This window comes from Enterobacter sp. ECC-175 (genome assembly GCF_043968675.1).
Classification (GTDB): domain Bacteria; phylum Pseudomonadota; class Gammaproteobacteria; order Enterobacterales; family Enterobacteriaceae; genus Enterobacter.
Genome location: NZ_CP143776.1, coordinates 799,032 through 856,702 on the forward strand (window position 1 = coordinate 799,032; position 57,671 = coordinate 856,702).

The following is a 57,671-nucleotide window of genomic DNA, read 5'->3' on the forward strand; positions in this document are numbered from 1 at the left end:
CGGGTGGTCGTCGGCATAACCCCCCGGCTGCGTTTTGGAGAATGCGCTGACGTTGTTGATCGCAAGCGGAATGACCCGATCGCGAAAAGCAGGGGATTCGCGGGTTGAAAGGGACAATTCCACCTCGGGTGCCAATAGCCGAAACGCGCAGATGGTTTGCACCAGCTGGCGTTCATCCATCAGCGAGGCCGGTTCTATTCCCCCCGCGCAGGGCCGCAGGCGGGGAAACGAGACGGAGTAGCGGCTTTGCCAGTAGTGCTGCTGCAGCCACAGCAGATGCTCCGCCACCATATAGCAATCTACCCTCCAGCTATCGGAGAGGCCAATCAGCGCGCCCAGGCCGATTTTGTCGATCCCCGCGCGTCCGAGCCTGTCCGGCGTTTCAAGCCGAAAGAAGAAGTCCTGCTTTTTGCCTTTAAGATGGTGCCGGGCATACATCGCCTCGTGGTAGGTTTCCTGGTAAACCATTACGCCGTCCAGGCCCAGGCTTTTCAGCTCCGCATATTCGTCCTGGGACAGGGGCTGCACTTCCATCTGCAGCGAGGAAAACGCGCGACGAAGGGCGGGCAGGTGCTGACGGAAATAATCCATTCCGACTTTCCCCTGATGCTCGCCGGTAACCAGCAGAAGATGCTCAAACCCCATCTCCCTGATGGCCTCGCACTCGCGCGCGATTTCGTTTTCGTCGAGCGTTTTGCGCTTGATGCGATTGCTCATCGAAAAGCCGCAGTAGGTGCAATCGTTGGCGCACAGGTTCGAGAGATAGAGCGGCACGTAAAAGCTTACCGTATTGCCGAAGCGCTGTCGGGTAAGCCGCTGCGCGCGCCGCGCCATCGGTTCCAGATATGCGCTGGCCGCCGGAGAAAGCAGGGCCATCATGTGATCCCGCGTTAGCTGGCGGGCTTCCAGCGCGCGCTCAACGTCTGCCTGCGTTTTACCGTTGATGCGCAGGCGAATATCTTCCCAGTCGAGCTGGCGCCAGCGCTCGGTGAAGGTCTTCATGAGAGCGCCTCCAGAAAGCCGGTCAGCGGGCTGGTGGCCTGCGCCTGAAAGCTGCGCGCGCCGGGGCCAGACTGTTTTGCCAGCAGGCCAGCCTCTACCGCGAGGCGGAATGCGCGCGCCATGGTCACCGGATCGTCCGCGACGGCTATCGCCGTATTCACCAGCACCGCGTCGGCCCCCATTTCCAGCGCCTGTGCGGCATGACTTGGTACGCCGATACCCGCATCAACGACAACGGGAACGGTAGCCTGAGCAATGATAATGTCCAGCATCGCGCGGGTTTCCAGCCCCTGGTTAGAGCCTATCGGTGCGCCCAGCGGCATCACCGCCGCGCAGCCGACCTCCTCAAGCCGCTTGCACAGAACGGGGTCAGCGCCGCAGTAGGGCAGAACGATAAACCCTTGCTGCACCAGCTTTTCCGCTGCCTTCAGGGTTTCAATCGGGTCGGGCAACAGCCAGCGGGCATCCGGGTGGATCTCCAGCTTTAGCCAGCGCGTGCCGAGCGCCTCGCGCGCCAGCTGAGCGGCAAAAATGGCCTCCTCGGCGGTTTTCGCACCGGACGTGTTCGGCAGCAGCGTGACGCCTGCCTCCAGCAGCGGTGCCAGAATGGCATCGCTTTGATTGCGCAGGTCCACGCGCTTGAGCGCCAGCGTCACCAGCTGGCTGCCGCTTTCGCGAATGGCATCGACCATCAGCTGCGAGGAGGCGAACTTTCCGGTCCCGGTGAACAGATGTGAATCAAAGACTTTATCGGCAATACGTAGCATCTCAGCCCCCTGCGATAACCTGAAACAGCAGGATGTTATCGCCTTCGCTCACCTGCTGATGTTCCCACCGCTCGCGCGGCAGGATCTGTTGATTGAGCGCCAGCGCCGTGCCCGGCTTGTGCTGGCGCAGTGCGTCAAGCAGCGCGGCGACGGTGAGGTTGTCGTCGCACTGCATCGGCTCATCGTTAAAGAGAATGCGCATTATGGCCTCCGCAAACCGGACAGCGGCTGGCGCGGTGCAGCGCCAGGTGCCGCCAGCCGCCGGCGCGCGCGTCGAACAGCCGCAGCGTATTGCGCTCCGTCTCCATGCCGCTCAGCAGCTTGATGGCTTCCAGCGCCTGCAGCGTGCCCATCACGCCGACCACCGGACCGAGAATGCCCGCCGTGCGGCAGTTGCGCGCCGGCTCGGCGTCGTCCGGCCACAGGCAGCGGTAGCAGCCCTGCGTCCACGGCGGCGTGAGAACCATCATCTGGCCGCCAAAGCCCACGGCGCTGGCGGTGATAAGCGGAGTATCGTTCGCCACGCAGGCGGCATTGATTGCCTGACGCGTTGCCATATTGTCGGAACAGTCGAGCACGACGTCAGCCAGAGCAACTTCGCGTTCGAGATCGTCACCAGCGAGGCGAGCCTGAAGCGCGATGAGTTCAATACCCGGATTGAGCTTAAGCAGCCGCTGGCGGGCAATGTCCGCCTTAGGCTGGCCAACATCCTCCGTGTTAAACAGGATCTGCCGCTGGAGATTGCTGATGTGAATATCATCGTCATCCGCCAGCACCAGCGTGCCTACGCCAGCCCCCGCCAGATAGAGCGCGGCGGGCGCGCCCAACCCGCCGAGACCGACGATCAATACCCGGCTTTTGAGCAGCGTTTCCTGGCCGTCGGTAGCGATATCCTCCAGCAGGATCTGGCGGCTGTAGCGCATAAAGTCGCGGTCATTCATCGCCTGCTCCTGCGAGTGCCAGAAGCTTCGCCGTGGCGGCCTGCCAGTCCGCCGCCTGGGTGATCGCGCTGACGACGGCAATGCTGCCCACGCCGGTATCCAGCACGCCCGGGGCGCGCTGAAGGCTAATACCGCCGATGGCGACGGTGGGGTAGTCCGCGAGGCGTTTGACGTGTTCCTCCAGCTGCGCCAGCCCCTGCGGCGCGGACGGCATTTGCTTGGTTTGGGTCGGGAAGACGTGGCCAAGCGCGATGTAGGAGGGGCGAGCCGCCAGCGCGACGTCAATTTCCATGTCGTCGTGCGTTGAAACGCCGAGCCGCAAGCCGGCCGCGCGGATGGCGTTCAGATCCGTGGTTTCAAGATCTTCCTGGCCGAGATGCACGCCGTACGCCTGGTGCTTTATCGCCAGCCGCCAGTAGTCGTTGATAAACAGGCGGGCATTATATCGACGCCCCAGCACAATGGCGGCGAGCACGTCGGCCTCCACCTCTTCGTCGCGCTTATCCTTGATGCGCAGCTGGAGGGTGCGAACGCCCGCGTCGAGAAGGCGTTCAATCCATTCCACGCTGTCCACTACCGGATAAAGCCCCAGGCGGAAGGGGACGGGGGGAAAATCGGGCTGGTACATTACGCCTCCTCTTTTTTGAGGTAAATTTCGCCGCCTTTGGCGCGGAAATTCTCCGACATGTCCGCCATCCCCACTTCAATCGCCTGGGCGGCAGCGTAGTCGCGCACCTCCTGGCTGATCTTCATCGAGCAGAATTTTGGCCCGCACATAGAGCAGAAATGCGCGACTTTGCCGGACTCCTGCGGCAGCGTTTCGTCGTGGTAGGCGCGGGCGGTGAAAGGGTCGAGCGCCAGGTTGAACTGGTCTTCCCATCGGAACTCGAATCGCGCTTTCGACATGGCGTTATCGCGAATTTGCGCCCCCGGGTGGCCTTTTGCCAGGTCCGCCGCGTGGGCGGCAATTTTGTAGGTAATCAGCCCCTGCTTGACGTCCTCTTTGTTCGGCAGGCCGAGGTGCTCCTTCGGCGTCACGTAGCACAGCATCGCGCAGCCAAACCAGCCGATCATCGCCGCGCCAATGCCGGAGGTGAAGTGGTCATAGCCCGGCGCGATATCGGTGGTTAGCGGGCCTAACGTGTAAAACGGCGCTTCGTGACAGTGCTCCAGCTCCTCGGTCATGTTGCGGCGGATCATCTGCATCGGCACGTGTCCCGGGCCTTCAATCATCACCTGCACGTCGTACTCCCAGGCGATTTTGGTCAGCTCGCCCAGCGTGTGCAGTTCGGCAAACTGCGCTTCGTCGTTAGCGTCGCGAATGGAGCCCGGACGCAGGCCGTCGCCGAGCGAGAGGGAAACGTCATAGGCGGCGCAGATTTCGCAGATCTCGCGGAAGTGCTCGTAGAGGAAGTTTTCCCGGTGATGGGAGAGGCACCACTTCGCCATGATCGAGCCACCGCGCGAGACAATTCCGGTCAGGCGCCTGGCGGTCATCGGCACGTAGCGCAGCAGCACGCCCGCGTGAATGGTGAAGTAGTCCACGCCCTGTTCCGCTTGCTCCAGCAGCGTATCGCGGAACGCTTCCCAGGTGAGGTTTTCGGCAATGCCATTCACTTTTTCCAGCGCCTGGTAAATCGGGACGGTGCCAATCGGTACCGGGCTATTGCGCAGGATCCACTCGCGGGTTTCGTGAATATAGCGTCCGGTGGAGAGGTCCATCACCGTGTCCGCGCCCCAGCGCGTTGACCAGACCAGTTTTTCCACCTCTTCTTCAATGGAGGACGTGACCGCCGAGTTACCGATGTTGGCATTGACCTTCACCAGGAAGTTACGGCCGATGATCATCGGTTCGGATTCCGGATGGTTGATGTTGGCAGGGATAATGGCGCGTCCGGCGGCCACCTCGTCACGCACAAACTCCGGCGTGATGTTCTCCGGCAGGCGCGCGCCAAAGCTTTCGCCAGGATGCTGGTGGCGCAATATTTCGCTGCGGATGCGCTCGCGGCCCATGTTTTCACGGATGGCGATAAATTCCATTTCAGGGGTGACGATGCCCCGACGCGCGTAGTGAAGCTGGGTGACGCATTTGCCCGCCTTAGCGCGTTTTGGCGGCAGCAGGCCGGTGAAGCGCAGTTCGTCCAGGCCGTCGTCGGCCTGGCGCTCTTTTGCGTAAGCCGAGCTTTGCTCATTAAGCGCTTCGCTATCCTGGCGGGCTTCGATCCACGGCTGGCGCAGCTTCGCCAGGCCCTGCTGAACGTTGATAGTAATATCGGGGTCGCCGTAGGGACCGGAGGTGTCATAGACCGGAACGGCCTCGTTTTCCTCGAACTGCGGGTGCTCTTTGCTGCCGCCGATAAGCGTGGGGCTGAGCTGGATCTCGCGCATCGGGACGCGGATATCGGGCTGCGAGCCGGAAATATAGATACGTCTCGAGTTCGGGAAAGCGGTACCTTCCAGAGTGTCGATGAAGCGTTGGGCCTGTGCGCGCTGTTCGCGGCGGGTCAGTTTTGTTGTAGACATAGCGCATTCCAAAAGTGAAGGACATGGCTTGTCAGACGACGGATGAAGCAAGAGAGGATCGCCCGCAGGCGATGCAACAGCAGTTTGACTCTTGTTCCCTTCGCAGGTATTAGCCTGATCAGGTTCCGCGGATCCCGAATTAACGGTCTCAGCCCGTGCTTTCACACTGGGCACTCCGACAAGAAAAATCCCCCTCGTAAGAGGGGCGAATGGTTGTAAATTACTCGTTAACGATTAAGAACTCAAGCAGGCCGCGCAACGTTATCTTCGTTGCTGGCTTTCAAATCGTTGTCCAGCACCAGAGCGATCAGCTTGTCTTCCAGCGTGAATCGCTCCTCCATGGCCTCGCCCAGGTCGGACAGCGCCTGCTGAAACTCAAGATAGTTATCGTGATCGATAGCGTTCTCAAGCGTGGAGTCATAATAATCCATCATCCGCTGGGTGTTGGCTTCCAGCAGAGGATAGAGTTTGCTTGCCGCAATATATGGGCTGGTGCCTTCCATTTCGCGGATAATGCGTTCATAAATATTGAAATGGCCATCTGAAAGGTAGTCGACCAGGCTCTGACAAAAATCATCCAGCGCTTTTTCATTCAGCCGCATGTAAGATTCTTTGCCAGGCTTAATCCCGACCAGATTGTAGTAAGCCACGAGCAGATGCTTGCGGTCGTGTAGCCAGCGATCCACCAGTTTGTTACTTCCACCAACGCGCTCAGTCAGGCTTTCTAGCTGGTTTAACATATTCGACTCCGCAAGGTTAAGATGAAAAGCTGCCCATCCAAAATGTAATAATAATGTTACCAACATGCCTGTGAAGCGAAGGTAGTGCAATAGATATGGATCGTATAATTGAAAAATTAGATCGCGGCTGGTGGATCGTCAGCCATGAACAAAAGTTATGGCTGCCGCGCGGCGAACTCCCTTACGGCAACGCGGAGGATTTCGATCTTGCAGGCCAGCCCGCGCGCAGGATCGGGGAATGGCAGGGCGATCCCGTGTGGTTGATCCAGCAGGTGCGTCGTCAGGATATGGGATCTGTCCGTCAGGTGCTGGATCTGGACGCGGGGCTGTTTCAGCTGGCGGGCCGCGGCGTGCAGCTCGCGGAGTTTTACCGCTCGCATAAATACTGCGGCTACTGCGGCCATGCTATGCACCCAAGCAAGACCGAATGGGCAATGCTTTGCGGCCACTGCCGGGAGCGCTATTACCCGCAGATTGCGCCGTGCATCATCGTGGCGATCCGCCGCGAGGATTCCATCCTGCTGGCGCAGCATACCCGCCACCGCAACGGCATTCACACGGTTCTCGCCGGGTTTGTTGAGGTGGGCGAAACCCTGGAGCAAGCCGTCGCGCGCGAGGTGATGGAAGAGAGCGGTATCAAGGTCAAAAACCTGCGTTACGTAACGTCGCAGCCGTGGCCGTTCCCGATGTCGCTGATGACGGCGTTTATGGCCGAATACGACAGCGGTGACATTGTTATCGACCAGAAAGAGCTGCTGGAGGCGAGCTGGTATCGCTATGATGATTTACCGCTGCTGCCGCCTCCGGGAACGGTGGCACGTCGGCTGATAGAAGATACGGTGGCAATGTGTCGGGCCGAGTTTGAATGACATGTTACACTGTGGCCATGACGCTTAAGGAACTGCAAAAATGACCGAACTGAAGAACGATCGTTATCTGCGTGCGCTGCTGCGCCAGCCAGTTGATGTCACCCCGGTGTGGATGATGCGCCAGGCGGGACGTTATCTCCCGGAGTACAAAGCCACGCGCGCCCAGGCGGGCGATTTTATGTCGCTGTGCAAAAATGCCGAGCTGGCCTGCGAAGTGACGCTCCAGCCGCTGCGCCGCTTCCCGCTGGATGCCGCCATTCTCTTTTCAGACATTCTCACCATTCCGGATGCGATGGGCCTTGGGCTCTACTTTGAAACCGGAGAAGGCCCGCGTTTTACCTCGCCAATTAAAAGCAAAGCGGACGTCGATAAACTGCCCATTCCCGATCCCGAAGATGAGCTGGGCTACGTGATGAACGCGGTGCGCACCATCCGCCGCGAGCTGAAGGGCGAGGTGCCGCTGATTGGCTTCTCCGGCAGCCCGTGGACGCTGGCGACCTACATGGTTGAGGGCGGCAGCAGCAAAGCCTTCACGGTGATTAAAAAGATGATGTACGCCGAGCCGCTGGCCCTGCACGCGCTGCTCGACAAGCTGGCGAAAAGCGTCACCCTGTACCTTAACGCCCAGATCAAAGCCGGCGCGCAGTCGGTGATGATTTTCGACACCTGGGGGGGCGTGCTGACCGGGCGCGATTATCAACAGTTCTCGCTCTACTACATGCACAAAATCGTCGACGGCCTGCTGCGTGAAAATGAAGGCCGCCGCGTGCCGGTGACGCTATTCACCAAGGGCGGCGGCCAGTGGCTGGAAGCCTTAGCCGCCACCGGCTGCGATGCGCTGGGCCTGGACTGGACAACGGATATTGCCGATGCGCGCCGTCGCGTAGGTGATAAAGTCGCGCTGCAGGGCAACATGGACCCGTCCATGCTTTACGCGCAGCCAGCCCGTATTGAAGAAGAGGTGGCATCTATTCTGGCAGGCTTCGGCAAGGGGGAAGGACACGTATTCAACCTCGGCCACGGCATTCATCAGGATGTTCCGCCAGAGCACGCTGGCGCGTTTGTGGAGGCGGTTCACCGGCTTTCTGCCCAATATCATTAGTAAGGAGTGGTTATGGATCTCGCGTCGTTACGCGCTCAACAGATAGAACTGGCCTCATCGGTGATCCGCGAGGATCGTCTGGATACGGATCCCCCGCAGTACATCGGCGGGGCGGACGTCGGATTCGAGCAGGGCGGGGACGTGACGCGAGCGGCAATGGTGGTGCTGAAGTATCCTTCGCTTGAGCTGGTCGAGTACAAGGTGGCGCGCATCGCGACCACCATGCCGTATATCCCCGGCTTTCTCTCCTTCCGCGAGTATCCCGCGCTGCTTGCCGCGTGGGAGCAGCTTTCGCAAAAGCCGGACCTGCTGTTTGTGGACGGGCACGGCATTTCCCATCCGCGTCGTTTGGGCGTTGCCAGCCACTTTGGTTTGCTGGTGGACGTGCCGACCATCGGCGTCGCCAAAAAACGCCTGTGCGGCAAGTTTGAGCCGCTCTCCGCCGAGCCGGGTGCAATCGCCCCACTTATCGACAAAGGCGAACAGTTGGCCTGGGTCTGGCGCAGCAAGGCGCGCTGTAACCCGCTGTTTATCGCCACCGGGCATCGGTTAAGCATGGATAGCGCGCTGGCATGGGTGCAGCGGTGCATGAAAGGCTACCGCCTGCCGGAGCCGACGCGCTGGGCTGATGCGGTTGCATCTTCGCGTCCGGCTTTTGTTCGTTGGCAGGAAATCCAGCGCTGATTCAGGTAAACTGCGGCTAATTTTCGATTCGAGACATCATCATGCTACAAAACCCGATTCACCTGCGCCTTGAGAAGCTGGAAAGCTGGCAGCACGTCACGTTTATGGCCTGCCTGTGCGAGCGCATGTATCCCAACTATGCCGCATTCTGCAAGCAAACGGCGTTTGGCGAAGGCCAGATTTATCGCCGCATTCTGGATTTAGTCTGGGAGACGCTGACGGTAAAAGACGCAAAGGTGAACTTTGACTCTCAGCTTGAAAAGCTGGAAGAGGCGATTCCGGCAGCGGATGACTTTGACCTGTACGGTGTCTACCCGGCCATTGATGCCTGCGTAGCGTTGAGCGAGTTAATTCACTCCCGTCTGAGCGGTGAGACGCTGGAGCACGCTATCGAAGTCAGTAAGGCTTCCATTACTACCGTGGCGATGCTGGAAATGACTCAGGAAGGTCGCGAAATGACCGACGAAGAGCTGCGCGCTAACCCGGCGGTTGAGCAGGAATGGGATATCCAGTGGGAGATTTTCCGCCTGCTGGCAGAGTGCGAAGAACGCGATATTGAACTGATAAAAGGGCTGCGCGCGGACTTACGTGAGGCTGGCGAGAGCAATATTGGTATAATTTTTAACCAATGAGACAACAAAACGTGATTTAACGCCTGTTTTGTCGCACCTCGACTCTTCCCTTCTGCCCCCCGTCTGGTCTACATTTGGGGGGCGAAAAAAAGTGGCTATCGGTGCGTGTATGCAGGAGAGTGCTTTTTTGGCATTTTCGTCGCACTCGATGCTTAGCAAGCGATAAACACATTGAAAGGATAACTTATGAACAAGACTCAACTGATTGATGTAATTGCGGACAAGGCTGATCTGTCTAAAGTGCAGGCTAAAGCTGCTCTGGAATCTACCCTGGCTGCTATTACTGAGTCTCTGAAAGAAGGCGATGCTGTACAACTGGTTGGTTTCGGTACCTTCAAAGTGAACCACCGCGCTGAGCGTACTGGCCGCAACCCGCAGACCGGTAAAGAAATCAAAATCGCCGCAGCTAACGTACCGGCATTTGTTTCTGGTAAAGCACTGAAAGACGCTGTTAAGTAAGACGCGTGGCAGTGAACAGTTTTAACGAAGGGGCGGTAACGCCCCTTTTGTCTATCTGGCGTGGTACGCTCGCGCTGGCAGGCGTGCTGTTACTGTCTGCCTGTAGCCATGATGATTCCCTTCCTCCGTTTACCGCCAGCGGTTACGCGGATAATCAGGGAGCGGTCAGGATCTGGCGTAAAGATTCCAGCGATGACGTTCATCTGCTTTCCGCCTTTAGCCCGTGGCATAACGGCAATACCTCCACGGCGGAGTATCGCTGGCAGGGCGACGCGCTGTCGCTTATCGAGCTGAATATCTACAGCAAGACCCCCGAACACGTAAAGGTGCGTTTCGACGATCGCGGCGAGCTGAGCTTTATGCAGCGTGAAGTGAGCGGTCATAAACAGCAGCTTTCCAGCGATCAGATCGCGCTTTATCGATACCGTGCCGAGCAAATCCGTCAGACCAGCGATGCGCTGCGTCAGGGGCGCGTGGTGCTGCGACAGGGCCGCTGGCACGCAGATGGTACGGTAACCACCTGCGAAGGACAGACCGTGAAGCCGGATCTCGAATCCTGGGCCACTGCGCATATCGAGCGCCGTCAGCGTCATTCATCGGTTGAGGTGAGCGTGGCGTGGCTTGAAGCGCCGGAAGGTTCTCAGCTGCTGCTGGTGGCGAACGAAGATTTCTGCACCTGGCAGCCGACAGAGAAGAGTTTCTGACGTAAATCCCCTCTCCCTTTGGGCTGAGGGATCCCCAGTAATATGGTCATACCTCCATGACCATATTACTGTACTCTTTTCCGAGATTTTTCAGCTCGTTACCCATATTGAGCCGCCGCACTTTCCGGGGAGCATGCCTGATCACTTCCTCTGCCAGCCTCAGGTAAGACAGAACCCGCCTGCACCGGATGCTGCTTGCCTGATAGTGCCAGTGCAGCCGCTGCTTTTCCGCCCTGTAGCCCGCCAGCCACATCACCAGGCTCGCCATCGCCGCGACCATATTCAGTACTTCCAGCCGTCCTTTCCCCTGACTCCGGCTTAGCCTCAGGCCGAACCCGAACCGGGGGCTTTTGTCGTCCCGGAAGTTTTGCTCTATCTGCATTCTGCGGCTGTACAGCTCCATTATCTGGCAGGGCTCCAGTTCCTGCGCATTACTGAACAGCAGCCACGGCTCCTGCGCGCTGCTGCGGTGTTCCCGCTGTGTTTTCGGCATCCCTCCCTTACCATGACGTCCCGCTCCGGGACGTTTATGCAGATAAAACCTTCCGTAACAGGGCGTGCGCGGTTTACGGGACAGAACGCCGTAACCTACATATTTCGGCGTCTGACTGGCCTGCAGCTCGCTGATTTTCATCCATTTTCTCTCGCCCTCCAGCCGGAAGCTGATGCAGCCCCTGACCCGGCCAGTGAAGGTCCAGCCCAGGTGAGCGACATGACGGAACCAGTCCGTCCTGAAGCCCGCGTCGGTAATGACGGTGACGGATTTATCTTTCGGGATGGCATCATGGAGACGCTCGAGGAAGCGGCACTGGACGTCGCTGTTCTGAGCCCGCTCCGCGGGAACGAGCTCGCTCATAAGCGGAAGTGAGCGCCCGTTACAGACCAGACTGGCCCGCAGAAGATGCCAGTTCCTGTCATGCCAGCCGGTCCAGTCGACGGCGATAACACAAAAGGGCATCAGGGACGTGATGGCATGGGTGAGCATATGCTGGATACGGGGAATATCGCGATGAAGGGCAGAATTGCCCAGGGCGCGATCGACACGTTTAATTTTGTTTTTGACATGCGCCCTGCCGGGAAGGTTACGGCCAAGGCTGGTCAGGGTCAGACTGGCACCGTGTGTAAGGGCGACAGCAATGGAAACAAGGACATTAATCCGGAAGGAATGAATACCGGATAAAGACGAGGAGAAAAATCTCTGGCAGACTGTATGTAAAGGCACGATGAGGTCTCTTCTGTTTTGTTGGCGCAATCAGTAGATCACACTTCATCGTGCTTTTCATTTTTCTGGGGATTTCTCAGCCCTTTGGGAGAGGGTGAGGGTGTGAAATTATTCGCCTTGCTCACGCGCAATCGCGCGATAACCGATATCCTGGCGGCTGAAGCTGCCGTTCCAGTGAATATCCGCCATCAGCGCATAGGCACGCTTCTGCGCTTCAGCAACGGTATTGCCCAGCGCGGTCGCGCACAGCACGCGGCCACCGTTGGTGAGTACACGATCGTCATCAGCCAGCTTCGTACCCGCATGGAAGACTTTCGCGCCTTCGACAGATTCGAGCGGCAGACCGTGGATTTCATCCCCGGTGCTGTAATTGCCAGGATAACCGCCCGCAGCGATGACCACGCCCAGAGAGGCGCGCTCGTCCCACTCGGAGGTTTTCTCATCCAGCTTGCCTTCACAGGCGGCCAGGCAAAGATCTACCAGATCGGATTTCATGCGCAGCATGATTGGCTGCGTTTCCGGATCGCCGAAGCGGCAGTTAAATTCGATCACCTTCGGGTTGCCCTGCCTGTCGATCATCAGGCCCGCATAGAGGAAACCGGTGTAGGTGTTGCCTTCCGCCGCCATCCCTTTAACGGTAGGCCAGATGATGCGCTCCATGGTGCGCTGATGCACTTCGTCAGTGACCACTGGCGCAGGGGAGTAAGCGCCCATCCCACCGGTATTCGGGCCGGTATCTGCGTTACCCACGCGCTTATGATCCTGGCTGGTGGCCATCGGCAGGACGTGCTCGCCGTCGACCATCACGATAAAGCTTGCCTCTTCACCGTCGAGGAACTCTTCGATCACGATGCGGTGGCCCGCGTCGCCAAAGGCGTTACCCGCCAGCATATCCTGTACTGCGGCTTCGGCTTCTTCGAGCGTCATCGCCACGATAACGCCTTTACCAGCCGCCAGACCGTCGGCCTTGATGACAATCGGCGCGCCTTTCTGACGCAGGTAAGCCAGCGCGGGCTCCACTTCGGTAAAGTTCTGATATTCCGCCGTCGGGATGTTGTGGCGTGCAAGGAAATCTTTGGTGAACGCTTTCGAGCCTTCCAGCTGCGCGGCGCCCTCCGTCGGGCCAAAGATTTTCAGACCTGCCGCGCGGAAGGCGTCTACCACGCCGATCACCAGCGGCGCTTCCGGGCCGACGATGGTCAGGTCGATTTTCTCGCTTTGGGCAAAGTTCAGCAGCGCCGGGATATCGGTTACGCCGATAGCGACATTTTGCAGCGCGGGCTCCAGCGCGGTGCCGGCGTTACCCGGAGCCACAAAGACGGTTTCCACCTGCGGGGACTGGGCTGCTTTCCACGCCAGGGCGTGTTCGCGTCCGCCGTTACCAATCACTAATACTTTCATTCTGTGCTCCGTGGATTAATGGCGGAAGTGACGCATGTCGGTGAAGATCATCGCGATACCGTGTTCGTCGGCAGCGGCAATGACTTCGTCATCGCGGATTGAACCGCCAGGCTGGATCACGCAGGTGATACCCACTGCCGCTGCCGCGTCGATACCGTCGCGGAACGGGAAGAACGCGTCGGAAGCCATGGCGGAACCTTTCACTTCCAGACCTTCATCGCCAGCTTTAATACCGGCAATTTTCGCGGAGTAAACGCGGCTCATCTGGCCTGCGCCAATCCCGATGGTCATCTTCTCTTTGGCGTAAACAATGGCGTTGGATTTGACGAACTTCGCCACTTTCCAGCAGAACAGCGCGTCACGCAGTTCCTGTTCGGTTGGCTGACGTTTGGTCACCACGCGCAGGTCGGCTTCTGTCACCATGCCCAGATCGCGCTCCTGAACCAGCAGGCCACCGTTGACGCGCTTGAAGTCCAGGCCCGGCACGCGTTCTGCCCATTGGCCGCAAATCAGCACGCGCACGTTCTGTTTGGCGGCGGTGATTTTCAAGGCTTCTTCCGTGGCGGACGGCGCAATGATCACTTCAACAAACTGACGGGAGATAATGGCCTGCGCGGTTTCCGCATCCAGCTCGCGGTTGAAGGCGATAATGCCGCCGAACGCGGAAGTTGGATCGGTTTTGTAGGCGCGATCGTAGGCATCCAGAATAGAGGTGCTTACCGCCACGCCGCACGGATTCGCGTGCTTGACGATAACGCAGGCCGGTTCGCTGAACTCTTTCACGCACTCCAGGGCCGCATCGGTATCTGCAATATTGTTATAAGAGAGCGCCTTGCCCTGTACCTGCTGGGCCGTCGCGACCGAAGCCTCTTTTACCTCTTCTTCTATATAGAAAGCAGCCTGCTGATGGCTGTTCTCGCCGTAGCGCATATCCTGCTTCTTGATAAAGTTCAGGTTCAGGGTGCGCGGGAAGCGGCCGGAAGGTTCGTTGCCTTCACCGTGGTAAGCGGGCACCAGGCTACCAAAGTAGTTGGCGATCGTGCTGTCGTACGCGGCGGTGTGTTCAAAGGCTTTGATGGCGAGGTCGAAGCGGGTAGCCAGAGTGAGCGACCCTTCGTTGGCATCCATCTCATTAATAATGCTTTCGTAGTCGCTGCTCTTTACGACAATGGCGACATCTTTATGGTTCTTGGCTGCGGAGCGCACCATGGTCGGGCCGCCGATATCGATATTCTCAACAGCGTCTTCCAGAGAACAGCCTTCGCGGGCCACGGTCTGGGCGAACGGATAGAGATTAACGACAACCATGTCAATCGGCGCAATATCATGTTGTTCCATGATGCCGTCGTCCTGACCGCGACGACCGAGGATACCGCCATGCACTTTCGGGTGCAGGGTCTTGACGCGTCCATCCATCATTTCCGGGAAACCGGTGTAATCGGATACTTCGGTTACCGGCAGACCTTTATCTGCTAACAGGCGAGCGGTGCCGCCTGTAGAAAGCAGCTCTACACCACGTGCAGAAAGTGCCTGAGCGAATTCGACGATACCGGCTTTATCAGAAACACTGAGCAGAGCGCGGCGGACTGGACGACGTTGTTGCATGGTAAATCCCCTGGATTTCACGATTACAGAGAGCGTTAGATGAATTTTCCAGCGAAAAACTCATCTAACACACCTGACGGAGCATCCTTGCAAAGCGCGAGCATTTTAACGAAAACGTTTGCGCAACGCTCGCACATTTTTACTTTTTCGTATCATTGTGGATAAGTCTGTGTGTAAAAGGGTATAAGGCGGGGTTTTGCTGTGGAATGCAGCAGTCAGTCATTTTTCTGTCATTTAGCGGTTGCGGCGCGGCGAGAACCCCCTATAATGCGCCTCCATCGACACGGCAGATGTGAATCACTTCACAAACAACCCGGTCGGTTGAAGAGAAAAATCCTGAAATAACGGGTTGACTCTGAAAGAGGAAAGCGTATTATACGCCACCTCGCAACGGTGAGCGAAAGCTGCGTTGCACTGCTCTTTAACAATTTATCAGACAATCTGTGTGGGCACTCAAAGTGACATGGATTCTTAATGTCTTCGGACAATAAATGAATACCAAGTCTCTGAGTGAACACGTAATTCATTACGAAGTTTAATTCACGAGCATCAAACTTAAATTGAAGAGTTTGATCATGGCTCAGATTGAACGCTGGCGGCAGGCCTAACACATGCAAGTCGAGCGGTAGCACAGAGAGCTTGCTCTCGGGTGACGAGCGGCGGACGGGTGAGTAATGTCTGGGAAACTGCCCGATGGAGGGGGATAACTACTGGAAACGGTAGCTAATACCGCATAACGTCGCAAGACCAAAGAGGGGGACCTTCGGGCCTCTTGCCATCGGATGTGCCCAGATGGGATTAGCTAGTAGGTGGGGTAACGGCTCACCTAGGCGACGATCCCTAGCTGGTCTGAGAGGATGACCAGCCACACTGGAACTGAGACACGGTCCAGACTCCTACGGGAGGCAGCAGTGGGGAATATTGCACAATGGGCGCAAGCCTGATGCAGCCATGCCGCGTGTATGAAGAAGGCCTTCGGGTTGTAAAGTACTTTCAGCGGGGAGGAAGGCGATAAGGTTAATAACCTTGTCGATTGACGTTACCCGCAGAAGAAGCACCGGCTAACTCCGTGCCAGCAGCCGCGGTAATACGGAGGGTGCAAGCGTTAATCGGAATTACTGGGCGTAAAGCGCACGCAGGCGGTCTGTCAAGTCGGATGTGAAATCCCCGGGCTCAACCTGGGAACTGCATTCGAAACTGGCAGGCTTGAGTCTCGTAGAGGGGGGTAGAATTCCAGGTGTAGCGGTGAAATGCGTAGAGATCTGGAGGAATACCGGTGGCGAAGGCGGCCCCCTGGACGAAGACTGACGCTCAGGTGCGAAAGCGTGGGGAGCAAACAGGATTAGATACCCTGGTAGTCCACGCCGTAAACGATGTCTATTTGGAGGTTGTGCCCTTGAGGCGTGGCTTCCGGAGCTAACGCGTTAAATAGACCGCCTGGGGAGTACGGCCGCAAGGTTAAAACTCAAATGAATTGACGGGGGCCCGCACAAGCGGTGGAGCATGTGGTTTAATTCGATGCAACGCGAAGAACCTTACCTACTCTTGACATCCAGAGAACTTAGCAGAGATGCTTTGGTGCCTTCGGGAACTCTGAGACAGGTGCTGCATGGCTGTCGTCAGCTCGTGTTGTGAAATGTTGGGTTAAGTCCCGCAACGAGCGCAACCCTTATCCTTTGTTGCCAGCGGTTAGGCCGGGAACTCAAAGGAGACTGCCAGTGATAAACTGGAGGAAGGTGGGGATGACGTCAAGTCATCATGGCCCTTACGAGTAGGGCTACACACGTGCTACAATGGCGTATACAAAGAGAAGCGACCTCGCGAGAGCAAGCGGACCTCATAAAGTACGTCGTAGTCCGGATTGGAGTCTGCAACTCGACTCCATGAAGTCGGAATCGCTAGTAATCGTGGATCAGAATGCTACGGTGAATACGTTCCCGGGCCTTGTACACACCGCCCGTCACACCATGGGAGTGGGTTGCAAAAGAAGTAGGTAGCTTAACCTTCGGGAGGGCGCTTACCACTTTGTGATTCATGACTGGGGTGAAGTCGTAACAAGGTAACCGTAGGGGAACCTGCGGTTGGATCACCTCCTTACCTTAAAGAACCTGCCTTTGTAGTGTCCACACAGATTGTCTGATGAATGATAAACTTCTGAATGTACTTTTGAGTGCATTAAGAAGTTTTGCTCTTTAAAAATCTGGATCAAGCTGAAAATTGAAACGACACACATGCTATGTGTGTTCGAGTCTCTCAAATTTTCGCAATTACGACGATGAATCGAAAGAAACATCTTCGGGTTGTGAGGTTAAGCGACTAAGCGTACACGGTGGATGCCCTGGCAGTCAGAGGCGATGAAGGACGTGCTAATCTGCGAAAAGCGCCGGCGAGGTGATATGAACCCTTGACCCGGCGATGTCCGAATGGGGAAACCCAGTGTGATTCGTCACACTATCGTTAACTGAATACATAGGTTAACGAGGCGAACCGGGGGAACTGAAACATCTAAGTACCCCGAGGAAAAGAAATCAACCGAGATTCCCCCAGTAGCGGCGAGCGAACGGGGAGCAGCCCAGAGTCTGAATCAGCTTGTGTGTTAGTGGAAGCGTCTGGAAAGTCGCACGGTACAGGGTGACAGTCCCGTACACGAAAGCACACAGGCTGTGAACTCGAAGAGTAGGGCGGGACACGTGGTATCCTGTCTGAATATGGGGGGACCATCCTCCAAGGCTAAATACTCCTGACTGACCGATAGTGAACCAGTACCGTGAGGGAAAGGCGAAAAGAACCCCGGCGAGGGGAGTGAAAAAGAACCTGAAACCGTGTACGTACAAGCAGTGGGAGCACCTTCGTGGTGTGACTGCGTACCTTTTGTATAATGGGTCAGCGACTTATATTCTGTAGCAAGGTTAACCGTATAGGGGAGCCGAAGGGAAACCGAGTCTTAACTGGGCGTTAAGTTGCAGGGTATAGACCCGAAACCCGGTGATCTAGCCATGGGCAGGTTGAAGGTTGGGTAACACTAACTGGAGGACCGAACCGACTAATGTTGAAAAATTAGCGGATGACCTGTGGCTGGGGGTGAAAGGCCAATCAAACCGGGAGATAGCTGGTTCTCCCCGAAAGCTATTTAGGTAGCGCCTCGTGAACTCATCTTCGGGGGTAGAGCACTGTTTCGGCTAGGGGGCCATCCCGGCTTACCAACCCGATGCAAACTACGAATACCGAAGAATGTTATCACGGGAGACACACGGCGGGTGCTAACGTCCGTCGTGAAGAGGGAAACAACCCAGACCGCCAGCTAAGGTCCCAAAGTCATGGTTAAGTGGGAAACGATGTGGGAAGGCACAGACAGCCAGGATGTTGGCTTAGAAGCAGCCATCATTTAAAGAAAGCGTAATAGCTCACTGGTCGAGTCGGCCTGCGCGGAAGATGTAACGGGGCTAAACCATGCACCGAAGCTGCGGCAGCGACACTCAGGTGTTGTTGGGTAGGGGAGCGTTCTGTAAGCCGTTGAAGGTGGCCTGTGAGGGTTGCTGGAGGTATCAGAAGTGCGAATGCTGACATAAGTAACGATAAAGCGGGTGAAAAGCCCGCTCGCCGGAAGACCAAGGGTTCCTGTCCAACGTTAATCGGGGCAGGGTGAGTCGACCCCTAAGGCGAGGCCGAAAGGCGTAGTCGATGGGAAACAGGTTAATATTCCTGTACTTGGTGTTACTGCGAAGGGGGGACGGAGAAGGCTATGTCAGCCGGGCGACGGTTGTCCCGGTTTAAGCATGTAGGCGGAGGTTCCAGGTAAATCCGGTACCTTATTAACGCTGAGGTGTGACGACGAGGCACTACGGTGCTGAAGTGATAAATGCCCTGCTTCCAGGAAAAGCCTCTAAGCATCAGGTAACACGAAATCGTACCCCAAACCGACACAGGTGGTCAGGTAGAGAATACCAAGGCGCTTGAGAGAACTCGGGTGAAGGAACTAGGCAAAATGGTGCCGTAACTTCGGGAGAAGGCACGCTGATATGTAGGTGAAGCCCCTGCGGGTGGAGCTGAAATCAGTCGAAGATACCAGCTGGCTGCAACTGTTTATTAAAAACACAGCACTGTGCAAACACGAAAGTGGACGTATACGGTGTGACGCCTGCCCGGTGCCGGAAGGTTAATTGATGGGGTTAGCGGCAACGCGAAGCTCTTGATCGAAGCCCCGGTAAACGGCGGCCGTAACTATAACGGTCCTAAGGTAGCGAAATTCCTTGTCGGGTAAGTTCCGACCTGCACGAATGGCGTAATGATGGCCAGGCTGTCTCCACCCGAGACTCAGTGAAATTGAACTCGCTGTGAAGATGCAGTGTACCCGCGGCAAGACGGAAAGACCCCGTGAACCTTTACTATAGCTTGACACTGAACACTGGTCCTTGATGTGTAGGATAGGTGGGAGGCTTTGAAGCGTGGACGCCAGTCTGCGTGGAGCCAACCTTGAAATACCACCCTTTAATGGCTGGTGTTCTAACGTAGACCCGTGATCCGGGTTGCGGACAGTGTCTGGTGGGTAGTTTGACTGGGGCGGTCTCCTCCCAAAGAGTAACGGAGGAGCACGAAGGTTAGCTAATCCTGGTCGGACATCAGGAGGTTAGTGCAATGGCATAAGCTAGCTTGACTGCGAGAGTGACGGCTCGAGCAGGTGCGAAAGCAGGTCATAGTGATCCGGTGGTTCTGAATGGAAGGGCCATCGCTCAACGGATAAAAGGTACTCCGGGGATAACAGGCTGATACCGCCCAAGAGTTCATATCGACGGCGGTGTTTGGCACCTCGATGTCGGCTCATCACATCCTGGGGCTGAAGTAGGTCCCAAGGGTATGGCTGTTCGCCATTTAAAGTGGTACGCGAGCTGGGTTTAGAACGTCGTGAGACAGTTCGGTCCCTATCTGCCGTGGGCGCTGGAGAATTGAGGGGGGCTGCTCCTAGTACGAGAGGACCGGAGTGGACGCATCACTGGTGTTCGGGTTGTCATGCCAATGGCACTGCCCGGTAGCTAAATGCGGAAGAGATAAGTGCTGAAAGCATCTAAGCACGAAACTTGCCCCGAGATGAGTTCTCCCTGACCCTTTAAGGGTCCTGAAGGAACGTTGAAGACGACGACGTTGATAGGTCGGGTGTGTAAGCGCAGCGATGCGTTGAGCTAACCGATACTAATGAACCGTGAGGCTTAACCTTACAACGCCGAAGGTGTTTTGGCGAAGAGACGAACAATCAAAATTCAGCCTGATACAGATAACAGAATTTGCCTGGCGGCTTTAGCGCGGTGGTCCCACCTGACCCCATGCCGAACTCAGAAGTGAAACGCCGTAGCGCCGATGGTAGTGTGGGGTCTCCCCATGTGAGAGTAGGGAACTGCCAGGCATCAAACAAGTGAAGAGGCCATCCGGAAGGATGGCCTTTTTGCGTTTTTGCCCCTTCCTGCTTTCCAGAAACTGATCACCTATTCATCCGTATATACGGTAAACTATCCCGGTTTTTGCATCAGGATAGCGTCTATGAATCATTCCCTTAAGCCCTGGAATACCTTTGGCATTCAACAGAATGCTAATCAGATTGTACGTGCCGATAGCGCTCAGCAATTGCTGGATGCCTGGCAAAGCGCAGCAGAAAAAGATGAACCTGTCCTGATCCTCGGCGAGGGAAGTAATGTCTTGTTTCTCGATGATTTTGCGGGCACGGTAATCGTCAATCGCATCATGGGAATTGCTGTTGAAGAGCGGGCAGACAGCTGGCACTTGCACGTTGGGGCGGGGGAGAACTGGCACCATCTAGTGCAGTTCACCCTGGAAAAAGGCATGCCAGGGCTGGAAAACCTCGCCCTCATTCCTGGCTGCGCGGGATCGTCTCCGATTCAAAATATTGGTGCCTATGGCATCGAACTGAAGCACGTCTGCGAATACGTTGACTGCATTGAGTTAGCAACGGGAAGCGCCCAGCGCTTAACCGCTGAGCAGTGCCGTTTTGGCTATCGTGACAGTATTTTCAAACACGAATATCAGGATCGCTACGTCATTGTGGCCGTTGGCCTGCGTCTGGCGAAACAATGGAACCCGGTCCTGACCTACGGCGATTTAGCCCGTCTCGATCCGGCAACGGTCAGCCCTCGTGAAGTGTTTGACTCGGTTTGCCATATGCGAATGACGAAACTCCCCGATCCGAAAGTGAACGGAAATGCCGGGAGTTTCTTCAAAAACCCGGTTATAAGCGGCGAAGATGCAAAAGCATTTCTTGCTGGCTGGCCGTCGGCTCCGCATTATCCTCAGGCAGATGGCAGCGTGAAGCTGGCTGCGGGATGGCTTATCGATCGGTGCGACTTAAAAGGCACTGCGGTCGGAGGGGCTGCCGTTCACCGTCAGCAGGCGTTGGTACTGATAAATCAACACGATGCGACCAGCCAGGATGTCGTCCAGCTGGCCCATTATGTCCGTCAGCGCGTTGGCGAAAAATTTAACGTCTGGCTAGAGCCAGAAGTACGCTTCATTGGCTGTAAAGGTGAAGTGAACGCCGTGGAGACCATTACGTGAAGGACAATACAATCCCTCTGACGCTGATCGGCATTCTTGCAGACGGCGAGTTTCATTCAGGTGAGCAGCTGGGCGAGCGGTTAGGTATGAGCCGCGCTGCGATAAATAAGCATATTCAAACGCTTAGAGATTGGGGCGTCGATGTTTTTACGGTCCCTGGAAAAGGATACAGCCTGCCGGAGCCCATTCAACTGCTGAATGAAGCGCTGATCCGCAGTCAGGTTGTTCAGGGAAAGGTTGCGGTATTGCCCGTCATCGATTCAACCAACCAGTATCTTCTCGATCGTCTCGCCGAGCTGGAATCAGGTGACGCTTGCGTTGCTGAATATCAGCAGGCCGGACGCGGTCGCCGCGGGCGCAGGTGGTTCTCACCGTTCGGTGCTAACCTCTATCTTTCCATGTTCTGGCGTCTTGAGCAGGGTCCGGCCGCGGCTGTTGGGCTGAGCCTGGTGATTGGTATCATCATGGCGGAAGTGCTGCAGGATCTGGGAGCCAAAGACGTACGGGTTAAATGGCCCAACGATCTCTATCTGAAGGATCGCAAGCTGGCGGGCATCCTGGTAGAACTGACGGGAAAAACCGGTGATGCTGCGCAGATCGTGATTGGTGCCGGCCTGAATATGGTGATGCGCAACGTGCAGAGCGAGGTGGTCAATCAGGCCTGGACGAACCTGCAGGAGGCCGGGGTGAAAATAGATCGTAACACCCTCGCGGTGCGGCTGATCAAAGATCTCCGTACGGCGCTCACCCTCTTTGAGCAAGAGGGGTTGGCACCTTTCCTTTCACGCTGGGAAAAGCTGGATAACTTTATTAACCGGCCGGTGAAGTTGCTGATTGGCGAAAAAGAGGTCTACGGCACGTCTCGCGGCATTGATGCGCAGGGGGCCCTGCTGCTTGAGCAGGATGGGGTGATAAAGCCCTGGGTTGGCGGTGAGATTTCACTACGAAGCGCGGAATAAAAAAGGGAGCCACTGGCTCCCTTTTTACTGATTTAAATTCACTGCGGATACGGCACCCAGTCCCCGCCGTTCAGGCGAACGTAAGGTTTATTCTGGTACTGAATCACCACCGCATTAGCGTTTTCGGACACCTCTGCAGTCTGCGGCAGGTTACTGGTGAGCTGATCCCAGTTCACGCTGTCTTCTACGAAAAGCTTCCCATCTACCGCACGTGCTACCAGCTCTGAAATCGCCAGATAGCTGCTTGGCTGCGTAATCTCAATCGGCGCGCCCTGATGCGGGGCTTTCATACCGAAGAACTTAATGCCGGCAGGAACGTTGGTGATCGAAGGGCTTGGGATATCGCGCAGGCCAGACACCTGCATTCTGTCGCCTTTCAGCGCAGCACCATGTTCCGGCACAACCACCACCATGACCTTACGGCCTGATTTTTCCAGCTCGGTAAAGAATGCATCGAGCTCATCGAAGAACTTCTGGGCGCGGACCTTGTAATCGGCGGTTTTGCTCACGCCAGGGAAGTGGTTACCGTCATGCAGCGGCAGTGTGTTATAGAACGTTGCGCTACGCGGGTTATCGTCCTTTCCGGTGGTATCTAACCAGCGCTGCAGCACGGCGGTATCATCGTAAACCGGCGAACCGTCGAAGCCCAGCAGAGGCACAGGTAAACCGGTCTGGTCCATCAGCGCAGCCTGCATACCGCCTTCTTCGCGCACTTCCTTCAGGAAGTTACCGAACTGACCGTTGTGGCCCAGCATCAGGTGCTGCGTGAAGCCCAGTTTCGCCAGGTTATCGAACAGGTAGCACTGATTACCCGCCGGCTGATAGAGGTTTTTATGCGATTGCTGTCCACAGCTCGCTCGCAGCAGGCGGATGGCCGCCGGGCCGCTGTAGGAGGTCGCAGAGTTAAAATCTTTAAACTGAATATCAAAATGCGACCAGAGTGGATGCGACATCAGCCCGGCAGCCTCCACGTCCGCCCAGGACAGGGAGCAAATGTTAATCACCAGCAGTTCAAACGGCTGTGCGTCCGCAGGAAGTGCATCCGGGAATTTGGTCTGACGCTTGTCTTCAGCGGCATAGAAGCTTGAGAGCCAGTTGTTCAGGTTTGCCGACGTCGGCGGTGCCGTTTGTGCCGGGATATCGCCCACCACAGGCGTATCGCCTGCAGTAGCAACCGTCGCCGCAGCAGAGCCGCCCGTCGTCGTAACGGTCGTTGTTGGCTGACCGGCTGGCCACAGAGAGAAGCTTGGGCCTGCCAGCGTAAGCACGTTCAGCCAGACCAGAATAGCCACCACAAACACGGTGACGCGCACCCACTGGGCGAGGAAAAGCCAGGCAACCAGCAGCACGAAGACCGCGCCGATCATCTGCCAGTTAATGAAGCGCTGGGTTAAATCAAGGATGTAGTCAGCGCTAAAGCCGGCAACCTGCGATCCCTGGCTCATGATGCTATCCGGGCCGGGCAGCCAGGTATCATGCCAGAACAGCGCAAACCCGATTGGAATGGCAACCCAGTGGCGGATGCGGTGGAGCCTGAGGCTGGGAATGGGCATCAGCAGGAATGCCATAAACACCAGGTTAGCCAGCGGATGGAAGTTAAGATAGCCCGCCCACAGCAGCCCAAACTTCACCAGGAAGTAAAAATTCCAGCCGGAAAGGCCGCGCCAGTATTGCCACAGCGGTGAGGGAGCCGACGTGGTATAGGAAGAGTTAGTCATGTTTTCGGTTTGCCTTGACTTGCGGAGCTCGTGTCAGTGTTCCGGCTGGTTTAACGTAGCGAGGTTTTACAAATAACATTCTGGCTGTATCGCGAAGACGGCGAAGCGAATGGCGCGCATAGTAGCCAAGCGGGAAAAAAATTAGTGCACAAAGGATGACCAGCTGAATGATATCGCTGATGTTCATGATGAGGCACCCTCTTGATTTTCAGATAATAAACGAAGCGGTTCCGGAACCCGGCGCCAGATGTGTCCATCATGCCTGGCGTTGAGAACAGGCTTGGCATCGCTCGTTATTGGAAGGGGTTTCGCCCACTGCTCGGGGGTAAGAGAACGCATTTGCGTGACTTCCGCACCGATCAGGTTATCTTCAAACCAAATCATGCGGTTAGAAAAAATATCTCCGGTCGGCAGCGGGAAAATATGGTTGAGTGCCGTATCGAGATCGTTAACCCGGCAGAAGGACAGGAACAGCACCAGACGGTTGTCGCCAATCGTCATAATATCGCCGGTACGGTTTGGGCGGCACAGCGTTAGCGCCTGCTCAACGCGAATCCCGGGAACGGGACGCAGGGCGACCATCACGCCTTTACCGTCGGCCGGCAGCAGCGTGTTGTTCATCATATTGCTGACCGCATCGCAGAAGGTGTCCCATTTCTGGTATCCACGGAGCTTCATCGGCTGGGTCATGGAGAGCAGCGTGGAAATATCTTCCGGTACGTGGCGGCTAAACTGCTGGCCCTGAATGCTTTCGATAAGCGTCAGGCAGCGCGATAGCGGGGCGTTCCAGGGCACAACCATATTGGCGCCGCATCCCAGCAGCAGCCGTTCGTCAGTAGCCCGCAGGCTGGTGCTGCTTTCTCGCACCACGATTTTTAATGCGCTGCCACGCTGGCGGCGCAGCGTATGAATTTGTCTCGCCAGCGTTTCGATTTGGTTGTTCTGGGCTAGGGCGAAAACGATGGTCGCGGCTTGCGTCGTACGGGCTTCATTAAATAAGGCTTCGTTGTTGTCGAACAATGACCAATTCTCAGAAAGCGCGGGCGCACCTTCCAACACGGCAATGTGGCTAAGAATACGCTTTTCATCGCTGCGCGGCTGAACAACGGTTTCCTCCTGCTGAGCAAGATGCCATTCGCCGGACTCAGAGGTCAGCGTCAGCTGTTGCCGCGCGCTCACGCCCTTTTCGTTGCACCAAAACGCAATATCGTAAAGATAGCTGTCGCTCTGATAGTGAAGGCTTGCCAGGCCATAAAGAGAACGATATTCAGCCATCAGAAGCGAGAATAACTTGTCATTATTGCTGCCCGGATTGACGACCAAAACCGTGCACTTTCGATTCCTGGCCCACTTATGGAAACTTTCAAGGTAATTGAGTAGTTTCTCAGAAGATATATTCTGCAATGCGTTATTAGCGCATTTAAGAATCAATAAATAGTGATCCGGATCAATGGAGCAATCTATATCGCGCGGCAAAAAGGAAAGATTATCTGCATCTGACGGCATGGTAAATAACCGTACAGTTTGTGGACCTTGTTCACTTTCAAGCGAAACTATCTTATTGGGATCATCACCCATTGTAATGACGGCAACGCGGGAGAGTTTATCCTGCGCGGCGATGGTCTGGTTTACCAGGCGGACAGCTTCCTCGTCCCGGTCTGTATTAATCCACCAGACTCCTCCAACCGGCATGTGGCGCAATTCATCCCATAATGGCTGAATGCCAATAGAAAATATGGAGCCCACGGTGTCCCTCATTTCATCTAATTTATCTGTATCTCAGTTTACTAGCGAAAGCCCAGAAATAAACCTAACATTGAAATTAAAGAACATCAGATTTAGCATGTAAATCGAAATTCGAGGGCAGGATGCCCGGATAGACCTAAACATGCAAAGTTACTCGAAGGGATAGAATAAGAATGCATAATAATGAGCCCGTAACGCCAGTCGATTCCAGCCTGGGGTACACATTCCAAAATGACTTCCTGGCGCTGACGAAGGCCTTTTCGTTACCCGAAATAGACTACACCGATATTTCCCAGCGGGAACAGTTGGCGGCAGCGCTTAAACGCTGGCCGCTATTAGCTGAATTTGCCCAACAACAATAAGGGAGCCATTGATGGCCATACTTGGATTACAGGGCGTGCGTGGCGGAGTGGGAACCACATCCGTTACTGCGGCGCTGGCGTGGTCATTACAGCTATTAGGTGAATCGGTGCTGGTTATTGATGCCAGCTCCGATAATTTGTTGCGTATGTCTTTTAACGTCGATTTTACCCGCACAGAGGGCTGGGCGCGCGCGCTGCTTGATGACAAAGACTGGCGTGATGCGGGTATGCGCTACACCTCTCAGCTCGATTTACTGCCTTTCGGTCAGCTGACTGAAACGGAACGTGGAAATGAAGCGGCGTATCAGCGCCTGTTTTCCCAGTTTGTGACCGCGCTGCAAAGCCTGAAGGCGCAGGGCCACTACAAATGGATTTTGCTGGATTTGCCGCACGGCGCGGCATCGCTGACGCGTCAGCTCATGGCGCAATGCGATCGTGTGCTCTCTATTGTGAACGTGGATGCGAACTGCCATATCCGCCTTCACCAGCAGGCGTTGCCCGACAACGCCCAAATTCTGATTAATGATTTACGTATCGGCAGCCAAATTCAGGACGATCTCTACCAGGTCTGGCTGCAAAGCCAGCGTCGCCTGCTGCCAATCGTTATCCATCGTGATGAGGCGATGGCGGAATGTCTCGCTTCTAAACAGCCTGTTGGCGAATACCGTAGCGATTCCCTCGCGGCAGAGGAGATCCTGACGCTGGCGAACTGGTGTCTTCTGCATTACGCAGGGTACCGGGAGTCTGCCGGGAGCGCGGTATGAGCCGCTTGTCTACCTGGCTGCTTATTCCTCCAGTCAGCGCGCGCTTAAGCGAGCGCTATCGGCACTATCGTCGACACGGCGCATCGGCAGTCGGGGCCGCGCTCGGCTGTTTCTGGATGATTTTGGCCTGGACGTTCATTCCGCTCGAACACCCTCGCTGGCAGCGCATTCGGGCACGGCATAGCGAGCTTTACCCGCACATCAATCCGGACAGGCCGAGGCCGTTAGATCCCGCGCGCTACTTTATTCAGGCCGTCTGGCTGGCGGCAACCTCGCCGCGAACCGAAGAGAAGAAACCGCGCTGGCGCAGCGTTGACCGCCTGCAAAACCTACGTGAACGCTACCATCAGTGGCTGGACAGCCTGCCCGAACGCGTGGGCGACAGGACCAGCCATCTGGACGATCACAAAGAGCTCGGGCACCTGCACCCGGGCTTGCGGCGTTTTATTCTCGGCGTGATTGTGGTGTTCTCGCTTATCCTGGCGCTGGTCTGCGTTACGCAGCCCTTCAACCCGCTGGCGCAGTTCACCTTCCTGATCCTGCTGTGGGGCGTCGCGCTGCTGGTGCGGCGTATTCCGGGGCGCTTCTCCGCGCTGATGCTGATTGTGCTGTCGCTCACCGTCTCCTGTCGCTACATCTGGTGGCGCTACACCTCGACGCTGAACTGGAACGATCCGGTCAGCCTGGTGTGCGGTCTGGTCCTGCTGTTTGCGGAAACTTACGCGTGGATTGTGCTGGTACTGGGCTATTTCCAGGTTATCTGGCCGCTGAATCGTCAGCCCGTGCCGTTGCCAAAAGATACCGCCCAGTGGCCTTCAGTCGATCTCTTCGTGCCAACCTATAACGAAGATCTGAGCGTCGTGAAAAATACGATTTACGCGGCGCTCGGCATCGACTGGCCAAAAGATAAGCTCAAAATCTGGATCCTTGACGACGGTGGCCGCGCGGAGTTCCGCCAGTTTGCGCAGGATGTGGGGGTTGAGTACATTGCCCGCACCACGCATGAGCACGCGAAGGCCGGTAACATCAACAACGCGCTGAAATATGCCACCGGCGAGTTTGTCTCCATTTTCGACTGTGACCACGTGCCAACGCGCTCATTCCTGCAGATGACGATGGGCTGGTTCCTGAAAGAGAAAGAGCTGGCGATGATGCAGACGCCGCACCACTTCTTCTCGCCGGACCCGTTCGAGCGTAACCTGGGGCGTTTTCGCAAAACGCCAAACGAAGGCACGCTGTTCTATGGCCTGGTGCAGGACGGAAACGACATGTGGGACGCCACGTTCTTCTGCGGCTCCTGCGCGGTGATTCGCCGCAAACCGCTGGATGAAATTGGCGGTATCGCCGTTGAAACCGTGACCGAAGATGCCCACACCTCGCTGCGCTTGCACCGTCTTGGCTATACCTCCGCCTATATGCGTATTCCGCAGGCGGCGGGCCTGGCAACGGAATCACTCTCCGCGCACATTGGCCAGCGCATTCGCTGGGCGCGCGGCATGGTGCAAATCTTCCGCCTGGATAACCCGCTGATGGGCAAAGGGCTGAAGCTGGCGCAGCGCCTGTGCTACGTCAACGCCATGTTCCACTTCTTGTCCGGCATTCCACGGTTAATCTTCCTGACCGCGCCGCTGGCGTTCCTGCTTCTTCACGCTTACATCATCTACGCGCCCGCGCTGATGATCGCCCTGTTCGTGCTGCCGCACATGATCCACGCCAGCCTGACGAACTCGAAGATTCAGGGCAAATATCGCCATTCGTTCTGGAGTGAAATTTACGAAACCGTGCTGGCCTGGTATATCGCCCCGCCAACGATGGTCGCGCTGATCAACCCGCACAAAGGCAAGTTTAACGTCACCGCGAAAGGCGGGCTGGTGGAGGAAGAATACGTCGACTGGGTGATTTCCCGCCCGTATATCTTCCTCGTGCTGCTCAATATCGTGGGGGTGATCGTCGGCATCTGGCGCTACTTCTATGGCCCGGAAAACGAGGTCCTGACCGTGTTCGTCAGTATGGCGTGGGTCTTCTACAACCTGATTATCCTCGGCGGCGCGGTGGCTGTGTCGGTAGAAAGCAAGCAGGTTCGCCGCGCGCATCGCGTTGAAATCTGCATGCCAGCGGCGATTGCCCGAGAAGATGGTCATCTCTTCTCCTGCACCGTTCACGACTTCTCCGACGGCGGCCTGGGGATCAAAATCAACGGTCAGGGGAAGGTGCTTGAAGGGCAGAAAGTGAATCTACTGCTCAAGCGCGGTCAGCAGGAATATGTTTTCCCGACGCAGGTCGTGCGCGTGCTGGGCAATGAAGTGGGTCTGCAGCTGATGCCGCTGACCAAAAAGCAACACATCGATTTCGTGCAGTGTACGTTCGCCCGTGCGGATACGTGGGCGCTTTGGCAGGACAGCTTCCCGGAAGATAAACCTCTGGAAAGCCTGCTGGATATTCTGAAGCTGGGGTTCCGTGGCTATCGTCACCTTGCAGAATTTGCCCCGTCGTCGGTGAAATTAATTTTCCGGTCTCTTACTTCGCTGGTTTCCTGGGTCGTGTCGTTTATTCCTCGTCGGCCCGAGCGGGAAGCGGTGAAGCAGGCGGACCCGGTTATGGCTCAACAATGATGATAACGCGATGAAAACAAAACTTTCCTGGTTATGTGCAGTGGCAATGGGGATGAGTGCGCTTCCCGCAACAATGGCGAACGCCGCGCCTGATAATGCAGCCGCGACGCCTGCGCCAACGGTACCTGTGGTCGCACAAGCGACCGATCCGGTCATCACGGCAGCGTCCGGTCAAACGGAGAACGTTGTGCCCAACCAGCCGGTAGAGGGCAACACGCTGCCCGCCGAGCAGAACGGAACGCAGATTGTCGGGCAGGTGATGCCCGGCGTGCAGGGCGCCAATGCGCCGGTTGCCGTCGAAAATGCGCCATCGCGTGACGTGAAGCTCACCTTCGCGCAGATTGCGCCGCCTCCGGGAAGCATGGTGCTTCGCGGCGTCAACCCTAACGGCGGCGTCGAGTTTGGCATGCGCAGTGACGAAGTCGTCTCGCAGGCCGTTCTGAACCTGGAATACACGCCTTCTCCATCGTTGCTGCCCGTGCAGTCCCAGCTCAAGGTCTACCTGAACGACGAGCTGATGGACGTGCTGCCGGTCACTAAGGAGCAGCTGGGTAAAAAAACGCTGGCGCAGGTGCCGATCAATCCGTTGTTCATCACCGACTTCAACCGCGTTCGCCTTGAATTTGTTGGCCACTACCGCGACGTTTGCGAAAACCCGGCCAGCACCACGCTGTGGATGGACGTGGGGCGCAACTCGTCGTTACAGATGACGTACCAGTCGCTGGCGTTGAAAAACGATCTCTCCGCATTCCCGGTGCCGTTTTTTGACCCGCGCGACAACCGTCAGCTGAACCTGCCGGTGGTATTTGCCGGTTCACCGGATATCACCCAGCAGCTGGCGGCGACAATCGTGACCTCGTGGTTTGGTTCTCGCGCCGCCTGGCGCGGGCAAACCTTCCCGGTGCTGTTTGATAAGCTGCCCGATCGTAACGCCATCGTGTTCGCCACCAACGACAAACGCCCGGCCTTCCTGCGCGACCATCCGAACGTGACCGCGCCGACCGTGGAAATGATGAGCCACCCGGATAACCCGTACGTGAAGCTGCTGGTGGTCTTCGGGCGTGATGATAAAGATCTCGTTCAGGCGGCCAAAGGCATTGCCCAGGGCAACGTACTTTTCCGCGGCAACAGCGTCGTGGTTGATGACGTTAAGCCGCTGCTGGCGCGCAAGCCTTACGACGCGCCAAACTGGGTGCGTACCGACCGCGCGATCACCTTTGGCGAGCTGAAAACCTATGAAGAACAGCTCCAGTCGACGGGGCTTGAGCCTGCGCCGGTCAGCCTGTCGCTTAATCTGCCGCCGGATCTCTATCTGCTGCGCACCAACGGGATCGACATCAATCTGAACTATCGCTACACCGCGCCGGTCACCAAAGACAGCTCGCGCATGGATATCAGCCTGAACAACCAGTTCCTGCAATCGTTCAGCCTGGCCAGCAATCAGGAAACCAACAGGCTCATGCTGCGCCTGCCTGTGCTGCAAGGGCTGCTGGACGGTAAAACCGATGTCTCTATTCCGGCGCTAAAGCTGGGGGCGATTAACCAGCTGCGCTTTGACTTCCAGTACATGAACCCGATGCCTGGCGGCTCAATTGATAACTGCATCACCTTCCAGCCTGTGCAGAACCGCGTGGTCATTGGCGATGATTCAACCATTGACTTCTCGAAGTATTATCACTTCATCGCCATGCCGGATCTGCGGGCGTTTGCCAACGCAAGCTTCCCGTTCAGCCGCATGGCCGATCTGTCCCAGTCCATCGTCGTCATGCCAAAAACGCCTAACGAATCTCAGCTGACAACACTGCTGGATACGATGGGCATCGTGGGTGCGCAGACAGGTTTACCGGCGATCAACGTGACGTTGACCGATGACGGCAGCCAGATCCAGAACAAAGACGCGGATCTGATGGTGATCGGCACGATCCCGGACGCGCTGAAGGATGACAAGCGAATCGATCTGCTGGTGCAGGCCGCCCAGTCCTGGGTTAACACGCCGCTGCGCCAGACCGAGTTCCCGAGCATTATGCCGGACAAAAACGACCGCCAGGCCAGCGCGCAAACGACCGTAACGTCGAAAGCGCCGATGGCCGCGATTGTGGGCTTCCAGTCGCCGTATAACGACCAGCGCAGCGTAGTTGCGCTGCTGGCAGACAGCCCGCGTGGCTATGAGCTGCTCAACAATGCGATGAATGACAGCGGTAAGCGCGCGGCGATGTTCGGCTCCGTCTCCGTGATCCGCGAGTCCGGCGTTAACAGCCTGCGCGTGGGCGATATCTACTACGTGGGCCATCTGCCGTGGTTTGAGCGTCTGTGGTACGCGCTGTCTAACCATCCGGTGCTGCTGGCCGTGCTGGCCGCGATAAGCGTGGTTCTGCTGGCATGGGTGCTGTGGCGCCTGCTGCGCATTATCAGCCGTCGTCGCCTCAATCCGAATCGTGAGTAAGCCGTGATGAACGTTTTTCGCTGGTGCGTATTGGCGGCGTTGATGCTGGCGGCGGGGAATCTCCGCGCCGCCTGCACCTGGCCTGCATGGGATCAATTTAAACAGGACTACATCAGCCAGGACGGGCGGGTTATTGACCCAAGCGACTCGCGCAAAATCACCACGTCTGAAGGGCAAAGCTACGCGCTGTTCTTTGCCCTTGTCGCCAACGATCGCAAAGCGTTTGATGAGGTTTTGGCGTGGACGCGCGATAACCTTGCCGAGGGCGATTTAGCGCAACATCTCCCCGCCTGGCTTTGGGGACAGAAGGATAAACAGAGCTGGGCGGTGATCGACACTAACTCCGCATCTGATGCCGACATCTGGATCGCCTGGTCGCTGCTGGAAGCCGGGCGCCTGTGGAAAAACCCGGACTATACCCGCGTGGGTAAAGCCCTGCTGAGCCGCATCGCGAGTGAAGAGGTGGTGAAAGTGCCCGGGCTGGGATCGATGCTGCTGCCGGGCAGGGTGGGGTTCGCCGAAGAGAATGCGTGGCGCTTCAACCCCAGCTATCTCCCGCCGCAGCTAGCCAACTATTTCACCCGCTACGGCGCGCCATGGAGCACGCTGCGTGAAACCAACCTGCGCCTGCTGCTGGAAACCGCACCGAAGGGGTTCTCTCCGAACTGGGTGCGCTACGTGAAAGGTAAAGGCTGGCAGCTGAAGCAGGATGCGTCGCTGGTGGGCAGCTATGACGCAATTCGTGTCTATCTCTGGGTCGGCATGATGAATGAAAAAGATCCGCAAAAAGCGCGGCTTCTGGCGCGCTTCAAGCCGATGGCGGCGCTGACCGATCGTAACGGCTTGCCGCCGGAAGTCGTTGACGTGGCGACTGGAAAAACGACGGGCAACGGCCCGGTCGGTTTTTCCGCCTCGCTGCTTCCTTTTTTACAAGACAGAGACGCGCAGGCGGTACAGCGTCAGCGCGTCACCGATCATTTTCCCGATAAAAATGCCTACTTCAGCTATGTACTGACGCTCTTTGGGCAAGGCTGGGATCAGCATCGTTTTCGCTTCACCACTAAGGGTGAATTAATACCGGATTGGGGCCAGGAATGCGCAAGTTCACAGTAAGTCTACTCAGTTTATCGCTCGGCCTGGCCCTAATGCCGATGGCCCACGCGGCCAATTCTCCGCAGCAGAAACAGCTGCTGGAGCAGGTTCGTCTGGGCGAGTCGACGCAGCGCGAAGATCTGGTGCGCCAGTCTCTCTATCGGCTTGAACTGATCGACCCAAACAATCCGGACGTCATTGCCGCACGTTTACGCTATCTGCTACGACAGGGCGATAGCTCGGGCGCGCAGAAAGAACTCGATCGCCTGAAGGGCATTGCGCCGAACTCCAGCGCGTATCAGTCGTCGCGCACTACGATGCTGCTCTCCACGCCCGACGGTCGTCAGGCGCTACAGCAGGCCCGACTGCTCGCCACCACCGGGCATACCCAGGAAGCGATTGCCGCTTACGACAAACTGTTCTCCGGAAACCCGCCGAGCGGCGATCTGGCAACGGAATACTGGAGCGCGGTGGCCAAAGCGCCCGCGCGCCGTAATTCGGCCATTGACCAGATGAAAAAAATCAACGCCAGCAGCCCAGGAAACGCGCAGCTGCAGGCGACGCTGGCCCAGCTGCTGTTCCAGGCCGGTCGACGCGACGAAGGGTTTGCGGTGCTCCAGGAGATGGCCAGGTCTAACAACGGCCGCAGCCAGGCGTCCGACATGTGGTATCAGCAGGTTAAAGACTTGCCGGCCAGCAGCGCCAGCGTGAACGCGCTGCAAAAATATCTCAGCGTTTTTAGCGACGGCGATAACGTCACCGCCGCGCGCGCGCAGCTTGCGGAACAGCAAAAGCAGCTTGCCGATCCGACGTTCCGCGCGAAAGCGGAGGGCTTGGCCGCGGTTGATGCCGGGCAGGCGGGTAAAGCGGTGGCGGAACTGCAAAAAGCGGTCAGTGCAAATCATGCCGACAGCGAGGCCGTGGGCGCGCTGGGGCAAGCCTATTCCCAGAAAGGCGATCGCGCCCGCGCGGTAGCCCAGTTTGAGAAGGCCATTGCCCTCGATCCTCAGAGTGACAACCGGGGCAAATGGGACAGCCTGCTCAAGGTCAACCGCTACTGGCTGCTGATCCAGCAGGGTGACGCCGCGCTAAAAGCCAACAACACCGCGCAGGCGGAGCGCTACTACCAGCAGGCGCGCAGCGTTGATAACACCGACAGCTACGCCGTATTAGGCCTGGGAGATGCGGCGGCGGCGCGCAAGGATAACGAGGCGGCGGAGCGTTACTACCGTCAGGCGCTGCGCATGGACAGCGGCAACAGCAACGCCGTGCGCGGGCTGGCTAACGTTTATCGCGCCCAGTCGCCGGAAAAAGCTTCGCAGTTCATTCAGTCGCTTTCGGCCAGCCAGCGTCGCAGCATTGATGATATTGAACGCAGCCTGACCAACGAGCAGCTGGCGGCGCAGGCGGAGCAGCTGGAAAACCAGGGGAAATACGCCCAGGCGGCAGAAATCCAGCGTCGACGTCTGGCGCTTTCGCCCGGCGACGTGTGGATAACCTATCGTCTGTCGCGCGATCTCTACAGCGCGGGCCAGCCTGGGCAGGCCGATAATCTTATGCGCCAGCTCGCCAGCCAAAAACCGGCCGATCCGGAGCAGGTTTATGCCTACGGGCTCTACCTTTCCGGCAGCGATCGGGACCGTGCCGCGCTGGCGCATCTGGATACGCTCCCGCGCGGCCAGTGGAATGGCAATATTCAGGAGCTGGCGGACCGCCTGCAAAGCAACCAGGTGCTGGAGACGGCGAACCGCCTGCGCGACAGCGGTAAAGAGCAGGAGGCCGAAAGCCTGCTTCGCCAGCAGCCGACGTCCACCCGCATTGATTTAACCCTGGCCGACTGGGCGGAACAGCGTGGCGATCACAACGCGGCGAAAACCGCCTATAGCACCGTGCTGCAGCGCGAGCCGCAAAACGAAGACGCGCTGTTGGGGCTGACTGAAGTCTACATTGCTCAGGGCAACAAAGACGCGGCGCGCGCCGAGCTGGCGAAGCTGCCTGCCGCAGAAGGCGGAGAGCCCGTATCGCTTAACATGCAGCGCCGCATCGCGATGGCGCAGGCGGGTCTCGGCGATTCCGCTGCCGCAGAAACCCTCTTCAGCAAGCTGATCCCTCAGGCAAAATCGCAGCCGCCGTCCATGGAGAACGCGCTGGTGCTGCGCGACGCGGCCCGCTTCCTGACGCAAAACGGCCAGCCGCAGCAGGCGCTTGAGACGTATAAAGACGCGATGGTGTCGTCCGGCATTACGACGACGCGCCCGGCGGATAACGACAGCTTTACCCGCCTGACGCGCAACGACGAAAAAGACGACTGGCTGAAGCGCGGCGTGCGCAGCGATGCCGGGGATTTATACCGTCAGCAGGACCTTAACGTGACGCTGCAGCACGACTTCTGGGGCTCCAGCGGTACTGGCGGTTATTCAGACCTGAAGGCGCACACCACGATGCTGCAGGTGGACGCGCCGATGTCCGATGGCCGCATGTTTTTCCGCAGCGACCTGGTGAACATGGACGCCGGTTCTTTTGCGACCACTAACGGGACCTACGATCCGAAATGGGGTACCTGTGCGGAAACGCCGTGTAGCGGCAACACCAGCCAGACGGCCAACGGCGCCAGCGTGGCGGTGGGCTGGCAGAATAAAACCTGGTCGTGGGACATCGGCACCACGCCGATGGGCTTTGACGTGGTGGACGTCGTGGGCGGCGTTAGCTATAGCGGCGATCTCGGCCCCGTTGGATACACCGTGAACGCGCATCGTCGTCCCATTTCCAGCTCCCTGCTGGCGTTTGCCGGACAGAAAGACACTAACACGGGTACGACCTGGGGCGGCGTCCGCGCGACGGGCGGCGGCGTGAGCGTAAGCTACGACAAGGGCGAAGCGAACGGTATTTGGTCAAGCCTTAACGCGGACAGTCTGACCGGGAAAAATGTGGAAGATAACTGGCGCGTGCGCTGGATGACCGGTTACTACTATAAAGTGATCAACAAAAACAACGAACGCCTGACGGTCGGCGTCTCGAATATGCTGTGGCATTACGACAAAGATCTGAGCGCCTATACGCTCGGCCAGGGCGGATATTACAGCCCGCAGGAGTACGTCTCCTTTGCGCTGCCGGTGACCTGGCGTAAGCGTACCGAAAACTGGTCCTGGGAGCTGGGCGGCTCGGCCTCCTGGTCGCATTCCAAAACGAAAGATGTAATGCGCTACCCTGTTCAGGGGCTGATCCCCACCGATGAGCCGGGCCGCTATACCGACAGAGGCGCGATGGAAACCGGCAGCAGCTCGTCCGGGACCGGCTATACCGCTCGGGCGATTATCGAACGCCGCGTGACGTCGAACTGGTTTGTCGGGGCGGGCGTTGATATCCAGCAAGCCAAAGACTACACCCCAAGCCACGCGCTGCTGTATGTCCGTTATTCTGCCGCGGGCTGGCAGGGCGATATGGATTTACCGCCAGAGCCGCTCATACCGTACGCGGACTGGTAATCAGATTTACCTTAATCGATTTGTAAGTCTCTCTTTAACGTACGGCAATCGGGTATACTCAGTCGCACCAGGTTTACCCCCTGGTGCGCCTTGCGCTTCGAGCTTTGTGGAGAGTCATTTTGCGTGTCAGCCGTTCTTTAACTATCAAACAGATGGCGATGGTCTCTGCCGTCACCATGCTGTTTGTATCCCTCTTCTGCGTAATTTTGCTGTTTCATTCCGTCCAGCAGAATCGCTATAACACGGCTTCGCAACTGGAAAGTATTGCCCGCTCGGTGCGGGAGCCTCTCTCGGCCTCGATTCTGAAGGGGGATATCCCCGAAGCAGAAACCATCCTAAAGCGCATCCAGCCCGCCGGCATCGTGAGCCGTGCCGATGTGGTGCTGCCTAACCAGTTTCAGGCGTTGAGAATGAGCTTTATCCCCGAGCGGCCGGTTCCGATGATGATAATGCGGATGTTTGAGCTGCCGGTGCAGATCTCCCTGCCGATTTATTCTCTTGAGCGTCCCTCAAACCCCCAGCCGTTGGCCTATCTGGTGATGCAGGCCGATTCATACCGCATGTATAAGTTCGTGATGAGCTGGGTTACAACGTTAGTGACTACTTGCTTACTTTTAACCCTGATCCTCAGCGTAGGGCTGACGTGGTGTATTAATCGTCTGGTTGTTCACCCGCTGCGCCGCATTGCCCGGGAGCTAAACACGCTCTCCGCGCAGGATCAGGTTGGACATCAGCTTGCCCTGCCGCGCCTGCATCATGACGATGAAATCGGCATGCTGATACGCAGCTATAACCTCAACCAGCAGCGTATCCAGCGCCAGCAGGACGAGCTGAACAGCAGCGCGACCCGTTTCCCGGTGTCCGAGCTGCCCAACAAAACGTTTTTAATGGCGCTGCTGGAGCAGACCGTCGCCCGCCAGCAGACGACCGCGCTGCTGGCCGTGGCCTGCGAAACGCTGCAGGACACCGCGGGCGTGCTGCAGGAAAACCAGCGCGAGATCCTGCTTCTTACGCTGGTGGAAAAGCTGAAATCGGTTCTGGCACCGCGCATGGTGCTGACCCAGGTTAGCGGATATGACTTCGTGATTATCGCCCACGGCGTGAAAGAGCCCTGGCACGCGGTGACGCTAGGTCAGCAAGTGCTCACTGTCATCAATGAGCGCTTGCCCGTGCAGGGCATTCAGCTGCGCCCGAGCGCCAGCATCGGAATTGCGATGTTTTATGGTGACCTGACGGCAGAGCAGCTCTATCGGCGCGCCTTCTCGGCGGCCCTCACCGCGCGGCGTAAAGGTAAAAATCAGATCCAGTTCTTCGACCCCGAACAGATGGAAAAGGCGCAGCAGCGTCTTACCGAAGAGAGCGACATTTTGACCGCGCTGGACAACCGCCGGTTTGCGCTTTGGCTGCAGCCGCAGGTGAATTTGCAAACCGGCGAGGTGAAAAGTGCCGAAGCGCTGCTGCGCGTTCAGCAGCCGGACGGCACGTGGGAGCTCCCGGAGGGGCTGATCGAACGCATAGAGTCCTGCGGCCTGATGGTGACCGTGGGGTACTGGGTGCTTGAAGAAGCCTGCCGCCAGCTTGCCGCGTGGCAGGAGCGGGGCGTTGCGCTTCCGCTGTCGGTAAACCTCTCCGCGCTGCAGCTGCTGCACCCGAACATGGTGCCGGAGGTGCTTGAGCTGATCCATCGCTACCGCATCCAGCCCGATACGCTGATTCTGGAAGTGACGGAAAGCCGTCGGATTGACGACCCGAACGAGGCCGTCGCCATCCTCAAACCGCTGCGCAACGCGGGTATTCGCATCGCGCTGGATGATTTTGGGATGGGCTACGCCGGATTACGTCAGCTTCAGCACATGAAAACGCTGCCGGTTGACGTTCTGAAAATCGATAAAACCTTCGTTGACGGACTGCCGGACGACAGCAGCATGGTGCAGGCCATTATCCAGATGGCGCACAGCCTCAAGCTGCACCTGATTGCTGAGGGCATCGAAACGGACGCCCAGCGCCAGTGGCTGGCCGAAGCGGGCGTGGAGAGCGGCCAGGGCTTCCTGTTTGCCCGCGCCGTTCCGCCGGAGATCTTCGAACAGCGCTACCTTTCTGCCGACAGCCATCGCGCAACAGTGTAATTTTGTTGCTGGCTTGTGCGAGCCAGCTCAAACTTCTTAACATTTGTGTTTCAAATTTGAACCAAGTTTATTTCTGTCCTGTTATGTGGGTGTTATTTTAGAGCCGCAGGTTAACCATAACCTTATAAAGCCTGTGGTTTTTCTTCCCAAGGACACCCTATGAAAACCTCACTCTTCAAAAGCCTTTACTTTCAGGTCCTGACGGCCATCGCAATCGGTATTTTGCTTGGCCACTACTACCCTGAACTGGGCGCACAAATGAAACCGCTTGGCGACGCGTTCGTTAAGCTCATCAAAATGATCATCGCGCCGGTAATTTTCTGTACGGTGGTGACCGGCATCGCGGGCATGGAAAGCATGAAGGCGGTGGGGCGTACCGGCGCGGTGGCGCTTCTCTATTTCGAGGTGGTCAGCACCATCGCCCTGATTATCGGCCTGATTATTGTTAACGTGGTGCAGCCTGGCGCGGGAATGAACGTTGACCCGGCGACGCTGGATGCAAAAGCGGTGGCGATCTACGCCGAGCAGGCAAAAGATCAGGGCGTTGTGGCCTTCCTGCTGGACGTTATCCCAAGCAGCGTTATCGGCGCGTTCGCCAGCGGCAACATCCTGCAGGTGCTGCTGTTTGCGGTGCTGTTTGGCTTTGCCCTGCACCGTCTGGGCAGCAAAGGCCAAATCATCTTTAACGTTATCGAAAGCTTCTCGCAGGTCATCTTCGGCATCATCAACATGATCATGCGTCTGGCCCCGATTGGCGCATTCGGCGCAATGGCGTTTACCATCGGTAAATACGGCGTGGGTACGCTGGTGCAGCTGGGGCAGCTGATTATCTGCTTCTACATCACCTGTATTCTCTTCGTCGTGGTCGTGCTGGGGTCCATCGCGCGCGCCGCGGGCTTCAACATCTTCAAGTTCATCCGCTACATCCGCGAAGAGCTGCTGATTGTTCTGGGGACGTCGTCATCTGAATCTGCGCTGCCGCGCATGCTCGATAAGATGGAGAAGCTGGGCTGCCGCAAGTCGGTGGTGGGGCTGGTGATCCCGACGGGCTACTCGTTCAACCTCGACGGCACCTCGATATACCTGACGATGGCGGCGGTGTTTATCGCTCAGGCGACCAACAGCCATATGGATATCTTCCACCAGATCACCCTGCTGGTGGTGCTCCTGCTTTCGTCTAAAGGGGCAGCAGGCGTTACCGGAAGCGGGTTTATCGTGCTGGCGGCAACCATCTCTGCGGTCGGCCACCTGCCGGTAGCGGGACTGGCGTTGATTCTCGGTATTGACCGCTTTATGTCCGAAGCGCGTGCGCTTACCAACCTGGTAGGTAACGGCGTGGCGACGGTCGTCGTGGCGAAGTGGGTCAAAGAGTTGGACCACAAAAAACTCGACGATACGCTGAATAATCGCACGCCTGAGAGCCAAAAAACCGAATTATCCTCCTGATATCTCGTCAATTGCCCGCATTCCCTTGTCGGAATGTGGGCTCCTGCGCATAATAACCGCTCATACCTGTCATAATTCGACAAGATTTTTTTTGGGTATATTTCACTTCGAGCCGTGACGTTTTGCAGAACACGCGGTCTAATCGACGTGTTTTCATCGTCATCTTTTAGAGTGCTCACGTCGCGAGACACTCTTTTTTAACCAGGAATGTTGATCAGGGGTTCACATGCAGGGCACAAAAATTCGACTCTTAACCGGCGGTTTGCTGATGATGGCAGCAGCCAGTTATGTGCAGGCAGATGCGCTCCAGCCGGACCCGGCGTGGCAACAAGGGACTCTGGCAAACGGCTTTCAGTGGCAAGTTCTCACCACACCGCAACGCCCCAGCGACCGTATCGAAATTCGTCTGTCTGTGAATACCGGCTCCCTGACGGAGAGCACCCAGCAGACGGGCTTAAGCCATTTTATTCCTCGGCTGGCGCTCACGCAGAGCGGCAGTTTGCAAGCGGTTCAGGTGCGTTCGCTATGGCAACAGGCCATCGACCCAAAACGCCCGCTCCCGCCTGCCGTGGTCTCCTATGACTACACCATGTTTAACCTTAGCCTGCCGAACAACCGCAACGACCTGCTGAAAGAAGCGCTCACCTACCTTTCAGACGCCACGGGCAAGCTCTCCATTACCCCAGAGTCCGTAAACTATGCGCTGAGCAACGGCGACATGGTGGCGACCTGGCCTACGGACACCAAAGAAGGCTGGTGGCGCTATCGCCTGAAGGGCTCTGCGCTGCTGGGCCACGACCCGGCCGAGCCGCTGAAGCAGCCTGTGGACGTCGAGCAGGTGAAGTCCTTCTATCAAAAATGGTATACGCCGGACGCGATGACCCTGATTATCGTGGGTAACGTCGATAGCCGCGCGGTGGTAGAGCAGATCAACAAAGCCTTTGGCGATCTCAAAGGCAAACGGGAAACCCCGGCGCCGGTTCCTACGCTGTCTCCGCTGCGCGTTGATCCGGTCAGCATTATGACGGATACCGTGCGTCAGGATCGCCTGTCCATGATGTGGGATACCGCATGGCAGCCGATTCGTGAGTCGGCCGCATTGCTCCGCTACTGGCGCGCAGACCTGGCGCGTGAAGCGCTGTTCTGGCACGTTCAGCAGACGCTCAGTAAGAATAACGTGAAGGATATTGCTCTTGGCTTCGACTGCCGGGTGCTCTTCCAGCGCGCGCAGTGTGCGATCAACGTTGAATCGCCCGGCGATAAGCTGAACGCGAACCTGGGCGTGGTGGCGAAAGAGCTGGCGAAAGTGCGTAAAGAGGGGCTTCCGGAAGAGGAGTTCAACGCGCTGGTGGCGCAAAAGCAGCTTGAGCTGCAAAAACTGTTTGCGACCTACGCGCGTGCAGATACCGACATCCTGATCAGCCAGCGCATTCGCTCGCTGCAAAATCAGGTGGTGGATATCGCGCCGGAACAGTATCAGAAGCTGCGTCAGGACTTCCTGAGCGGCCTGACCGTGGACATGCTTAATCAGGATCTGCGCCAGCAGCTGTCTCAGGACATGACGCTGGTGCTGCTGCAGCCGAAAGGCGAGCCGGAGTATGACATGAAGGAACTTCAGGCGACCTGGAAAACGATCATGGAGCCAGACTCACAGCCTGCTCAGGCCGCGGCGGCCGATGATTTGCACCCGGACGCAACGGATATCCCGCAGGGGCAGTAAGAGACACAACGCCCCTCACCCCGGCCCTCTTCCCAAAGGGGCGAGGGTGTTATCGTTCCCTCTCCCCTTTGGGGAGAGTGTTAGGGTGAGGGGGCATCAGCCCGCGCCGTTGTTAACCAGGCATCGCCTCACGCGGAATAATCGCTCCGCGATACTGGATCACCGTGCTGGCCGTGAGATGGCCACGCTTCGCCGCCGCTTCCGGCGAGCCTCCCGTCAGGCGTACTGCCAGATAGCCCGCGCTGAACGAATCGCCCGCCGCCGTGGTATCGATCACCTTCTCTTTCGCTAATGCCACCGCCGGAACCTCAACGGTCGCTTCGCCTGGTATCGCGATAAGGCACGCGTCCGCCCCGCGCTTAATCACAATCTCACCCACGCCAGCGGCCTGCGTGCGGGCGATAACCTCATCAACCGGCTTTTCATCCCACAGCGCGTCTTCGTCGTCCAGCGTGAGGAATGCAATATCGGTGCATTCCAGCATCTGCTGGTACACCCGCTGCGTCTCTTCGCGGCTGGCCCACAGGCGCGGGCGGTAGTTATTATCGAAGATGACTTTGCCGCCGTTGGCGCGGCACTCGCGCAGCAGCGAAAACAGCTTTTCGCGGCTTTCCGGGCTCAAAATCGCCAGGCTGATGCCGCTCAGGTAGAGATAATCAAACGTCGCCAGCTTTTCGCAGATTGCCGGTGCCGCATCGCTTTCCAGCCAGAACCTGGCCGCGGCCTCGTTGCGCCAGTAGTAAAAGGTGCGCTCCCCGGTGCTGTCGGTTTCGATGTAGTAAAGCCCCGGCAGGCGGTTTTCCATGCGCTGGATCAGCCCGGTTTGTACGTTTTCACTCTGCCAGGCCTCCAGCATCTGCTGGCTAAAGCTGTCCGTTCCCAGCGCCGTCACATAGCTTACGCTCAGGGCCTCGGGCGCCACCTGACGGGCAATATAAACGGATGTATTTAACGTATCGCCCCCAAAACCGCGGCTGACATCCGCGCCTTTTTGGGACAGCTCAATCATGCATTCGCCAATCACGGCAATTTTTTTGGACATAGTTGGAAACCTGAACAGAGACATTAACGGTAGTGTGCGTTGAGTGAATAACGCGGTCAACTATATTAAAACGTCGTTCCAATATTTTATTTGAGCCAGCACGCGTTCCTGCTAATTTCTGTCATCTTAATTTCATTTTCCCGGCGAACTGAACATAAAGTTCTCAATTGCCGCGCCGATAATCCTGTGACGAGTCCAGAAAGGCTATTCCCCCATACAACAGGACATCTGAAATGAAGTCAGAGCAGGTTATCCACCGGCTGAACATTACGCCTGAGGCAAGTATTGAGAACTTGCAGGAGCATCGCTACTGGCTGCAATGTGAACGCGCGTACACCTATCAACCGATCTACCGCACCACCGGCCAGCTGATGGCGATTGAGATCTTAACGATCGTGACGCACCCGTCCAATCCCTCGCTGCGTATCGCGCCGGACCGCTATTTTGCGGAAGTGGCTGTGCGCCAGCGCATCGACGTGCTGGAGGAGCAGCTGAACATGCTGTACTCCCGCCGCGCCTTCTTTGAACAGCACGGCATTCTGGCATCGGTGAACGTGGATGGCCCAACGCTGATGGCGCTGCGCCAGAATGCGAAGCTGCAGGCGCTGATCGCGACCCTGCCGTGGATGCGCTTTGAGCTGGTTGAGCACATTCGCCTGCCGCAGGACTCCTCGTTTGCGTCGATGTGCGAGTTTGGCCCGCTCTGGCTGGATGACTTCGGGACCGGGATGGCGAACTTCTCTGCGCTCAGCGAGGTTCGCTACGACTACATTAAAGTGGCGCGCGACCTGTTCATTATGCTGCGCCAGACCTCCGAAGGCCGAAATCTGTTCACCCTGCTGCTGCAGCTGATGAACCGTTATTGTCAGGGCGTCATTGTCGAAGGCGTTGAAACGCTGGAAGAGTGGCGAGACGTGCAAAATTCACCGGCCGCTGCCGCGCAGGGCTATTTTCTCTCCCGCCCGGTGCCGATGGACACGCTGGATAATGTGATTATCTCATTGTAAGTAAAGCTGTTTCCCATAATGGTGCGTTGCCGTTACGCGCTATTCCCGGACGCAGCATCCCCGTATCCCCGCGCCATGAACTATATTCATGGAAGCACGTCATCAGGAAAGGGGGAAACAATGACAAAAACGGCCAGGATTGCCACCTGGGTTATAGGGATTTTCTTGTTGTTGATCGTGGTCGCTATCATCATCATTGCCACGTTTGACTGGAACCGCCTCAAGCCGACCATCAACCATAAAGTCTCGACCGAGCTTAACCGGCCCTTCGCCATCCGAGGCGATCTGGGCGTAGTATGGGAGCGCCAGAAAGAGGAGACCGGCTGGCGAAGCTGGGTTCCGTGGCCGCACGTCCACGCCGACGATATTATTCTCGGCAACCCGCCCGATATTCCTGAAGTGACTATGGTCCACCTGCCGCGCGTGGAAGCCACGCTGGCGCCGCTCGCGCTGCTGACCAAAACGGTGTACCTCCCGTGGATCAAGCTTAAGCAGCCCGACGCGCGCCTGATCCGGCTGTCAGAGAAAAACAACAACTGGACGTTCAATCTCGCCAGCAGCGACGAAAAAGATCCTAACGCGCAGCCGTCATCCTGGTCGTTCCGTCTCGACAATATCCTGTTCGATCGCGGGCGGATCGCCATTGACGACAAGGTCAGCAAGGCCGACGTGCAGATCCTGGTCGATCCGCTGGGCAAGCCGCTGCCGTTCAGCGAGGTAACGGGCAATAAAGCCAAGGGGGACAACGCGAAAGCAGGCGATTACGTCTTTGGCCTGACGGCGAAAGGGCACTACAACGGCCAGCCGCTCACCGGTACCGGTAAAATTGGCGGCATGCTGGCCTTACGCAGCGAGGGCACGCCGTTCCCGGTGCAGGCGGATTTCCGCTCCGGAAACACCCGCGTGGCGTTTGTGGGAACGGTTAACGACCCGATGAACATGGGCGGCGTCGATCTCCAGCTGAAGTTTGCCGGCGATTCGCTGGGCGAGCTGTACGACCTGACGGGCGTGCTGCTGCCGGATACGCCGCCGTTTGAAACGGACGGGCATCTGGTGGCGAAAATCAACGCCGAAAAATCCTCCGTCTTCGACTACCGCGGATTTAACGGGCGCATCGGCGACAGCGATATTCACGGCACGCTCACCTACACCACCGGGAAACCGCGTCCGAAGCTCGAAGGCGACGTTGAGTCGCGCCAGCTGCGCCTGGCCGACCTGGGCCCGCTGATTGGCGTGGATTCCGGCAAAGGCACCAAGTCGAAAGAGGTCAAAAAGGACGTTCAGCCCGCGGGCAAAGTGCTGCCCTACGATCGCTTTGAAACCGACAAGTGGGACGTGATGGACGCCGATGTGCGGTTTAAAGGCGGAAAAATCGAGCACGGCAGCACGCTGCCCATCAGCAATCTTTCTACCCATATTCTTCTCAAAAACGCCGACCTGCGCCTGCAGCCGCTGAAGTTTGGCCTGGCGGGCGGGACCATCTCGTCAAACATCCATCTTGAAGGCGACAAAAAGCCGATGCAGGGGCGGGCGGAAATTCAGGCGCGCAGGCTGAAGCTTAAGGAGCTGATGCCGAACGTCGAGCTGATGCAAAAAACCCTGGGCGAGATGAACGGCGATGCCGACATTCGCGGGGTCGGCAACTCCGTGGCGGCGCTGCTGGGAAGCGGCAACGGCAACCTAAAGCTCCTGATGAACGATGGCCTCATTAGCCGCAACCTGATGGAAATTCTGGGGCTTAACGTCGGTAACTTCATTATCGGGCAGATCTTCGGGGACGACGAGGTGCGGGTAAACTGCGCGGCGGCAAACCTGAACCTGGTCAACGGCGTCGCGCGTCCGCAGATTTTCGCCTTTGACACTGAAAATGCCGTTATCAACGTCACCGGGACGGCCAGCATGGCGTCGGAACAGCTGGATTTGACGATCGATCCTGAAAGCAAGGGCATTCGCATCATCACGCTGCGCTCGCCGCTCTACGTGCGCGGCACCTTTAAAAATCCGCAGGCCGGGGTGAAGCCCGGACCGCTGATCGCGCGCGGCGCGGTGGCCGCCGCGCTGGCAACGCTGGTCACGCCAGCCGCAGCGCTGCTGGCGCTGATTTCACCGTCGGAAGGGGATGCGAACCAGTGTCGGACGATACTGTCGCAGATGAAGCACTAAGCGGAAGGGGGTTTAGGGTTCGGCCCTGAACCCTTCAAACCGCGTTCCCTTATAGCTCAGCAGGCCCGCGTCACCGACGGTCAGCTGGTGATACTGCTGCGCGTCCAGGCGAAACGTCATCTCAAGGCCGCCGTTTTGCGGCCTGAAGCTGGCTTCATAGCGCATCGCCGTGCCCGCAGGCGTCACCTGCTGCTGGCGCGAGCGGCGCTCGTTGATCGGCTTTTCGCGCTTATTGCTTACCACCACCCGCTTTTGCAGCAGCGGCGCGGCGTCGTTTTCGGCCTTCTCGCGGCGCTGCTGGACGAAGCGAAACGATGCGGCAATGACGATAATCGCCACCACCACCACGAAAAAAAGCGGCATCTTGCTCATTGAGGTATCCCATCAGATTTTGCGGATTTAAGGATACCCCGGCTTCCCCGGCATTGCCAAACGCCGTGCTGCGTCACTACACTGGGTGTGAAACTGATTATTCAGCCGTAACAGATACAGGGAGTTAATATGCTTTGGTCATTTATCGCTGTCTGTTTTTCCGCATGGCTTTACGTCGATGCGTCTTATCGTGGCCCTGCCTGGCAGCGCTGGCTGTTTAAGCCCGTCACGCTGTTGCTCCTGCTGCTGCTTGCCTGGCAAGCGCCGATGTTTAACGCCGTCAGCTATCTGGTGCTCGCCGGGCTCTGCGCCTCGCTGATTGGTGATGCCCTGACGCTGCTGCCGCGACAGCGCCTGCTGTACGCCATCGGGGCGTTCTTCCTGTCGCACCTGCTGTATACCCTCTACTTCGCCAGCCAGATGACGCTCTCAATCTTCTGGCCGCTCCCGCTGGTGCTGCTGGTCATCGGTGCGCTGCTGCTCGCCGTCATCTGGACGCGCCTGGAGGAGATGCGCTGGCCGGTGTCTACCTTTATCGCCATGACGCTGGTGATGGTGTGGCTGGCGGGCGAGCTGTGGTTCTTCCGCCCGACCTCGCAGGCGATGTCCGCCTTCTTTGGCGCCGCGCTTCTGTTAATCGGCAATATCGTCTGGCTGGGCAGCCACTATCGCCGCCGCTTCCGCGCGGATAACGCGATAGCCGCCGCGTGTTACTTCGCTGGGCACTTCCTGATTGTGCGTTCGCTCTATATCTAAATAACCCTTGACTCTGGAGTCGACTCCAGAGTGCATACTCCGGTTAATGAGAAAATTATCATTAGCCGGAGGCTGCTATGTCTGCTCCTGAATCTTCTAAAAAAGTCCCACAATTCTCTGCGCTTAAGCTCAGCCCGGCGCCTTTGAAAGCGCCATGCTGCGCCGGTGACGCTTGCGAAACCCAGGCTGAGCCTATGCCCGAAAGCGGAAACCGCTACAGCTGGGTGGTGAACGGCATGGACTGCGCCGCCTGCGCCCGCAAGGTTGAAAATGCGGTCAGGCAGGTGCCGGGCGTGAGCCATGTGCAGGTGCTGTTCGCGACCGAAAAGCTGCTGGTCAGCGCTGAAAACGACGTAAGCAGGCAGGTTGAAGCCGCCGTCGGCAAGGCCGGATATTCCCTGCGCAGCGAATCCGCGCCCGCTGAGAAAACCTCCCCGCTGCGGGAAAACCTGCCGCTGATAACGCTCATCGTCATGATGGCCATAAGCTGGGGCCTGGAACAGGTTAATCACCCGCTCGGCAACTTGGCCTTCGTTGCCACCACGCTTGTCGGGCTGTTCCCGATAGCCCGCCAGGCGCTGCGGCTGATAAAAAGCGGCAGCTGGTTCGCCATCGAAACGCTGATGAGCGTGGCCGCGATCGGCGCGCTGTTCATTGGCGCGACCGCCGAAGCGGCGATGGTGCTGCTGCTGTTCCTGATTGGCGAACGCCTTGAGGGCTGGGCGGCAAGCCGGGCGCGTAAAGGGGTAAGCGCCCTGATGGCGCTAAAGCCTGAGACCGCCACGCGGGTCGTTAACGACGCGCGTGAAACCGTCGCCATCACCACGCTGCGCCCCGGCGACGTGATTGAGGTCGCCGCGGGCGGGCGCCTGCCTGCTGACGGCACGCTGCTCACCGCCACCGCCAGCTTTGATGAAAGCGCCCTTACCGGGGAATCTATTCCGGTAGAGCGCGCGGCGGGCGAAAAGGTTCCGGCGGGGGCGACAAGCGTCGATCGCCTGGTGCAGCTGACCGTGCTTTCCGAACCGGGCGACAGCGCCATCGACCGCATCCTGAAGCTGATTGAAGAGGCCGAGGAGCGCCGCGCGCCGGTTGAGCGGTTTATCGATCGCTTTAGCCGGATCTACACTCCCGTCATTATGCTGATTGCGCTGCTGGTGGCCGTCGTCCCGCCGCTGTTCTTCGCCGCGCCTTGGGAAGGCTGGGTTTATAAAGGCCTGACGCTGCTGCTGATTGGCTGTCCGTGCGCGCTGGTGATTTCCACCCCGGCGGCGATCACCTCGGGCCTGGCGGCCGCGGCGCGTCGCGGGGCGCTGATCAAGGGCGGTGCCGCGCTGGAGCAGCTCAGCCGGATTCAGCATATCGCATTCGACAAAACCGGCACGCTGACCGTCGGCAGGCCGCAGGTTACCGGTATTTATCCGCAGGATAGCCATGAAGATGAACTGCTCGCCGTTGCCGCCGCCGTGGAGCAAGGCTCAACGCATCCGCTGGCGCAGGCCATCGTGCGCGAAGCCCAGTCTCGCGGGCTGACGATACCGGCCGCCACGGCGCAGCGCGCGCTGGTGGGCTCAGGAATTGAAGCGGAGGTTGCGGGTAAAAAGGTGCTGATCGTCGCGGCGGATAAGTTCCCGGCGCCGGAGCTGCGGGATCGCGTTGCGTCTCTGGAGCAGGGAGGGCAAACGGTGGTGGTTGTCGTTGAGGACGGCGCGCTAAAAGGCGTGCTCGCGCTGCGCGATACCCTGCGCGATGACGCCAAGGAGGCGATTGCCGCGCTGCGCCAGCTCAACGTGCAGGGCGTGATCCTGACCGGCGATAATCCGCGCGCGGCCGCCGCGATTGCCGGCGAGCTTGGGCTGGATTATAAGGCGGGCCTGCTGCCGGCGGATAAAGTCACCGCCGTCACCGAGCTCAACGGCCAGGCGCCGCTGGCGATGGTGGGAGACGGCATCAACGATGCGCCGGCAATGAAGGCTTCGACCATCGGCATTGCGATGGGCAGCGGCACCGACGTGGCGCTCGAAACCGCGGACGCGGCGTTGACCCACAACCGGCTGACCGGCCTGGCGCAAACGATCGGCCTGGCCCGCGCGACGCGCGCCAACATCCGGCAAAACATCTCGATTGCGCTGGGGCTGAAGGGGATATTTCTCGTCACCACCCTGCTCGGCATGACGGGCCTATGGCTGGCGGTGCTGGCGGACACCGGGGCGACGGTGCTGGTCACGGCAAACGCGCTGCGGCTGCTGCGGCGCAAGGCGTAAAATCGTTAACGTGTGCCGGGTCAGCAATGGATGCCGCCCGGCATATTAGGCTTCTGCGCTAACGGCTTAATTTTGATTAAAAAACGCCTGGTCATCCTCTGAAAATGAATGATGCAAGGCGGAATCGTGATCGGCTCTGGACATTCTTTGGGTGTTGGGGAATAGGCTTGGCCTCATTGCCGCAATTTCTCAAAGGATAAAGAATGGGGTTTATGACGGTTTTAGTGCTGCGGTTGAGTGCAGCATGCAAACGCTCTTCAACGACAGAAAATCTTCAGCATGCGCCTGGCCTCCAGCCATCCCGCGAAAGCGCCGGGAGTTAAGGATGTATCACTCAGAAGAGGTCATTCGCCAGCTACAAAGCCAAAAAGTATTGGCCATGAAGCTAGACCGTGCGGTGCGGGCTGTTGGCGAAGAGGTAAAGCAGCATGTGAGCAATATCGGTGCCGGAGCACAACGCCTGCTTAACTACACATCTTGCCTGACGGATGAGTATTACGACGTCTGCACCAAACAGCATCTCGAAGACTCACGTTTTCGAAAGGGAATCGTCCATCTCGTTACCCGCAGGAATATTGTCAGCGAGATGATCAGCGCGTACGTCGAGGAGATGGTTAAGGATTTCTCTCCCGACCAGCTTGCAGAGATTCAAAGAATTTTAATGCACGTAAACGTGTATATCTCTACTAGTTCGCTTACGTCCTATGCTTTTGCAACCGGCGTCGCGGCTGCTATCAGCCTTCATATCACTCTTCCCCTCTCAGGCCTGAAAGCCGCAGCAGGTTTAACAAGTGCGGTTGCGGGAAGTCTTGGCGTCTATGGGATCGTGCAGCATGCGGCGGAAAGCGCGAGACGCCTGCAGATTCAGCATCCCGCCTATTACCAGATGCTCTATTTTCGCGAGATAGAGATGATGTACTTTCTTGTGGAGCCCATCTTTATGCGAGCTGGCGTGCTCTCTCAGCAATGGACGGATAGCCATAACGTTCCTGGCGTTGCCGACAAGATTATAAGATTAATGGGGAAACAGTAATGGGCTTTTTTAAACGCTGGCTCAAACATCAGTCCCAGATTTTCTTCTGGACCTACCTACCCATCATTCTCACATTCATCTTCGGCTACATACTCGACGTTTATTTTCCAGCAGTTAGTCAGGGCTTCATTCTGTTGTTTTATTTAGCAACGCTAGGACTGGCTTACAGGATCTGGCATTGAGACACGGCAATGAGGGGCTATCTGAAAGGGTGAACCACAAAGCACTTCATTATTTTGGTGCTTATTAATAAGGATATTCATTATGTCTACACCCGCGCATTTATGGCTTGAAGATGAGAACGGCTCACCGATTGTCGGCGCATGCCTGATGCCGCTGCGGCTGGGCTCTATCGAACTGAAGTCATTCTCACATGGAGTTACCATCCCGGTAGATCCAAACTGGGGTAAGCTCACCGGTACGCGCGTTCACCGCCCCATTACGATTGTAAAAGAGTTCGACCAGACAACACCTCTTTTGTATCGCGCCGTCTGTGAAGGCCGAACCATGAAGAAAGCAACTATTAAGATGTACCGAATTCTGGATTCAGGCATTGAGGCCGAGTATTTCAACATCATTCTGGAGAACGTAAAGTTCACCACGGTTGCGCCATTCCTGACCCCTAACGTTATGAGCAGCACCCACCTCGAAACGCTCGAATTGTGCTACGAGGCCATCACATGGAAGTACACGGAAGGCAATGTTATGTATCGCGACTCATGGAACGAACATTGTCGTGCCTGAACGCGAAGGTGATTGTGGAAGGTCAAGAAACCGCCCCCGCAGGCGGTTTCTTACGCCGGGCCTTTAGCGAATCCCGCCGTATGCCAGCGTGACCTCTTTCGCGGCCTTAATCACCAGCGCGCCCAGCTCGGTCACGCGGTCGTCGGTCATGCGGGAGATCGGGCCGGAAATGGAGATGGCGGCAAAGGGTTCGCGATGCTCGTCAAAAATGCAGGCGGCAAGGCAGCGCAGCCCCAAAGCATGCTCTTCATCATCAAACGAATAGCCGCGCTTGCGGGTCAGGGCGAGATCTTCTTTCAAATGCACGGGCGACACCAGCGTGGCGTGGGTGTAGGCGTGCAGCCCTTTGCGGTGCAGCAAGCCGGTTACCTGCTCTTCGCTCAGCTGTGACAGAAACGCCTTGCCCGCCCCGGAGGCGTGCATCGGCAGCTTGCCGCCAATCGGCGCGGACATGCGCATCAGCTGCGTACACTGCACCTGATCGATGATGATCGCCTGGTGATCGCTCTGGTCAAGCACCGCCAGGTTCACCGTCTCGCCGGATTCTTCCATCAGCTTGCGCAGAATGGGGTGAACGATGGCCAGCAGGTTGCGGGTCTGGAGGAAGCTGCTGCCGACGACAAACGCATGCGCCCCTATCGCCCAGTGGCCCAGTTCGCCTACCTGGCGCACAAAGCCCAGCTGCTGCATGGTGGTCAGCAGGCGGTGCGTGGTGGAGTTCGGCAGGCCCGCCTGCTGCGCCAGCTCGGTCAGCGCCACGCTGCTGTGGGATTCGGCAATCCATTCCAGCAGCTTCAGGCCGCGCGTCAGCGATTGAACCTGTCCGCCCTGCGGCGCAGCGGGGGTAGCAGCAGGCTTTCTGCCGCGTTTTGCGGGAACGGTAGCAACCATGACGAACTCCTTTTTCTGTATCGTGGAAATTATTTTCGTTTTATTTGGCGAATTTGCAACCGCATCCTGACTGATCGGAGGAGTGATGGTGAACATGTCTCATGTTACCGCCGCGTGACTTTTCCCCCCTGCCAGATTATGCCAGTATGGAACGCAGCCTTTTGGCCTTGTCGAGCGTTGTCGGGAGCAAGTGTGAGCAACAAAGTAGAGCAGCTGCGTGCGCAGTTAAATGAACGAATTCTGGTGCTGGACGGCGGCATGGGCACCATGATCCAGGGCTATCGCCTGAGTGAAGAGGATTTCCGCGGCGAGCGTTTCGCCGACTGGCCGTGCGACCTGAAGGGCAACAACGACCTGCTGGTGCTCAGCAAGCCGTCCGTTATTAAAGATATCCACAACGCCTACTTCGAAGCCGGTGCGGACATTGTTGAAACCAATACCTTCAACTCGACAACTATCGCCATGGCGGATTACCAGATGGAATCCCTGTCGGCGGAAATTAACTATGAAGCCGCGAGGCTCGCGCGCGCCTGCGCAGATGAATGGACGGCCCGCACGCCGAATAAGCCGCGCTACGTTGCCGGGGTGCTTGGCCCCACCAACCGCACCGCGTCAATTTCACCGGACGTCAACGATCCGGCGTTCCGTAATATCACCTTCGATCAGCTGGTTACCGCCTACCGCGAATCGACCAGGGCGCTGGTGGAAGGCGGTTCTGACCTGATCCTGATTGAAACGGTCTTCGATACCCTGAACGCCAAAGCCGCCATCTACGCGGTAAAAGAAGAATTTGAATCGCTGGGCGTCGATCTGCCGATCATGATTTCCGGCACCATCACCGATGCCTCCGGGCGCACGCTCTCCGGCCAGACGACGGAAGCATTCTACAACTCCCTGCGCCACGCCGAGGCGCTCTCCTTCGGGCTGAACTGCGCGCTGGGGCCGGACGAGCTGCGTCAGTACGTGCAGGAGCTGTCCCGCATTGCGGAATGCTACGTTACCGCCCACCCGAACGCCGGGCTGCCGAACGCCTTCGGTGAATACGATCTTGATGCCGACACCATGGCGGCGCAGATCCGCGAGTGGGCCGAGTCTGGCTTCCTCAATATTGTCGGCGGCTGCTGCGGCACCACGCCGGAGCACATTGCGGCGATGAGCAATGCGGTTGCGGGCCTGCCGCCGCGCAGGCTGCCCGAGATCCCCGTCGCCTGCCGTCTCTCCGGCCTTGAGCCGTTAACCATCGGCGATGACAGCCTGTTTGTGAACGTGGGCGAACGGACCAACGTGACCGGTTCGGCGAAGTTTAAGCGCCTGATCAAAGAAGAGAAATACAGCGAAGCGCTGGACGTTGCCCGCCAGCAGGTGGAAAGCGGCGCGCAGATTATCGACATCAACATGGACGAGGGGATGCTCGACGCCGAGGCGGCGATGGTGCGTTTCCTCAACCTGATCGCCGGCGAGCCGGACATTGCCCGCGTGCCGATCATGATCGACTCTTCAAAATGGGACGTCATTGAGAAGGGGCTGAAGTGCATTCAGGGCAAAGGCATCGTTAACTCCATTTCGATGAAGGAGGGCGTTGACGCCTTTATCCATCATGCGAAACAGGTGCGCCGTTTTGGCGCCGCCGTCGTCGTGATGGCCTTTGACGAAGTGGGACAGGCCGACACCCGCGAGCGCAAAATTGAGATCTGCCGCCGCGCGTACAAGATCCTGACCGAAGAGGTGGGCTTCCCGCCGGAAGATATTATCTTCGACCCGAACATCTTCGCCGTGGCGACCGGCATTGAAGAACACAACAACTACGCGCAGGACTTTATCGGCGCGTGTGAAGACATCAAGCGCGAGCTGCCGCACGCGCTGATCTCCGGCGGCGTATCCAACGTCTCGTTCTCATTCCGCGGTAACGATCCGGTGCGCGAGGCGATCCACGCGGTGTTCCTCTACTATGCCATCCGCAACGGCATGGACATGGGGATCGTCAACGCGGGGCAGCTGGCGATCTATGACGATCTGCCCGCCGAGCTACGCGACGCGGTAGAGGACGTGATCCTTAACCGTCGCGACGACGCCACCGAGCGCATGCTGGATCTGGCCGAGAAATACCGCGGCAGTAAATCCGACGAGGCGGCCAGCGTGCAGCAGGCCGAGTGGCGCGCCTGGGACGTGAAAAAACGCCTGGAATATTCGCTGGTCAAAGGCATCACCGAGTTTATCGAGATTGATACGGAAGAGGCCCGGCAGCAGGCCGCGCGCCCGATTGAGGTCATCGAAGGCCCGCTAATGGACGGCATGAACGTGGTGGGCGATCTGTTTGGCGAGGGCAAAATGTTCCTGCCGCAGGTGGTCAAATCCGCCCGCGTGATGAAGCAGGCCGTGGCGTACCTGGAACCTTACATCGAAGCCAGCAAAGAGAAGGGCTCCAGCAACGGCAAGATGGTGATCGCCACCGTGAAGGGCGACGTACACGACATCGGCAAGAACATCGTCGGCGTGGTGCTGCAGTGCAATAACTACGAGATTATCGACCTCGGCGTAATGGTTCCGGCGGACAAAATCCTCAAGACCGCGCGCGAAGTGAACGCGGACCTGATTGGCCTCTCCGGACTGATTACGCCGTCGCTGGACGAGATGGTTAACGTGGCGAAAGAGATGGAGCGCCAGGGCTTTACCATTCCGCTGCTGATCGGCGGGGCGACCACCTCGAAAGCGCATACGGCGGTGAAAATCGAGCAGAATTACAGCGGCCCGACGGTGTACGTGCAGAACGCCTCGCGCACCGTGGGCGTGGTGTCCGCGCTGCTGTCCGACACCCAGCGCGACGAGTTCGTGGCCCGCACCCGCAAAGAGTACGAAACCGTGCGCATCCAGCACGGGCGTAAGAAACCGCGCACGCCGCCTGTCTCACTTCAGGCCGCGCGCGACAACGATCTGGCGTTCGACTGGGCGGCCTATACGCCGCCGGTGGCGCACCGGTTGGGCGTGCAGGAGGTGAGCGCCAGCATCGAAACGCTGCGTAACTACATCGACTGGACGCCGTTCTTTATGACCTGGTCGCTGGCGGGCAAATATCCGCGCATCCTCGAAGATGAGGTGGTGGGGGAAGAGGCGAAGCGCCTGTTCAAAGACGCGAACGATATGCTCGACAGACTGAGCGCGGAGAAAACGCTCAACCCGCGCGGCGTGGTGGGCCTGTTCCCGGCGAACCGCGTGGGTGACGACGTGGAAATCTACCGCGATGAAACCCGCACGCACGTGCTGGCCGTCAGCCGCCATCTGCGCCAGCAAACCGAGAAGGTGGGCTTCGCCAACTACTGCCTGGCCGATTTTGTTGCGCCGAAGCTCTCCGGTAAGGCCGACTACATCGGCGCGTTTGCCGTCACCGGCGGTCTGGAAGAAGATGCGCTGGCCGATGCGTTCGACGCGCAGCACGACGATTACAACAAAATCATGGTGAAAGCGATTGCCGACCGCCTGGCGGAAGCGTTCGCGGAATATCTCCACGAACGCGTGCGCAAGGTGCACTGGGGCTACGCGGCGAATGAGAACCTCAGCAATGAAGATCTGATCCGCGAAAACTACCAGGGCATTCGCCCGGCGCCGGGCTATCCGGCCTGCCCGGAGCACACCGAAAAAGGCACCATCTGGCAGCTGCTGGACGTGGAAGCGCATACGGGTATGAAGCTCACCGAGTCGTTCGCCATGTGGCCGGGCGCATCGGTTTCCGGCTGGTACTTCAGCCATCCCGACAGCAAATACTTCGCGGTGGCGCAGCTTCAGCGCGATCAGATCGAGGATTACGCGCTGCGCAAGGGAATGAGCGTCTCAGAAGTGGAGCGTTGGTTAGCCCCTAATCTGGGCTACGACGCGGACTGACGTCACCTTTCCTTACAACAAACAGGGCGCTCATCGGGCGCCCTGTCTCTTTCTTACGTTCAAAGCCTTATACTGGAGTATGGAAAAACATAACGATAAGGAGAAAACCCTTCCGTGCTGACTCTGCTACATCTGCTTTCTGCCGTGGCGCTGCTGGTTTGGGGCACGCATATTGTCCGTACCGGCGTGATGCGCGTGTTTGGCGCGCGGTTACGCACCGTTCTGAGCCGCAGCGTTGAGAAAAAACCGCTCGCCTTCTGCGCGGGGATTGGCGTGACGGCGCTGGTCCAAAGCAGCAACGCCACCACCATGCTGGTGACCTCATTCGTCGCGCAGGATCTTGTGGCGCTGGCCCCGGCGCTGGTGATCGTGCTGGGGGCGGACGTGGGGACCGCGCTGATGGCGCGCGTCCTGACGTTCGATCTCTCCTGGCTATCGCCGCTACTGATTTTTATCGGCGTCATCTTCTTCCTCGGACGTAAGCAAAGCCGCGCCGGACAGCTGGGGCGCGTGGGGATCGGCCTCGGGCTGATCCTGCTGGCGCTGGAGCTGATCGTGCAGGCGGTGACGCCCATCACCCAGGCCAACGGCGTGCAGGTTATTTTCTCCTCGCTGACCGGCGATATCATGCTGGACGCGCTGATCGGCGCGGTGTTTGCCATCGTCAGCTACTCCAGCCTGGCGGCCGTTCTGCTGACGGCGACGCTGACCGCGGCAGGAGCCATCTCGTTCCCGGTTGCCCTGTGTCTGGTCATCGGCGCCAACCTCGGCTCTGGCCTGCTGGCGATGCTCAACAACAGCGCGGCCAACGCTGCTGCCCGCCGCGTGGCGCTGGGCAGTCTGCTGTTTAAGCTGGTGGGCAGCCTGATTATTCTGCCGTTCGTCCACCCGCTGGCGAACCTGATGGACAACCTGCCGCTGCCAAAGGCGGAGCTGGTGATCTACTTCCACGTCTTCTACAACCTCGTGCGCTGCCTGGCGATGGTGCCTTTTGCCGCGCCGATGGCCCGCTTCTGCGAGCGCCTCATCCGCGACGAGCCGGAGCTGGACGCGCGCCTGAAGCCGAAGCATCTGGATACCTCCGTGCTGGACACCCCCGCGCTGGCGATTGCCAACGCCGCCCGCGAAACCCTGCGCATGGGCGACGCGATGGAGACCATGCTTGAGGGGCTGCAAAAGGTGATGCACGGCGAGCCGCGCGAAGAGAAAGAGCTGCGCAGGCTGGCGGACGACATCAACGTGCTCTATACCGCCATCAAGCTCTATCTGGCCCGCATCCCGCAGGACGAGCTGGCGGAGGAAGAGTCTCGCCGCTGGGCGGAAATCATCGAGATGTCGCTTAACCTGGAGCAGGCCTCGGATATCGTCGAGCGCATGGGCAGCGAGATCGCGGACAAATCCCTGGCCGCCCGCCGCGCGTTTTCTGGAGAAGGCCTGAAGGAGCTGGAAGCGCTGCATGAACAGCTGGTAAGTAACCTGAAGCTGGCGATGTCGGTCTTCTTCTCCAGCGACGTGCCGAGCGCCCGCCGCCTGCGCCGCAATAAGCACCGCTTCCGCATTCTCAACCGCCGCTACTCGCACGCCCACGTTGAGCGCTTACACCAGCAGAACGTGCAAAGCATCGAGACCAGCTCCCTGCACCTGGGGCTGCTGGGGGACATGAAGCGCCTGAACTCCCTGTTCTGCGCGGTGGCCTACAGCGTGATGGAGCAACCGGACGAAGATGACGACCGGGATGATTATTAATCTCTGAAAGCGCCTCGCAAAACCGTATTGCGGGGCGTGACAGCGCATACCGAGCCATTTACGCTTGAGACCTTACATTTTTAAGGGAATAG

42 protein-coding genes, 3 rRNA genes and 1 riboswitch (1 of these 46 only partly in view) are annotated in these 57,671 nt (G+C 57.9%); of the genes, 29 read left to right on the top strand and 16 right to left on the bottom strand.

Translation table 11 applies throughout. The features are described 5' to 3' along the window. From thiH to rsd, 7 genes are all read right to left on the bottom strand, one after another. Positions 1 to 1,002, bottom strand: the 5' portion of a protein-coding gene (gene thiH / locus V1599_RS03835) for a 2-iminoacetate synthase ThiH (protein WP_112013166.1). It extends 132 nt beyond the left edge of the window; only the first 1,002 of its 1,134 coding nucleotides appear in the window; the start codon lies at positions 1,000 to 1,002; its stop codon lies beyond the left edge, outside the window. Further along, complete coding sequence (gene thiG / locus V1599_RS03840; RefSeq protein WP_395301047.1) at positions 999 to 1,769, bottom strand: thiazole synthase; 771 nt, start codon at positions 1,767 to 1,769, stop codon at positions 999 to 1,001. The genes thiH and thiG overlap by 4 nt, the downstream gene beginning before the upstream one ends. Before the next feature lies 1 nt (position 1,770). Continuing rightward, positions 1,771 to 1,971, bottom strand: coding sequence for a sulfur carrier protein ThiS (gene thiS, locus V1599_RS03845; protein ID WP_395301048.1), 201 nt, complete (start codon positions 1,969 to 1,971; stop codon positions 1,771 to 1,773). Continuing rightward, positions 1,955 to 2,710 (bottom strand): HesA/MoeB/ThiF family protein, encoded by a 756-nt coding sequence (locus V1599_RS03850; protein WP_395301049.1) that lies wholly within the window; start codon positions 2,708 to 2,710, stop codon positions 1,955 to 1,957. Before V1599_RS03850 ends, thiS begins: the two co-directional genes overlap by 17 nt. Continuing rightward, complete coding sequence (gene thiE, locus V1599_RS03855) at positions 2,703 to 3,338, bottom strand: thiamine phosphate synthase (protein WP_395301050.1); 636 nt, start codon at positions 3,336 to 3,338, stop codon at positions 2,703 to 2,705. The genes V1599_RS03850 and thiE overlap by 8 nt, the downstream gene beginning before the upstream one ends. Continuing rightward, entirely contained in the window at positions 3,338 to 5,233 is a 1,896-nt protein-coding gene (gene thiC / locus V1599_RS03860; RefSeq protein WP_395301051.1) for a phosphomethylpyrimidine synthase ThiC, read from the bottom strand. The genes thiE and thiC overlap by 1 nt, the downstream gene beginning before the upstream one ends. 78 nt (positions 5,234 to 5,311) lie before the next feature. After that, positions 5,312 to 5,421: riboswitch (TPP riboswitch) on the bottom strand. Positions 5,422 to 5,475: 54 nt separating this feature from the next. After that, positions 5,476 to 5,973 carry a sigma D regulator gene (gene rsd, locus V1599_RS03865; RefSeq protein ID WP_112013172.1) on the bottom strand — a complete coding sequence of 166 codons (498 nt, stop codon included), beginning with the start codon at positions 5,971 to 5,973 and terminating at the stop codon, positions 5,476 to 5,478. 95 nt (positions 5,974 to 6,068) lie between these two features. Between rsd and nudC the strand changes: the two genes are divergently transcribed. From nudC to V1599_RS03895, 6 genes are all read left to right on the top strand, one after another. Beyond that, the gene (gene nudC, locus V1599_RS03870) at positions 6,069 to 6,842 is read left to right on the top strand and encodes an NAD(+) diphosphatase (protein WP_112013173.1); all 774 of its coding nucleotides are present in this window, start codon (positions 6,069 to 6,071) and stop codon (positions 6,840 to 6,842) included. A gap of 40 nt (positions 6,843 to 6,882) precedes the next feature. Further along, on the top strand, positions 6,883 to 7,944 hold the full coding sequence (gene hemE, locus V1599_RS03875; protein WP_395301052.1) for a uroporphyrinogen decarboxylase: 1,062 nt from the start codon (positions 6,883 to 6,885) through the stop codon (positions 7,942 to 7,944). A 12-nt stretch (positions 7,945 to 7,956) separates the two neighbouring features. Next, positions 7,957 to 8,628: a deoxyribonuclease V gene (gene nfi / locus V1599_RS03880; RefSeq protein WP_395301053.1), complete on the top strand. Its 672-nt coding sequence runs from the start codon at positions 7,957 to 7,959 to the stop codon at positions 8,626 to 8,628. Positions 8,629 to 8,669: 41 nt separating this feature from the next. Then, a complete protein-coding gene (locus V1599_RS03885) occupies positions 8,670 to 9,260 on the top strand; it encodes a YjaG family protein (RefSeq protein ID WP_112013176.1) in 591 nt (196 codons plus the stop codon). 186 nt (positions 9,261 to 9,446) lie between these two features. Next, positions 9,447 to 9,719 carry a nucleoid-associated protein HU-alpha gene (gene hupA / locus V1599_RS03890; RefSeq protein ID WP_002445246.1) on the top strand — a complete coding sequence of 91 codons (273 nt, stop codon included), beginning with the start codon at positions 9,447 to 9,449 and terminating at the stop codon, positions 9,717 to 9,719. An 11-nt stretch (positions 9,720 to 9,730) separates the two neighbouring features. Next, the gene (locus V1599_RS03895) at positions 9,731 to 10,423 is read left to right on the top strand and encodes a DUF1481 domain-containing protein (RefSeq protein WP_112013177.1); all 693 of its coding nucleotides are present in this window, start codon (positions 9,731 to 9,733) and stop codon (positions 10,421 to 10,423) included. Positions 10,424 to 10,469: 46 nt separating this feature from the next. On the opposite strand, the gene V1599_RS03900 is transcribed toward V1599_RS03895, so the two are convergent. After that, complete coding sequence (locus tag V1599_RS03900) at positions 10,470 to 11,474, bottom strand: IS4 family transposase (protein ID WP_395301557.1); 1,005 nt, start codon at positions 11,472 to 11,474, stop codon at positions 10,470 to 10,472. Here V1599_RS03900 and V1599_RS03905 point away from each other — a divergent pair. Continuing rightward, positions 11,397 to 11,603 (top strand): hypothetical protein, encoded by a 207-nt coding sequence (locus V1599_RS03905; RefSeq protein ID WP_395301604.1) that lies wholly within the window; start codon positions 11,397 to 11,399, stop codon positions 11,601 to 11,603. The two genes, V1599_RS03900 and V1599_RS03905, sit on opposite strands and share 78 nt — an antisense overlap. Positions 11,604 to 11,753: 150 nt before the next feature. Here V1599_RS03905 and purD read toward each other — a convergent pair whose 3' ends face one another. Both purD and purH read right to left on the bottom strand, forming a co-directional pair. After that, positions 11,754 to 13,046, bottom strand: a complete 1,293-nt coding sequence (gene purD, locus V1599_RS03910; protein ID WP_112013178.1) for a phosphoribosylamine--glycine ligase — start codon at positions 13,044 to 13,046, stop codon at positions 11,754 to 11,756. A 15-nt stretch (positions 13,047 to 13,061) separates the two neighbouring features. Continuing rightward, positions 13,062 to 14,651: a bifunctional phosphoribosylaminoimidazolecarboxamide formyltransferase/IMP cyclohydrolase gene (purH, locus tag V1599_RS03915; protein ID WP_395301054.1), complete on the bottom strand. Its 1,590-nt coding sequence runs from the start codon at positions 14,649 to 14,651 to the stop codon at positions 13,062 to 13,064. 557 nt (positions 14,652 to 15,208) lie between these two features. Here purH and V1599_RS03920 point away from each other — a divergent pair. The 5 genes from V1599_RS03920 (at position 15,209) to birA (ending at position 22,171) form a co-directional block, all read left to right on the top strand. After that, a 16S ribosomal RNA gene (locus tag V1599_RS03920) occupies positions 15,209 to 16,748 on the top strand. A 209-nt stretch (positions 16,749 to 16,957) separates the two neighbouring features. Beyond that, positions 16,958 to 19,863, top strand: a 23S ribosomal RNA gene (locus V1599_RS03925). A 70-nt stretch (positions 19,864 to 19,933) separates the two neighbouring features. Beyond that, positions 19,934 to 20,049: ribosomal RNA gene (rrf, locus tag V1599_RS03930) — 5S ribosomal RNA — on the top strand. Together the 16S, 23S and 5S rRNA genes form the textbook arrangement of a ribosomal RNA operon. Before the next feature lie 134 nt (positions 20,050 to 20,183). Further along, the gene (murB, locus tag V1599_RS03935; protein ID WP_395301055.1) at positions 20,184 to 21,212 is read left to right on the top strand and encodes a UDP-N-acetylmuramate dehydrogenase; all 1,029 of its coding nucleotides are present in this window, start codon (positions 20,184 to 20,186) and stop codon (positions 21,210 to 21,212) included. Then, on the top strand, positions 21,209 to 22,171 hold the full coding sequence (gene birA / locus V1599_RS03940; protein WP_112012072.1) for a bifunctional biotin--[acetyl-CoA-carboxylase] ligase/biotin operon repressor BirA: 963 nt from the start codon (positions 21,209 to 21,211) through the stop codon (positions 22,169 to 22,171). Before murB ends, birA begins: the two co-directional genes overlap by 4 nt. Positions 22,172 to 22,209: 38 nt before the next feature. Here birA and bcsG read toward each other — a convergent pair whose 3' ends face one another. Genes bcsG through bcsE form a run of 3 tightly spaced genes read right to left on the bottom strand, consistent with a single transcriptional unit; the run spans position 22,210 to position 25,635 of the window. Next, positions 22,210 to 23,889 carry a cellulose biosynthesis protein BcsG gene (gene bcsG, locus V1599_RS03945; protein WP_112012073.1) on the bottom strand — a complete coding sequence of 560 codons (1,680 nt, stop codon included), beginning with the start codon at positions 23,887 to 23,889 and terminating at the stop codon, positions 22,210 to 22,212. Beyond that, on the bottom strand, positions 23,882 to 24,076 hold the full coding sequence (gene bcsF / locus V1599_RS03950; RefSeq protein ID WP_297122588.1) for a cellulose biosynthesis protein BcsF: 195 nt from the start codon (positions 24,074 to 24,076) through the stop codon (positions 23,882 to 23,884). Before bcsF ends, bcsG begins: the two co-directional genes overlap by 8 nt. Beyond that, the gene (gene bcsE, locus V1599_RS03955; RefSeq protein WP_112012075.1) at positions 24,073 to 25,635 is read right to left on the bottom strand and encodes a cellulose biosynthesis c-di-GMP-binding protein BcsE; all 1,563 of its coding nucleotides are present in this window, start codon (positions 25,633 to 25,635) and stop codon (positions 24,073 to 24,075) included. The genes bcsF and bcsE overlap by 4 nt, the downstream gene beginning before the upstream one ends. Before the next feature lie 173 nt (positions 25,636 to 25,808). Between bcsE and bcsR the strand changes: the two genes are divergently transcribed. The 9 genes from bcsR to V1599_RS04000 all read left to right on the top strand — a co-directional run bounded on the left by bcsR (position 25,809) and on the right by V1599_RS04000 (position 41,685). Then, positions 25,809 to 25,997, top strand: coding sequence for a cellulose biosynthesis protein BcsR (gene bcsR, locus V1599_RS03960; protein WP_112012076.1), 189 nt, complete (start codon positions 25,809 to 25,811; stop codon positions 25,995 to 25,997). 11 nt (positions 25,998 to 26,008) lie between these two features. Beyond that, positions 26,009 to 26,761 carry a cellulose biosynthesis protein BcsQ gene (gene bcsQ / locus V1599_RS03965; RefSeq protein WP_112012077.1) on the top strand — a complete coding sequence of 251 codons (753 nt, stop codon included), beginning with the start codon at positions 26,009 to 26,011 and terminating at the stop codon, positions 26,759 to 26,761. Beyond that, positions 26,758 to 29,373 (top strand): UDP-forming cellulose synthase catalytic subunit, encoded by a 2,616-nt coding sequence (gene bcsA, locus V1599_RS03970; RefSeq protein ID WP_112012078.1) that lies wholly within the window; start codon positions 26,758 to 26,760, stop codon positions 29,371 to 29,373. The genes bcsQ and bcsA overlap by 4 nt, the downstream gene beginning before the upstream one ends. A gap of 10 nt (positions 29,374 to 29,383) precedes the next feature. After that, complete coding sequence (bcsB, locus tag V1599_RS03975; protein ID WP_112012079.1) at positions 29,384 to 31,816, top strand: cellulose biosynthesis cyclic di-GMP-binding regulatory protein BcsB; 2,433 nt, start codon at positions 29,384 to 29,386, stop codon at positions 31,814 to 31,816. A 6-nt stretch (positions 31,817 to 31,822) separates the two neighbouring features. After that, positions 31,823 to 32,929, top strand: coding sequence for a cellulose synthase complex periplasmic endoglucanase BcsZ (bcsZ, locus tag V1599_RS03980; RefSeq protein WP_112012080.1), 1,107 nt, complete (start codon positions 31,823 to 31,825; stop codon positions 32,927 to 32,929). Next, positions 32,911 to 36,393 carry a cellulose synthase complex outer membrane protein BcsC gene (gene bcsC, locus V1599_RS03985; protein WP_112012081.1) on the top strand — a complete coding sequence of 1,161 codons (3,483 nt, stop codon included), beginning with the start codon at positions 32,911 to 32,913 and terminating at the stop codon, positions 36,391 to 36,393. The genes bcsZ and bcsC overlap by 19 nt, the downstream gene beginning before the upstream one ends. A gap of 119 nt (positions 36,394 to 36,512) precedes the next feature. Beyond that, positions 36,513 to 38,519: a biofilm formation regulator HmsP gene (hmsP, locus tag V1599_RS03990; protein ID WP_220092930.1), complete on the top strand. Its 2,007-nt coding sequence runs from the start codon at positions 36,513 to 36,515 to the stop codon at positions 38,517 to 38,519. A gap of 159 nt (positions 38,520 to 38,678) precedes the next feature. Next, on the top strand, positions 38,679 to 39,965 hold the full coding sequence (locus V1599_RS03995) for a dicarboxylate/amino acid:cation symporter (protein WP_112012083.1): 1,287 nt from the start codon (positions 38,679 to 38,681) through the stop codon (positions 39,963 to 39,965). A 226-nt stretch (positions 39,966 to 40,191) separates the two neighbouring features. Further along, the gene (locus V1599_RS04000; RefSeq protein ID WP_112012084.1) at positions 40,192 to 41,685 is read left to right on the top strand and encodes a pitrilysin family protein; all 1,494 of its coding nucleotides are present in this window, start codon (positions 40,192 to 40,194) and stop codon (positions 41,683 to 41,685) included. A gap of 112 nt (positions 41,686 to 41,797) precedes the next feature. Here V1599_RS04000 and V1599_RS04005 read toward each other — a convergent pair whose 3' ends face one another. Beyond that, the gene (locus tag V1599_RS04005; RefSeq protein ID WP_112012085.1) at positions 41,798 to 42,727 is read right to left on the bottom strand and encodes a sugar kinase; all 930 of its coding nucleotides are present in this window, start codon (positions 42,725 to 42,727) and stop codon (positions 41,798 to 41,800) included. 233 nt (positions 42,728 to 42,960) lie between these two features. Between V1599_RS04005 and pdeH the strand changes: the two genes are divergently transcribed. Both pdeH and V1599_RS04015 read left to right on the top strand, forming a co-directional pair. Beyond that, a complete protein-coding gene (gene pdeH, locus V1599_RS04010) occupies positions 42,961 to 43,734 on the top strand; it encodes a cyclic-guanylate-specific phosphodiesterase (RefSeq protein WP_112012086.1) in 774 nt (257 codons plus the stop codon). Positions 43,735 to 43,854: 120 nt separating this feature from the next. After that, positions 43,855 to 45,897: an AsmA family protein gene (locus V1599_RS04015; RefSeq protein WP_112012087.1), complete on the top strand. Its 2,043-nt coding sequence runs from the start codon at positions 43,855 to 43,857 to the stop codon at positions 45,895 to 45,897. Between the two features lie 12 nt (positions 45,898 to 45,909). Here the strand turns inward: V1599_RS04015 and V1599_RS04020 are convergent, their stop codons facing one another. After that, complete coding sequence (locus tag V1599_RS04020) at positions 45,910 to 46,269, bottom strand: DUF2500 domain-containing protein (protein ID WP_112012088.1); 360 nt, start codon at positions 46,267 to 46,269, stop codon at positions 45,910 to 45,912. Positions 46,270 to 46,398: 129 nt separating this feature from the next. On the opposite strand from V1599_RS04020, the gene V1599_RS04025 reads away from it, so the two are divergent. The 4 genes from V1599_RS04025 to V1599_RS04040 all read left to right on the top strand — a co-directional run bounded on the left by V1599_RS04025 (position 46,399) and on the right by V1599_RS04040 (position 51,066). After that, entirely contained in the window at positions 46,399 to 47,025 is a 627-nt protein-coding gene (locus V1599_RS04025) for a lysoplasmalogenase (protein WP_112012089.1), read from the top strand. 77 nt (positions 47,026 to 47,102) lie between these two features. Further along, entirely contained in the window at positions 47,103 to 49,289 is a 2,187-nt protein-coding gene (gene zntA / locus V1599_RS04030; RefSeq protein ID WP_112012090.1) for a Zn(II)/Cd(II)/Pb(II) translocating P-type ATPase ZntA, read from the top strand. Between the two features lie 325 nt (positions 49,290 to 49,614). Continuing rightward, positions 49,615 to 50,322, top strand: coding sequence for a hypothetical protein (locus V1599_RS04035; protein ID WP_112012091.1), 708 nt, complete (start codon positions 49,615 to 49,617; stop codon positions 50,320 to 50,322). Between the two features lie 264 nt (positions 50,323 to 50,586). Then, entirely contained in the window at positions 50,587 to 51,066 is a 480-nt protein-coding gene (locus V1599_RS04040; RefSeq protein ID WP_112012093.1) for a type VI secretion system tube protein TssD, read from the top strand. Between the two features lie 63 nt (positions 51,067 to 51,129). Here the strand turns inward: V1599_RS04040 and iclR are convergent, their stop codons facing one another. Beyond that, positions 51,130 to 51,957: a glyoxylate bypass operon transcriptional repressor IclR gene (gene iclR, locus V1599_RS04045; RefSeq protein WP_112012195.1), complete on the bottom strand. Its 828-nt coding sequence runs from the start codon at positions 51,955 to 51,957 to the stop codon at positions 51,130 to 51,132. Positions 51,958 to 52,149: 192 nt separating this feature from the next. Between iclR and metH the strand changes: the two genes are divergently transcribed. Continuing rightward, positions 52,150 to 55,833, top strand: coding sequence for a methionine synthase (gene metH, locus V1599_RS04050; protein ID WP_112012094.1), 3,684 nt, complete (start codon positions 52,150 to 52,152; stop codon positions 55,831 to 55,833). A 114-nt stretch (positions 55,834 to 55,947) separates the two neighbouring features. After that, the gene (locus V1599_RS04055) at positions 55,948 to 57,579 is read left to right on the top strand and encodes a Na/Pi cotransporter family protein (RefSeq protein ID WP_112012095.1); all 1,632 of its coding nucleotides are present in this window, start codon (positions 55,948 to 55,950) and stop codon (positions 57,577 to 57,579) included. Positions 57,580 to 57,671: the final 92 nt, after the last annotated feature.

Excerpts from the sequence above, each read along its gene's own strand:
- thiC (WP_395301051.1), bottom strand. The coding sequence starts at position 5,233 with ATGTCTACAACAAAACTGACCCGCCGCGAACAGCGCGCACAGGCCCAA.
- V1599_RS03905 (WP_395301604.1), top strand. The coding sequence starts at position 11,397 with ATGGGTGAGCATATGCTGGATACGGGGAATATCGCGATGAAGGGCAGA.
- thiE (WP_395301050.1), bottom strand. The coding sequence starts at position 3,338 with ATGTACCAGCCCGATTTTCCCCCCGTCCCCTTCCGCCTGGGGCTTTAT.
- V1599_RS04040 (WP_112012093.1), top strand. The coding sequence starts at position 50,587 with ATGTCTACACCCGCGCATTTATGGCTTGAAGATGAGAACGGCTCACCG.
- V1599_RS04005 (WP_112012085.1), bottom strand. The coding sequence starts at position 42,727 with ATGTCCAAAAAAATTGCCGTGATTGGCGAATGCATGATTGAGCTGTCC.
- V1599_RS04000 (WP_112012084.1), top strand. The coding sequence starts at position 40,192 with ATGCAGGGCACAAAAATTCGACTCTTAACCGGCGGTTTGCTGATGATG.
- V1599_RS03850 (WP_395301049.1), bottom strand. The coding sequence starts at position 2,710 with ATGAATGACCGCGACTTTATGCGCTACAGCCGCCAGATCCTGCTGGAG.
- bcsQ (WP_112012077.1), top strand. The coding sequence starts at position 26,009 with ATGGCCATACTTGGATTACAGGGCGTGCGTGGCGGAGTGGGAACCACA.
- bcsF (WP_297122588.1), bottom strand. The coding sequence starts at position 24,076 with ATGAACATCAGCGATATCATTCAGCTGGTCATCCTTTGTGCACTAATT.
- bcsB (WP_112012079.1), top strand. The coding sequence starts at position 29,384 with ATGAAAACAAAACTTTCCTGGTTATGTGCAGTGGCAATGGGGATGAGT.
- pdeH (WP_112012086.1), top strand. The coding sequence starts at position 42,961 with ATGAAGTCAGAGCAGGTTATCCACCGGCTGAACATTACGCCTGAGGCA.
- hupA (WP_002445246.1), top strand. The coding sequence starts at position 9,447 with ATGAACAAGACTCAACTGATTGATGTAATTGCGGACAAGGCTGATCTG.
- V1599_RS04025 (WP_112012089.1), top strand. The coding sequence starts at position 46,399 with ATGCTTTGGTCATTTATCGCTGTCTGTTTTTCCGCATGGCTTTACGTC.
- bcsG (WP_112012073.1), bottom strand. The coding sequence starts at position 23,889 with ATGACTAACTCTTCCTATACCACGTCGGCTCCCTCACCGCTGTGGCAA.
- thiG (WP_395301047.1), bottom strand. The coding sequence starts at position 1,769 with ATGCTACGTATTGCCGATAAAGTCTTTGATTCACATCTGTTCACCGGG.
- V1599_RS03995 (WP_112012083.1), top strand. The coding sequence starts at position 38,679 with ATGAAAACCTCACTCTTCAAAAGCCTTTACTTTCAGGTCCTGACGGCC.
- hemE (WP_395301052.1), top strand. The coding sequence starts at position 6,883 with ATGACCGAACTGAAGAACGATCGTTATCTGCGTGCGCTGCTGCGCCAG.
- V1599_RS04020 (WP_112012088.1), bottom strand. The coding sequence starts at position 46,269 with ATGAGCAAGATGCCGCTTTTTTTCGTGGTGGTGGTGGCGATTATCGTC.
- thiS (WP_395301048.1), bottom strand. The coding sequence starts at position 1,971 with ATGCGCATTCTCTTTAACGATGAGCCGATGCAGTGCGACGACAACCTC.
- zntA (WP_112012090.1), top strand. The coding sequence starts at position 47,103 with ATGTCTGCTCCTGAATCTTCTAAAAAAGTCCCACAATTCTCTGCGCTT.
- bcsZ (WP_112012080.1), top strand. The coding sequence starts at position 31,823 with ATGAACGTTTTTCGCTGGTGCGTATTGGCGGCGTTGATGCTGGCGGCG.
- bcsC (WP_112012081.1), top strand. The coding sequence starts at position 32,911 with ATGCGCAAGTTCACAGTAAGTCTACTCAGTTTATCGCTCGGCCTGGCC.
- purD (WP_112013178.1), bottom strand. The coding sequence starts at position 13,046 with ATGAAAGTATTAGTGATTGGTAACGGCGGACGCGAACACGCCCTGGCG.
- iclR (WP_112012195.1), bottom strand. The coding sequence starts at position 51,957 with ATGGTTGCTACCGTTCCCGCAAAACGCGGCAGAAAGCCTGCTGCTACC.
- murB (WP_395301055.1), top strand. The coding sequence starts at position 20,184 with ATGAATCATTCCCTTAAGCCCTGGAATACCTTTGGCATTCAACAGAAT.
- V1599_RS04015 (WP_112012087.1), top strand. The coding sequence starts at position 43,855 with ATGACAAAAACGGCCAGGATTGCCACCTGGGTTATAGGGATTTTCTTG.
- rsd (WP_112013172.1), bottom strand. The coding sequence starts at position 5,973 with ATGTTAAACCAGCTAGAAAGCCTGACTGAGCGCGTTGGTGGAAGTAAC.
- purH (WP_395301054.1), bottom strand. The coding sequence starts at position 14,651 with ATGCAACAACGTCGTCCAGTCCGCCGCGCTCTGCTCAGTGTTTCTGAT.
- bcsR (WP_112012076.1), top strand. The coding sequence starts at position 25,809 with ATGCATAATAATGAGCCCGTAACGCCAGTCGATTCCAGCCTGGGGTAC.
- nfi (WP_395301053.1), top strand. The coding sequence starts at position 7,957 with ATGGATCTCGCGTCGTTACGCGCTCAACAGATAGAACTGGCCTCATCG.
- nudC (WP_112013173.1), top strand. The coding sequence starts at position 6,069 with ATGGATCGTATAATTGAAAAATTAGATCGCGGCTGGTGGATCGTCAGC.
- bcsA (WP_112012078.1), top strand. The coding sequence starts at position 26,758 with ATGAGCCGCTTGTCTACCTGGCTGCTTATTCCTCCAGTCAGCGCGCGC.
- V1599_RS04035 (WP_112012091.1), top strand. The coding sequence starts at position 49,615 with ATGTATCACTCAGAAGAGGTCATTCGCCAGCTACAAAGCCAAAAAGTA.
- V1599_RS03885 (WP_112013176.1), top strand. The coding sequence starts at position 8,670 with ATGCTACAAAACCCGATTCACCTGCGCCTTGAGAAGCTGGAAAGCTGG.